Annotated in this window: 42 protein-coding genes, 1 tRNA gene and 4 pseudogenes; 21 read left to right on the top strand and 26 right to left on the bottom strand. The window is 58.3% G+C overall.

Annotated features, from left to right (window positions below; genetic code table 11):
- Positions 1-55: 55 nt before the first annotated feature.
- Positions 56-789: pseudogene (locus QK293_RS04635) on the bottom strand (transposase); the annotation flags it as partial.
- Positions 790-863: 74 nt separating this feature from the next.
- Positions 864-1,460 carry a DUF4157 domain-containing protein gene (locus QK293_RS04640; RefSeq protein ID WP_282375893.1) on the bottom strand — a complete coding sequence of 199 codons (597 nt, stop codon included), beginning with the start codon at positions 1,458-1,460 and terminating at the stop codon, positions 864-866.
- Positions 1,461-1,813: 353 nt separating this feature from the next.
- On the opposite strand from QK293_RS04640, the gene QK293_RS04645 reads away from it, so the two are divergent.
- Positions 1,814-2,848 carry a diguanylate cyclase gene (locus QK293_RS04645; RefSeq protein ID WP_282375894.1) on the top strand — a complete coding sequence of 345 codons (1,035 nt, stop codon included), beginning with the start codon at positions 1,814-1,816 and terminating at the stop codon, positions 2,846-2,848.
- 128 nt (positions 2,849-2,976) lie between these two features.
- Here the strand turns inward: QK293_RS04645 and QK293_RS04650 are convergent, their stop codons facing one another.
- From QK293_RS04650 to QK293_RS04660, 3 genes are read right to left on the bottom strand one after another with little or no spacing between them, the layout of a single operon-like run.
- Entirely contained in the window at positions 2,977-3,192 is a 216-nt protein-coding gene (locus QK293_RS04650) for an EAL domain-containing protein (protein WP_282375895.1), read from the bottom strand.
- A gap of 33 nt (positions 3,193-3,225) precedes the next feature.
- A complete protein-coding gene (locus QK293_RS04655) occupies positions 3,226-4,176 on the bottom strand; it encodes a PleD family two-component system response regulator (RefSeq protein WP_282375896.1) in 951 nt (316 codons plus the stop codon).
- A complete protein-coding gene (locus QK293_RS04660; protein ID WP_282375897.1) occupies positions 4,176-8,726 on the bottom strand; it encodes a PAS domain S-box protein in 4,551 nt (1,516 codons plus the stop codon). The genes QK293_RS04655 and QK293_RS04660 overlap by 1 nt, the downstream gene beginning before the upstream one ends.
- Before the next feature lie 589 nt (positions 8,727-9,315).
- Here QK293_RS04660 and QK293_RS04665 point away from each other — a divergent pair.
- Positions 9,316-17,985 (top strand): glucoamylase family protein, encoded by an 8,670-nt coding sequence (locus QK293_RS04665; protein WP_282375898.1) that lies wholly within the window; start codon positions 9,316-9,318, stop codon positions 17,983-17,985.
- Between the two features lie 212 nt (positions 17,986-18,197).
- Here the strand turns inward: QK293_RS04665 and QK293_RS04670 are convergent, their stop codons facing one another.
- Together QK293_RS04670 and QK293_RS04675 are read right to left on the bottom strand one after the other, a co-directional pair.
- On the bottom strand, positions 18,198-19,634 hold the full coding sequence (locus QK293_RS04670) for a J domain-containing protein (protein WP_282375900.1): 1,437 nt from the start codon (positions 19,632-19,634) through the stop codon (positions 18,198-18,200).
- 445 nt (positions 19,635-20,079) lie between these two features.
- Positions 20,080-21,060, bottom strand: a complete 981-nt coding sequence (locus QK293_RS04675) for an AraC family transcriptional regulator (protein ID WP_282375901.1) — start codon at positions 21,058-21,060, stop codon at positions 20,080-20,082.
- 518 nt (positions 21,061-21,578) lie between these two features.
- Between QK293_RS04675 and QK293_RS04680 the strand changes: the two genes are divergently transcribed.
- The gene (locus tag QK293_RS04680) at positions 21,579-22,013 is read left to right on the top strand and encodes a hypothetical protein (RefSeq protein ID WP_282375903.1); all 435 of its coding nucleotides are present in this window, start codon (positions 21,579-21,581) and stop codon (positions 22,011-22,013) included.
- Positions 22,014-22,269: 256 nt separating this feature from the next.
- On the opposite strand, the gene QK293_RS04685 is transcribed toward QK293_RS04680, so the two are convergent.
- Positions 22,270-22,635 (bottom strand): histone-like nucleoid-structuring protein, MvaT/MvaU family, encoded by a 366-nt coding sequence (locus QK293_RS04685; protein WP_282375904.1) that lies wholly within the window; start codon positions 22,633-22,635, stop codon positions 22,270-22,272.
- A 462-nt stretch (positions 22,636-23,097) separates the two neighbouring features.
- On the opposite strand from QK293_RS04685, the pseudogene QK293_RS04690 reads away from it, so the two are divergent.
- Both QK293_RS04690 and QK293_RS04695 read left to right on the top strand, forming a co-directional pair.
- Positions 23,098-23,398: pseudogene (locus tag QK293_RS04690) on the top strand (hypothetical protein).
- A gap of 129 nt (positions 23,399-23,527) precedes the next feature.
- A pseudogene (locus QK293_RS04695) lies at positions 23,528-23,596 on the top strand (hydrolase); the annotation flags it as partial.
- A gap of 257 nt (positions 23,597-23,853) precedes the next feature.
- On the opposite strand, the gene QK293_RS04700 reads toward QK293_RS04695, so the two are convergent.
- The 8 genes and pseudogenes from QK293_RS04700 to QK293_RS04735 form a co-directional block, all read right to left on the bottom strand.
- Positions 23,854-24,069 (bottom strand): hypothetical protein, encoded by a 216-nt coding sequence (locus QK293_RS04700; protein ID WP_282375905.1) that lies wholly within the window; start codon positions 24,067-24,069, stop codon positions 23,854-23,856.
- Between the two features lie 225 nt (positions 24,070-24,294).
- A pseudogene (locus tag QK293_RS04705) lies at positions 24,295-24,559 on the bottom strand (maltose alpha-D-glucosyltransferase); the annotation flags it as partial.
- 125 nt (positions 24,560-24,684) lie between these two features.
- Positions 24,685-24,760: transfer RNA gene (locus tag QK293_RS04710), tRNA-Gly, on the bottom strand.
- Positions 24,761-24,822: 62 nt separating this feature from the next.
- Positions 24,823-25,383, bottom strand: coding sequence for a CDP-diacylglycerol--glycerol-3-phosphate 3-phosphatidyltransferase (gene pgsA / locus QK293_RS04715; protein WP_282375906.1), 561 nt, complete (start codon positions 25,381-25,383; stop codon positions 24,823-24,825).
- 32 nt (positions 25,384-25,415) lie between these two features.
- Entirely contained in the window at positions 25,416-27,239 is a 1,824-nt protein-coding gene (uvrC, locus tag QK293_RS04720) for an excinuclease ABC subunit UvrC (RefSeq protein WP_282375907.1), read from the bottom strand.
- A 2-nt stretch (positions 27,240-27,241) separates the two neighbouring features.
- Positions 27,242-27,883 carry a UvrY/SirA/GacA family response regulator transcription factor gene (gene uvrY, locus QK293_RS04725; protein ID WP_008015884.1) on the bottom strand — a complete coding sequence of 214 codons (642 nt, stop codon included), beginning with the start codon at positions 27,881-27,883 and terminating at the stop codon, positions 27,242-27,244.
- A 126-nt stretch (positions 27,884-28,009) separates the two neighbouring features.
- Positions 28,010-28,453, bottom strand: a complete 444-nt coding sequence (locus tag QK293_RS04730; RefSeq protein WP_282375908.1) for a GNAT family N-acetyltransferase — start codon at positions 28,451-28,453, stop codon at positions 28,010-28,012.
- The gene (locus QK293_RS04735; protein WP_282375910.1) at positions 28,453-29,211 is read right to left on the bottom strand and encodes a carbon-nitrogen hydrolase family protein; all 759 of its coding nucleotides are present in this window, start codon (positions 29,209-29,211) and stop codon (positions 28,453-28,455) included. Before QK293_RS04735 ends, QK293_RS04730 begins: the two co-directional genes overlap by 1 nt.
- Before the next feature lie 160 nt (positions 29,212-29,371).
- On the opposite strand from QK293_RS04735, the gene QK293_RS04740 reads away from it, so the two are divergent.
- The 12 genes from QK293_RS04740 to QK293_RS04795 all read left to right on the top strand — a co-directional run bounded on the left by QK293_RS04740 (position 29,372) and on the right by QK293_RS04795 (position 44,171).
- Positions 29,372-29,500: a hypothetical protein gene (locus QK293_RS04740; protein WP_282375912.1), complete on the top strand. Its 129-nt coding sequence runs from the start codon at positions 29,372-29,374 to the stop codon at positions 29,498-29,500.
- Between the two features lie 336 nt (positions 29,501-29,836).
- Positions 29,837-30,901 (top strand): 3-deoxy-7-phosphoheptulonate synthase, encoded by a 1,065-nt coding sequence (locus QK293_RS04745; protein ID WP_282375913.1) that lies wholly within the window; start codon positions 29,837-29,839, stop codon positions 30,899-30,901.
- 311 nt (positions 30,902-31,212) lie between these two features.
- Entirely contained in the window at positions 31,213-32,094 is an 882-nt protein-coding gene (locus QK293_RS04750; protein ID WP_282375914.1) for a triacylglycerol lipase, read from the top strand.
- Positions 32,095-32,202: 108 nt separating this feature from the next.
- Positions 32,203-32,484: a peptidylprolyl isomerase gene (locus QK293_RS04755; protein WP_282375915.1), complete on the top strand. Its 282-nt coding sequence runs from the start codon at positions 32,203-32,205 to the stop codon at positions 32,482-32,484.
- Between the two features lie 136 nt (positions 32,485-32,620).
- A complete protein-coding gene (locus QK293_RS04760; RefSeq protein WP_282375916.1) occupies positions 32,621-34,489 on the top strand; it encodes an extracellular solute-binding protein in 1,869 nt (622 codons plus the stop codon).
- Positions 34,489-35,550 (top strand): microcin C ABC transporter permease YejB, encoded by a 1,062-nt coding sequence (locus QK293_RS04765; protein ID WP_282375917.1) that lies wholly within the window; start codon positions 34,489-34,491, stop codon positions 35,548-35,550. Before QK293_RS04760 ends, QK293_RS04765 begins: the two co-directional genes overlap by 1 nt.
- The gene (locus tag QK293_RS04770) at positions 35,550-36,572 is read left to right on the top strand and encodes an ABC transporter permease (protein WP_282375918.1); all 1,023 of its coding nucleotides are present in this window, start codon (positions 35,550-35,552) and stop codon (positions 36,570-36,572) included. The genes QK293_RS04765 and QK293_RS04770 overlap by 1 nt, the downstream gene beginning before the upstream one ends.
- Before the next feature lie 27 nt (positions 36,573-36,599).
- Positions 36,600-38,183, top strand: coding sequence for an ABC transporter ATP-binding protein (locus tag QK293_RS04775; RefSeq protein ID WP_282375920.1), 1,584 nt, complete (start codon positions 36,600-36,602; stop codon positions 38,181-38,183).
- Positions 38,180-39,595 carry a sigma 54-interacting transcriptional regulator gene (locus tag QK293_RS04780; protein WP_282375921.1) on the top strand — a complete coding sequence of 472 codons (1,416 nt, stop codon included), beginning with the start codon at positions 38,180-38,182 and terminating at the stop codon, positions 39,593-39,595. The genes QK293_RS04775 and QK293_RS04780 overlap by 4 nt, the downstream gene beginning before the upstream one ends.
- Before the next feature lie 295 nt (positions 39,596-39,890).
- The gene (locus QK293_RS04785; RefSeq protein ID WP_282375922.1) at positions 39,891-41,282 is read left to right on the top strand and encodes a GntP family permease; all 1,392 of its coding nucleotides are present in this window, start codon (positions 39,891-39,893) and stop codon (positions 41,280-41,282) included.
- A 7-nt stretch (positions 41,283-41,289) separates the two neighbouring features.
- A complete protein-coding gene (locus tag QK293_RS04790) occupies positions 41,290-42,075 on the top strand; it encodes a 3-hydroxybutyrate dehydrogenase (protein WP_282375923.1) in 786 nt (261 codons plus the stop codon).
- A gap of 140 nt (positions 42,076-42,215) precedes the next feature.
- Complete coding sequence (locus QK293_RS04795) at positions 42,216-44,171, top strand: acetoacetate--CoA ligase (protein WP_282375924.1); 1,956 nt, start codon at positions 42,216-42,218, stop codon at positions 44,169-44,171.
- 7 nt (positions 44,172-44,178) lie between these two features.
- On the opposite strand, the gene QK293_RS04800 is transcribed toward QK293_RS04795, so the two are convergent.
- Positions 44,179-45,288 carry a PilT/PilU family type 4a pilus ATPase gene (locus tag QK293_RS04800; RefSeq protein WP_282375925.1) on the bottom strand — a complete coding sequence of 370 codons (1,110 nt, stop codon included), beginning with the start codon at positions 45,286-45,288 and terminating at the stop codon, positions 44,179-44,181.
- A gap of 117 nt (positions 45,289-45,405) precedes the next feature.
- Here QK293_RS04800 and QK293_RS04805 point away from each other — a divergent pair, with 117 nt between their 5' ends.
- Positions 45,406-47,943 (top strand): PAS domain S-box protein, encoded by a 2,538-nt coding sequence (locus QK293_RS04805; RefSeq protein WP_282375926.1) that lies wholly within the window; start codon positions 45,406-45,408, stop codon positions 47,941-47,943.
- Between the two features lie 65 nt (positions 47,944-48,008).
- Positions 48,009-48,284: a peptidylprolyl isomerase gene (locus tag QK293_RS04810; RefSeq protein WP_007898282.1), complete on the top strand. Its 276-nt coding sequence runs from the start codon at positions 48,009-48,011 to the stop codon at positions 48,282-48,284.
- 12 nt (positions 48,285-48,296) lie between these two features.
- Here QK293_RS04810 and QK293_RS04815 read toward each other — a convergent pair whose 3' ends face one another.
- From QK293_RS04815 to QK293_RS04850, 8 genes are all read right to left on the bottom strand, one after another.
- On the bottom strand, positions 48,297-49,232 hold the full coding sequence (locus QK293_RS04815; RefSeq protein ID WP_282375927.1) for a sugar kinase: 936 nt from the start codon (positions 49,230-49,232) through the stop codon (positions 48,297-48,299).
- Between the two features lie 160 nt (positions 49,233-49,392).
- Complete coding sequence (locus tag QK293_RS04820) at positions 49,393-50,610, bottom strand: amino acid deaminase (RefSeq protein ID WP_282375928.1); 1,218 nt, start codon at positions 50,608-50,610, stop codon at positions 49,393-49,395.
- A 39-nt stretch (positions 50,611-50,649) separates the two neighbouring features.
- Positions 50,650-51,414, bottom strand: a complete 765-nt coding sequence (locus QK293_RS04825; protein ID WP_282375929.1) for an IclR family transcriptional regulator — start codon at positions 51,412-51,414, stop codon at positions 50,650-50,652.
- A gap of 161 nt (positions 51,415-51,575) precedes the next feature.
- Positions 51,576-51,965: a RidA family protein gene (locus QK293_RS04830; protein ID WP_282375930.1), complete on the bottom strand. Its 390-nt coding sequence runs from the start codon at positions 51,963-51,965 to the stop codon at positions 51,576-51,578.
- A gap of 30 nt (positions 51,966-51,995) precedes the next feature.
- Positions 51,996-52,787, bottom strand: coding sequence for an amino acid ABC transporter ATP-binding protein (locus tag QK293_RS04835; protein ID WP_282375931.1), 792 nt, complete (start codon positions 52,785-52,787; stop codon positions 51,996-51,998).
- Positions 52,784-53,446, bottom strand: a complete 663-nt coding sequence (locus QK293_RS04840) for an amino acid ABC transporter permease (protein WP_282375932.1) — start codon at positions 53,444-53,446, stop codon at positions 52,784-52,786. Before QK293_RS04840 ends, QK293_RS04835 begins: the two co-directional genes overlap by 4 nt.
- An 8-nt stretch (positions 53,447-53,454) precedes the next feature.
- Positions 53,455-54,117 carry an amino acid ABC transporter permease gene (locus QK293_RS04845; RefSeq protein WP_282375933.1) on the bottom strand — a complete coding sequence of 221 codons (663 nt, stop codon included), beginning with the start codon at positions 54,115-54,117 and terminating at the stop codon, positions 53,455-53,457.
- Positions 54,118-54,169: 52 nt separating this feature from the next.
- A complete protein-coding gene (locus QK293_RS04850) occupies positions 54,170-55,018 on the bottom strand; it encodes a transporter substrate-binding domain-containing protein (RefSeq protein WP_282375934.1) in 849 nt (282 codons plus the stop codon).
- 366 nt (positions 55,019-55,384) lie between these two features.
- Between QK293_RS04850 and QK293_RS04855 the strand changes: the two genes are divergently transcribed.
- Positions 55,385-55,846, top strand: coding sequence for a YccF domain-containing protein (locus QK293_RS04855; protein ID WP_282375936.1), 462 nt, complete (start codon positions 55,385-55,387; stop codon positions 55,844-55,846).
- A 185-nt stretch (positions 55,847-56,031) separates the two neighbouring features.
- Positions 56,032-56,463: a thioredoxin family protein gene (locus QK293_RS04860; protein ID WP_282375937.1), complete on the top strand. Its 432-nt coding sequence runs from the start codon at positions 56,032-56,034 to the stop codon at positions 56,461-56,463.
- Positions 56,464-56,631: 168 nt separating this feature from the next.
- On the opposite strand, the gene QK293_RS04865 is transcribed toward QK293_RS04860, so the two are convergent.
- On the bottom strand, positions 56,632-57,501 hold the full coding sequence (locus QK293_RS04865) for a LysR substrate-binding domain-containing protein (protein WP_282375938.1): 870 nt from the start codon (positions 57,499-57,501) through the stop codon (positions 56,632-56,634).
- Between the last annotated feature and the right edge of the window lie 170 nt (positions 57,502-57,671).

Here is a 57,671-nt window from a genome sequence, read left to right on the forward strand (position 1 = left end):
CCGGGCGATACCGCCTTCCGGGCACCCTCACTTATTTAGTAAGGAGAGCATCCTACACGTTGTAGCCGACGATTCCCGCGCCGCGCGTCATCATGGAACGGGCGTCTGGATCGGTCAGTGAGGCCTGTTTATCCGGCGACTCGTTGAGCTGAACTTCAATCGCTTGAAGCTCTTTCATTTGCGTCTTCAGCTTGGCGATTTTCTCTTCCCGCCGCACGGCGTTGGGCTTGGAGGCGGTGGGTTCTTGTCGATCGGCAGCATCGAGCACGGTCAGGCAACGGCTGATGCTCGATTCAATTTCTTCCATTCATCGTTTCAGTTTCGCGCTGGTGAAATTGCGGTCGAGGTTGTTGACCGCTTTGAACTTGCTGCCGTCGATGGCGACCAGATTTTCTCCAAACAGCCCCAACTGCTGACACAGCACGACGAACGGGCGACAGACGCCTCGGATGGCCTTGCTGTTGTCTTTTCGGAAGTTGGCGATGGTTTTGAAGTCCGGAATCAACCGCCCGATCAACCACATCAGCTCGACGTTGCGCTGGGCTTCTCGGTCCAGGCGCCGGCTCGACTGAATGCGGTTCAGATAGCCGTAGATATAGATCTTCAGCAGGATCGCGGGGTGGTAAGCAGGCCGGCCTGTGTCAGCTGGAATAGCGCCGGCAAAACCTAAGGAGACCAGGTCGAGTTCATCAACGAAGACATCGACTACGCGCACTGGATTGATATCGCTGACGTAGTCATCGAGGCTCTGCTTTGGCCTCGATGTTCACCTTGAATAAAGCGCTTCATGGGCGATCCCTGCGATGAAATCCTCAGAAATCATAGCAAGTGTTCGCGAAGGCGTTTTTACACACTCTGGGCCTTCAGTCAGTCCCTTCCCGCGCCAACCGTCTGACCTCAGCCTGTATGGCATAAGCCGGCGCCTCCACCGCATTGAAATCTTGCGTATAGCGCTGGGCAAATCCTTCTACCCCCCATTCCTGAAACTGCTGCACATGCTTTAGTTCGTGAGCCCAGAGCGCGGTGTTCTGTTCTGCGGTTTGAGCGTCCCGGAAGAGGATGATGTCAATCAGCGTCACGGCACCGACATCGGGGTTTTGCAACATGGCAGTGGCGGCACTGAATTGGCCGTTGTCGCTAACTTTGTAGTGCGCGGTATCGAGGATGCTGGGGTCGTACCAGCGCAGCAGTTGCTCCTGGATGTGCGGTGGAATGGGGTGGACGCTGGCGTTGGCTGCTTCAGCGCGGGCTTGGGTCAGCCACAGCGCCAGGGCAGGTGCCGCGATCTGGGAGATGCCATCAGGCAGGGGGCCGAGCATCAGTCCAAGGTCCGGCAGGCAGATGCAGCCATCCAGGCACACTTGTTTCTCGCCAGCTGGGCAGGCGCTGTTCTGGGCTGGCACTTCAAGAGTCAGGCAAAGAACAAACAGCGCCACCAGGCGCGTGGTGATGGGCGGCATTGGGCGCTCCAGGGACGGACGCAGCGCGAACAGTGGTTCACAATTGATCGACGACCCGCATAGCTTTAGCGTAGTCCCGAACTAAGCGGCCCCAGGATAATCGCAGGAAGCGACAGACTGCCTTTCCTGCGAATCCCCCACTTTAGTAGACATGCGTCCGCGGCAGCTCTTGGCTGGTAACAGCCCGTCGCGACAGGCAGCTATCGGCCAGAAGCGGACCGTTCCCACAAAACTTTTAGGTCCGCCTGAATACGCGAGCGCGCTGGCAGCCTCATTCAATTTGATGAAGCACTGTTCAGTATTCCGCCGATTAGTCGATAATTGAAACACTCCTTAGCTATCGGCACGCCCAGATGGATCAGATACTTTCTCTTCTCTCCGATACCATTCCCAAAGCCCAAACCCTAGAGCAGCTTACGCGCCCCTTGCTGACGCTGCTTAGCCAGGTAACCGGTATGGAGTCGACCTACCTTACGACCATTGATATCGACGAGGGTGTCCAGCGTGTTGAGTTCGCACGCAACATCGGTGACATGGTGATTCCTGAAGGGCTGGTCGTTCCTTGGACAGATACTCTGTGCAAGCGGGCGCTGGACGAGAATCGCATGTACTCGGATAACGTTGCCGAATGTTGGAGTGACTCGGAGGCCGCCGCGGCCTTGGGCATCAGAACTTACGTGAGCGCTCCAATCAGAGCCCAAGATGGGCAAGTACTGGGGACGGTATGTGCCGCCAGCTCGGATCAGGTGGCCCGCGCTCCTGAAGTGGAACCCTTACTGATGCTGCTGTCAGGGTTGCTGGGATATTCCCTTGAACGTGGGCTGCTGGTGGAGCGACTCCAGGCTGCCAACGCCGAGTTGACCAAGCTGGCCCTGACAGATCCGCTCACCGGCCTGTCCAACCGGCGTGCCATTCTAAACGACGCCGCGCGCCTGTTCGCCCTGGCCCAACGGGAGAACAAGTATGTATTAATGGGTGTCATCGATTTGGATGGGTTCAAGTCCATCAACGATACCCATGGTCACCTGGCAGGAGACCAGCTACTGCGCGGTGTGGCGGCCCAATTGCAGCATGGTCTTAGAACCAGCGACGTCATCGGGCGTACTGGAGGTGATGAATTCATCGTGATCGCCTTGGGTACTCCATCCGAACACTCGGACTTGGCAAAAGACATGCGACATGCCGCCGAACTACTTCAGGATCGCCTTTCCAAAGCGACTATAGGGCGCTATGAACTGGGCCACGGTCTTGGTGATATTCACTATACCGGCGCGAGTGTTGGGGTAGTGGCGGTGATACCGGGCAGCATGACTGCGGACGAGGCCACAAAGCTGGCAGACCGCGAGATGTATGAGGTGAAACAGCAGCGAAACCGTCAACGGTTGTAGGAACGCCGAAGGTCAGCTTTGGGTCGATTTCAGCCCATCGTGACAGGCAGCAATCGGCCAGAAGCGTTCAATGGGCAACGGGATCGCTTGTCATCGGATGTATACAGAGTCGCTGAGAGGCTGTTGAGCTACTGGCGCTCTCGCTCTTCATACCACTGCATGAACGCTTCGGCGCTTACCAGTCGGCAGACGTGAGAACTCTGGGCCATGTCGTAGCGGTAACCGCCCAGCGCATCGAGCACGTCGGCTGTTTCTACGCCTTCGGCGATGACCGCCAAGCCAAGATTGTGACCACGATCGACAACGCTCCGTACGATTAGCTCGTTGGCTTGATCGCTTTGCATGGCCAGGGAACCGAGCTATTTACAGAAGCAGGATTAAAGATACTCATCGCTAAAGGATGAACATACCCTGGCCCTGCCAGTTTTCTTCGCCAAGTAAAGTTGCTTGTCCGCAGCTTCTATCAACGCCTGGAATTCAAAGTCGTCAGTGGGCGTCAATGTGGCGACGCCTATAGAAAGAGTCACCACACGATCTACATCAGAAGCAGAATGCTCAATACCCAGCGCCCGGATATGCTCTTGCATTTTTTCTGCAAGTTGGACCGCTCCGCAAAGACCTGTATTGGGTAGGATGCAGGCAAACTCTTCGCCACCATACCGAGCGACCAAGTCGTAGGGGCGTCTAACCGTTTCAGATAACGCTTGGGCAACAGATCTCAAGCAGCCATCTCCAGCCTGGTGACCATATTGGTCGTTGTAGCGTTTGAAAAAGTCAACATCCACCATAATGAGCGACAGCGGCTTTTGCTCTCGAAAGCACTGGCGCCAATCCGCCAATATGTCCTCATCGAATTTGCGTCGATTAGCCACTCCCGTAAGGCCATCCATTAATGCCATGGAACGCAGCAGATCGTTCTGTAGTTTCAGGGTCAGGTGTGTTCGCACACGGGCTCTAACAATGATTGGATTGATGGGTTTGCTGATGAAGTCGACCGCGCCAAGTTCCAGACCCAGTACCTCATCCGACTCCTGCTGCTGTGCGGTAATGAAGATGATGGGGATGTCCTGGGTCGCAGGGTCAGCCTTGAGTCGACGGCATACTTCATGCCCGTCCACGCCCTCCATAACCACGTCCAGCAGAATCAGATCGGGTAGTTGGGTCTGGCATACCGCGATCGCCTGCTCACCGCTGGTCGCCATGAACACATCACAGTCCTCACGAAACAACTCATGGAGTACCCGGATATTAATCGGCTGGTCGTCGACAATGAGGAGTTTTGGACGGTTATGGGGGTGTGGTAACCAGGTTTCCATCGATTGTTCCATCAGGCAAATCTCAACAGTTCACGACCCATCGGCATCGCAGCGGAAAAGTTTAGCGACTGCACCATGACAACCAGTTCGTCGAACTGTGGGCGCAGGGATTGCGGCGTTCTTGACGCCAATGCGTCTGCCAGCGCTATAGCTTGAAGGTTGCCCGCTTCCAGCAACAGCAAAATCTCCTCAAGGGATTCTCGCCATTGCGTGAGCGCCATCAATTCGGAGTCAACACAGACCTTTGCGATCGGGCTCTGACCAAAGTCGACATTCATCTGCTCAAGGCTTTGTTGCAGTAACCTGCTCAATTCATCAAACCATGTTGCGTCAGCAAAAATGCGCGCTACAGACTCTGCATCGCCGTGTTTTAGTGTGTGCTCCAAGTCGCCGGCCAGCAGCGAGAGCGCCTTGGCACCCATGGTGCCGCTGCTACCTTTAATTGTATGGAGCACAAAAGCTGCCCCAGATACGTCTTGCCGCTGGATCTGATCGTGCAACCGGCCAAGCAGTTTTTCTAGCTCGGGGCCAAAGTTACGCAGCACGTTGCGGATTAAATCGAGGTCACCTCCAAAACGATCAATGATCGATGCACGAGACTCGATCACGCCTTCTCCTGTATTGGCTTGGCCCGAGCCTGGAGATGCCTGGCGATCCTCAAGGCCCACTTGAAAAAGCAATGTTGCGACGAGTTGTTCCAGATCTATGGGCTTGCCGACATGCTCATTCATCCCCGCAGCAAGACAGGCCTCACGGTCGGTATTGGAGGCATTTGCGGTCATCGCCACGATCGGCAGCGCTGCAAAACGTGGATTCGATCGAATGCGACGGGTCGCCTCCAAGCCATCAATATCCGGCATCTGGATATCCATCAACACGGCGTCGAAGGGCACCTTCTCAGCCATCACCCTGCTCACACCTTCCAGACCACCTTCAGCCAGCGTCACTTGAGCACCTTCTCCTGTCAGTAACTCATCGGCAACCTGCCGATTAAGCATGTTGTCTTCCACCACCAATAGCCGCAGCCCAGCCAGGCGCTGCGGCCTGTCAACAGTTGACTTGGATGGGAGTGACTGCGCAAGGCCATTACCGTTGAGTGCTCGCTGAACAGCGTCGGCTAACTGCTTGGGCGTGACAGGCTTGGTGAGAAACCCCACGAAGGGAGCGTCTCCCATCTCGCTTGCGTCGGCCAACACTTCACGGCCGTAAGCGGTAATCATAATGATCATTGGAGGCGGTACGCCGTTGCCCTGCTGATGGATCAATTGCGCAGCGCTCAGCCCATCCATATCGGACATCCGCCAGTCCATCAGTACCACGTCGTAGGCTTCGCCTCTCGCCTGGGCGGTTTTCACCCATTCCACTGCTTGCGTGCCACCACTCACGTGGTCGGCCTCCCACCCTAATGCATGAACGGTTCGCAACAGCAATTCACCCGCCATGGCGTTGTCGTCGACGACCAGTATCCGTATGGACACATCGACTCCAGGACTGTCAGAACTCAGCAGCGATTTCGGCGCTACATCCAGAGTGATATCGAACCAGAAGCGACTTCCCATCCCCTGCTGGCTCTCCACCTGAAGTTCACCGCCCATCAAGCTGACCAACCGCTTACAGATCACCAAGCCCAGACCGGTGCCGCCAAAGCGACGGGTGGTTGAAGCCTCGGCCTGAGTGAATCCTTCAAAAATGCGCTGAAGTTGCTCCGGGCTGATACCGATACCTGTATCAGAAATGGCGATGCGCAAGCTCACAGTGTTTTCCGTGCGCATCAGTTGCTCGACGCTGACCACGATCTGGCCTTCCATGGTGAACTTGAGGGCGTTACCCGCCAGGTTGATCAGCACCTGTTGCAGCCGCAGGCTATCGCCTATCAGGTCGTTGGGTAGATTGGAGTCCAGGTCGAACATGACCTCGACTTCTTTCTGGCCCTGGTTGCCGGCCAGCACAACGGAGAGGTCACGCATGAGCGATTCGAGTTCGAATGGGTGCACATCGAGTTGCAGCTTGCCGGCCTCAATCTTGGAGTAATCAAGGATGTCATTGAGCAACCCCAGCAGTGATTTCGCAGCAGACTGTGCTTTGGTCACATAGTCGAGTTGGCGACCATTCAGGTCAGTGTTCTGCACTAACTGCAACATGCCCAGCACGGCGTTCATCGGCGTGCGTATTTCGTGGCTCATGTTGGCCAGGAACGAAGATTTGGCCGCACTCGCGGTATCGGCCTGTTCCTTGGCATACAGCAGATTTGACTCCAGCTCGCGCTGGGAGGTGATGTCCCGATTGATACCCGTCACACGCAAAGCCGCACCGCTCGGACTGCGTTCGACCTGCGCGCCTGCCTGTATGAAGCGGATCTGGCCGTCCGGGCGAACGACACGGAAAATGGTGTCGTACACACCCCTCCCCTCGACTGCGGCACTCAGCTTTTCAGCCGCTGCCACCGCATCGTCGGGGTGAACTCGCGAATACCAGTGCTGATAACCCAGACCATTATTGCGCAACGTCAGTGGCTGACCGTAGAACTCGAACATGCGGTCATTCCACTGCAAGGCATTGTCGGCCAACGTCCAGGACCAGATGCCCAGTTCGGCTACCTCAGCAGCCATCACTAACTGGTCGTGCACCGCCATCAGTTCACTACGTTGTTTCTGCGTCGTCTCCAGGCTCGCAGCCAGCTCCCTTTCCGCCGCTTTGCGTTCGGTGATGTCCACAGCGATGCCTAGATAGCCGCTCAATTCCCCGTCATCATCACGCATGGAGGTGACCACCAGCGTGACAGGAAGCCGCGAGCCATCCTTACGTATGTAAGTCCACTCCCGGGTTTCTGCACCTTCAAGCTCAGGTTTATAGGTAAACACACGGAAACCATCGATTGCCTGAGCGTACTCCTCGCTCAGTTCAACGCTACGAGCAGCGATTTCCGCTGGCACATGTATCGATTCAGGTGTGCGCTGACCCAGCAACTCATCGGCGTGATAGCCCAACAAATGCTCGGCGCCTTTGTTGAACACACGGATAACGCCATCGAGATCCGTCGCAATGATTGAGACCTCAGTGGCCGAGCGCAGCACGGTGCCTAACAATAGATTGAGATGCCGCAACTCGGAAGTTCGCTGCGCAACCTGCTCCTCCAGGTTTGAATTGAGTTCAAGAATTCGGGCTTCTGCTACTTTTTTCGCCGAGATATCCCTTAACGTCTTGGAGACTCCAACCACGCGACCACCCTCGCCATTAATGGGTGAGATGCTGGCGGAGATATCGATCAGCCGGCCATCTTTACGGCGGCGCTGGGTATCAAAGCCAGTGATACTCTCCCCGGCCCTTATGCGCGCAAGGATATGGGCTTCTTCAGCTACAAACTCCTCAGGAACAACCAGACTGACCAGCGTCTGGCCAACAGCCTCCTCGGCGGTATAGCCAAAAAGGTGCTCGGCCCCCTTGTTCCAGTTGGTGACGATGCCATCGAGTGTTTTTCCAATAATGCCATCGGCCGAGCTTTCGACGATGGCGGCCAGCCTTGCCTGTTCGGCCAATATCTGCCGCCGGCGTTGACGGCTGACACTCACGACACCCGCCAGAGTAGCCAGTAGAAGCGTGAGCAAACCACCCATCAACAGGACGACTGTTGGTGAAACCTGATGCAGGTGCTGGATGAACAACGGATGCGCGCCGAGTTCGATTTGCCATCGCCTCCCGTATACCTCGCGCTCCACCTGATGGTTCATCAGCGTTTCACGGCTGGCCGAATCGTCGGTGCTTTCATAAAACAGCTTCTCTTGCCCAGGGACAGTGATATCCCTTAATCGCAGATGCACCGTCTCGTTTTCTATGCGCAGGTCTCTGAGTACCTCCTCTGTCCGCAACACGACATAGCTCCAGCCAAAAGCTGCGGCCTCTCGTTCAGCAGCGGTCGCCGGAGTCACACCGCCGCGAAAGATAGGCATCAACACCAGGAAAGACTGCTGCGGTTTCGCTGTACTCTGTATCAAAGTGATGGGCCCGGTTATCCGTGCCACACCGCTTTGTATCGAGGATAGGGCAGCCTCTCGCCGCGCAGTTTCCGACGCTATGTCCAAGCCAATTGCAGCCTGGTTACCCTCAGCCGGTTCGACATACTGGACAACGTAACGCTCGCCTGAATGAGGTGAGAATTGACGAATGGAGAAATCGGCTTTGCCATCGGCCCGAGCGTATTTGAGAAACTCGCGTTCATCGCGCTCCGATACTCGCCTGATAAAGCCCAAAGCACTTGCGCCGGGGAACTCGGCAGCGAGGTCGCGCGTTTGGTGATATTGACCAAAAACTTCGCGACTGATGCCATGCTCACCCGCTGTCAGCACCGCTCCACGAGCGCCACGCAATCCGTATTGGTAAAGATCGAGGCGAGTTATAACCAGCTCTGCCGCTTCTTCGGTAGCCGCGGCGATCGCCTCTTGGGCCTGCTGCTCGTTGATGCGTTCGAGGATCCAGCCACCCAGAATGCTTGCCCCTAACCCCACCACCAGAGTGATAGCTACGCCCCAACTCAATGCAAAAAACTTATGTTTTCTCACCCGCATTGTCCCATTGCAGAAGACCTTCAAGCCTTCAATATTAAAGTTTGAACCCTGTTGAGAGCGTCTGTAACTTAGTTCGTATGCATCACATTAACCATGAACCCCGTGGATAAAAATGTGCATATTTGAGTAAAGGGAACAGGACGGAAATATAGATAAACGTCTTGTCGCACATTCCTTCGGCCCTCGCAAATCCCTTGTATTTAAAAACAAAAAATCCTCGCCCGGCTTTTCTGCGGTGAGATGCCCTGTCGGTGTCCCCGAATGCGCTCAGGCCAGGCCCGCCCATCGTTGAAGTCTTTCGAGGTCCGCTTCAGGCTCTCCATTAGTCCTGCAGCCCTTAGCCCATCCTGAATAAGTCCGAAGGTTATCGGTGCTCATAAGTCAGGGTGGACATAAAATTCCGATCAGCCGCTGACGCAGCTATGCTCGCTAGGCATACAAACATAGATCAGCTCCTTTGGCAGACTCCAAGCCAGCCGTAGTGGTGCGCTGCAAGGTGCTCGTGACGCAGCCATCAGGTCAAGAACTGCGTCGGGAGTACTCCCACCCTCATCACTCCATTCGTCGAGGGCGTGTCATGCAAGGAAACATGGACAGTCATTGGACCCACGTCTTCTTCCGGTTCTGGCGTCTGCCTGCCATTTACTATCGCCAGTGGAGCGAATCACGTCGTAAATTCGAGTACGAATCACTGCTGCGCTCGGAGTTGTTCAGCGCCGAACAGATGGCCAGCCATGGAACGCTACTCGCCCAACAGCACCGTATTAGCAGCCGCACGACGAAAGACTCGCTGCTGGCGCGCTTGGCCGACAACGAGACGACGCTAGCCAGTAGCTGCAAGGCGCTCACTGCGGCACCGTTGTCCGCCCGGCGTGCAACACCGGCAGCGGAATGGTTATTGGACAACTATTACCTGGTCGAAGAACAAATCCGCACCGCCAAGTCTCACCTGCCCCGAGGCTACAGCCGTGAGTTGCCGCAATTGGCCGATGGCCCGTCGGCAGGATTGCCACGGGTCTACGACATCGCTCTGGAGACCATTTCACATGGCGACGGCAGGGTCGATGAGGAGAGTCTGAGCCGTTTTGTAGTGTTCTATCAGACGATAACACCACTCACACTCGGCGAATTGTGGGCGATTCCGATCATGCTACGCCTGGCTCTGATCGAGAATCTGCGGCGAGTAGCTTCGCGAGTCATGGCTAACTGGGATGACCGCAACCTGGCCAATGACTGGGCCGATCACTTGATCGAAACCGCCGAGCGCGATGCCAAAAGCGTGGTCCTGACGGTCGCTGACATGGCGCGCTCGGAGCCGCCGATGACCTCATCATTCGTCGCTGAACTGGCGCGACGGCTACAAGGGCAAAGTGCCGCGCTGATACTGCCATTGGCCTGGATCGAGCAGATGCTCAGCGAGTCAGGACTCAACATCGAGCGCCTGGTGCAGGTGGATGCCCAGCAGCAAGCCGCCGATCAGGTGTCCATCAGCAACAGTATCGCCAGCTTGCGTCTGCTGTCGGCCATCGACTGGCAGGAGTTCGTCGAACACCTGAGCCACGTCGAGCAAGTGTTGCGCACAGACCCGGCAGGGATCTACGCGCGTATGGATTTCGCGACCCGAGATCACTATCGGCATGTGGTCGAACGCTTGGCCAGGAATTGTGACCAGGCTGAAAATAGCGTCGCGCAAGCGGCCATCGCCCTGGCCGATACCCGGATAAGGCCTCCGCCCGAGGGTGATGTGGCTGGACATGTGGGTTACTACCTGGTGGGCCCCGGACTCAATCAGCTCGAGCATCGAATCGCCGCTCGAGTGCCCTTGGGCGAGCAATGGCCACGCCTGCTGCTTCGCGTACCGCTGACCTTCTACTTGGGTCTGGTGATGATCCTGTCAACGCTGTTCGCCTGGCCTTTCCTTGAGGCCGTTTATCGCGACGCAAGGCCTGGATACCTGCTGGTATTGCTCGCGATACCCACGCTGCTGATGTCCAGCCGCCTGGCCATCGGGCTGGTCAATTGGCTGATCACTCTCACCCTGCCCCCCAGCTTTGTTCCCCGGCTGGATTACAGCCAGGGTATCGCGCTGCAAGCGCGCACGTTGGTGGTCATTCCCACCCTGATAGCCCATTGCGTGGATGTCGAAGAGTTGGTCGAAGGCCTGGAAGTACGCTTCCTGGCCAATCGGGATGCCAATCTGCACTTCGCCCTGCTCACCGATTTCATGGACGCCCCCACCCAGGAGCTGGAGCAGGATGCGAGCCTGATGTTGCTGGCACGGCGGTTGATTGAAGGGTTAAATCAGAAATACCCCGACCCACACAATGACCGCTTTTTCCTGTTGCATCGACCAAGACGCTGGAACGAGGCCGAGCAGACCTGGATGGGCTATGAGCGCAAACGCGGCAAACTCGCCGAGCTCAATGCCCTGCTGCGAGGCCGGGGCCAGGAGTACTTTTCACTGATCGTGGGCAATATCCAGGCACTGACTGCCGTTCGTTACGTGATCGCCCTCGACACTGATACTCAATTACCGCGTGATGTTGCACAGCGATGCATCGGCGCGATGGAGCACCCGCTCAACCACCCCGTGTTCGACCCGCACAAGGGCCATATCAGCAGCGGTTATGCGATTTTGCAACCGCGAGTGGGCATCAGCCTGCCGAGCACTGCACGCTCTTCCTATGCCCGGCTGTTCGGAAACGATGCAGGCGTCGATCCTTACACCCGCGCTGTTTCGGACGTCTATCAGGATCTTTTCCAGCAAGGTTCATTCATTGGCAAAGGCATCTACGCCGTGGATGCTTTCGAGCACGCCCTGGAAGGATGTTTCCCGGAGAACCGCATCCTGAGCCACGACCTGATCGAGGGTTGTTATGCCCGCTCGGGGTTACTCAGCGACGTGCAACTGTTTGAAGAATACCCCGCCCGTTACAGCGCCGACGTCAAGCGCCGGCATCGCTGGATTCGCGGGGACTGGCAGTTGCTGCCTTGGGTCATGCCCTGGACGCCCAAGGCAGGTGGAGGGCTGGAGCGCAATCGTCTTTGCGCCGTGGCGCGCTGGAAAATTTTTGACAATCTTCGGCGCAGTCTGGAGCCGAGCGCTTTCCTGATAATGTTGCTGTGGGGCTGGCTTGGAGCAATGGAGCCTCGTTCGTGGACCTTCGCGGTGCTTATCCTGGTACTGATCCCACCGCTGTCGAGCGCCTTGCACGAGCTCATGCACAAAACCGTCGACGTTCCGATCGAGCAGCATTTGACCGCGGCCCTGGGCACCTCCAGCCAACACTTTATGCGGGCGGTCCTTCCTCTGGTCTGGTTGCCGTTCGAAGCGTTATACAGCCTGGATGCAATCGGCCGTACGCTGTGGCGCATGCTGATCAGCAAGCGTCGTCTGTTGCAGTGGAACCCTTCACGGGAAGTGGAACGCAGCGACAGCAACACGCTATCCGAGCTGTACCGCACAATGTGGATAGCCCCATTGCTGACGACGGTCCTTTTTGTACTGTTACTACCCACTCCGAACGTGCTCGCCTTGGCCGGACCATTTTTGCTGCTGTGGCTGACGAGCCCGGCTGTCGCTTGGTGGCTCAGCCGGCCTTCCCCCCGGGCGAAGTTCAATCCTTCAGCGCAGGAGCTGCGCTTCCTGCGCTCTCTGGCGCGAAAAACCTGGGCGTTCTTCGATCAATACGTCGGTCCGGCCGACAACTGGCTACCCCCTGACAACATCCAGGAGCAGCCCCACCTTGCCATTGCACACCGTACATCGCCGACCAATATGGGCATGGCGCTGCTGTCCCATCTGGCCGCGCACGATTTTGGCTATCTGAGTGGCGAGCGGCTACTGGAGCGCCTCGATCAGTCCTTGTCCAGTATGGCCGGCCTGGAGAGCTACCGCCGGCACTTCTACAACTGGTATGACACCTTGACGCTCAAGCCCTTGCCACCGCTCTACGTATCGACGGTAGATAGCGGGAATCTGGCAGGGCTGCTATTGACCTTGCGCCCAGGGCTGTTGGACCTGATTGATGCGCCACTGTTTGATCTGCGGGTGGTCAATGGGCTGATCGACACCCTGAATGTGCTGCAAGACACCCTACTCGCCGCGGGCCTGGACGACGCCGAGGTACGAACCCTGCAAGACGAAGCGCTCGGGGCGCAGGCCCGGATTGTTTCGAACCCTGACGACGCCCCCGAGACGCTCCTGACCTTGCTGGAGCGCATGAATGCACCCACTGCCCTCAGCGGCTTGGCGACGGTCGGTGAGGCCGCTTTCTGGCTCAAGGCATTGTGCGCGCAATGTCAGGATCTGCAGGCCGAGCTGCTGCGCTTTAGACTGCCGCCCGCCATCGACAGGACAGAGCCGTTGGCACTCAGCTGGCGCCAATTGGCGCAAATCGATGTCGCTCGCTGGTTGCCGGCTCAGCAGGCTCAAGTGACGTCCGTGCAGCGCCTGGCTGTGCAGCGCATTGCCTCGGTCACCCGCCTGGCCAATCTGGCCGACACCATGGCGAACATGGACTTCACTTTTCTCTATGATTCCCGGCGCAATCTTTTCGCTATTGGCTATAACGCCAGCGAGCACAAGCTGGATACGGGTTACTACGACTTGCTGGCCTCGGAGGCGCGACTGACCAACTATGTGGTTATCGCTCAAGGTCAGTTACCTCAAGAAGGCTGGTTTAGCCTTGGAAGACTGCTCACCAGCAGCGGCGGCATACCCGTGCTGTTGTCATGGACTGGCTCGATGTTCGAGTACCTGATGCCCATGCTGGTAATGCCCAACTACGAAGGTACCCTGCTCGACCAGACCTGCCGCGCGGCGGTCGCCTTGCAGATAGAGTACGGCAATCAGTTGGGCATTCCCTGGGGGGTTTCCGAGTCGGGTTACAACATTCAGGATGCTCACTTCAACTACCAGTATCGCGCATTCGGTGTACCAGGCCTGGGTCTCAAGCGAGGCCTTGGCGAAGACACCGTTGTCGCCCCCTATGCCAGCGCCCTGGCGCTGATGGTGGCCCCCGAGGCCTCGTGCCGGAACCTGCAGCGACTGGCCGCGCTGGGCCTGGCCGGGCGCTACGGCCTATATGAAGCCGTGGATTTCACCGCGGCGCGCTTGCAACGCGGGCAGCGTTGCGCAGTCGTCTATTCCTTTATGGCGCATCACCAGGGCATGAGCCTGCTCGCGCTGACTTTCTTGCTACTTGACCGTCCGATGCAGCGACGTTTCGAATCCGACCCGCAATTCCAGGCGACCACCCTGCTGTTGCAGGAGCGTGTGCCGAAGACCGCCGCACAGTACCTGCATGCCGCGAGCGCGCCGGCTGCGGACCGGGCATCACGAATACATGAAACCAAGCTGCGAGTCTTTTCCGATCCTGACCGCAAACGCCCTGCGGTGCAGTTGCTCTCCAACGGCCGCTACCATGTGATGGTCAGCAGTGCCGGCTCAGGTTACAGCCGCAGCAACGAGATTGCTGTCACCCGTTGGCATGAAGACTTCACCTGCGACAACTGGGGTATGTTTTGTTACCTGCGCGATGTTGCAAGCGGCACGTTCTGGTCCGCTGCGCACCAACCGACGTTGCGCCATTCGGAAAGCTACGAAGCCATCTTCACTGATGCCCGTGCCGAATTCCGTGTGCGTGAGCAAGACTTCGACACGCATACCGAAATCGTCGTATCACCGGAGGACGACATCGAGTTGCGCCGCTTGCACATCACCAACCGCGCGCAAGCGCGCCGCAGTATTGAACTCACCAGCTACGCCGAGGTAGTGCTGGCTTCGGCCATCAGCGATGCGATGCACCCAGCCTTTAGCAATCTGTTCGTGCAGACCGAGCTGTTGCACCCGCTGCAGGCAATCATCTGCACGCGTCGGCCACGCTCCAGCCAGGAAACAGTGCCCTGGATGTGTCATTTGCTGGCAGCGCATGGTGTACATGTCGATGCGCTCTCCTACGAGACCGACCGTGCGCGCTTTATCGGCCGTGGGCGCAGTGTCGTGGCCCCGGCGGCAATGGACGATGAGGTCGAACATTTATCAGGAACCGCCGGCCCGGTACTTGATCCGATTGTAGCGATACGTTGTCGCATCACCCTGGACCCCGGTCAGACGGCGACCATCGACCTGGTGACCGGCCTTGCCGACAGCCGTGACAACTGCCTGCACCTGATCGACAAGTACCGCGACCGTCATCTGGCCGATCGCGTCTTTGACTTGGCCTGGACCCATAGCCAGGTGCTGCTGCGCCAGCTCAACGCTTCATTGAGCGACGCCCGTCTGTTCGAGCAAATGGCCGCGTCGATCATCTACGCCAACGCTGCATTACGGGCCGAGAGCAGCGTACTGGTGGCCAACCGGCGTAACCAGTCCAGCCTCTGGGGTCAAGCGATATCGGGTGACTTGCCCATCGTGCTGCTGCAGATCAGCGATCTGGCTAACATCGAGTTTGTGCAGCAGGTGGTCAAAGCTCATGCCTATTGGCGTCAGAAGGGCCTGTCGGTCGATCTGGTGATCTGGAACGAGGATCAGGCCGGCTATCGCCAGCAACTGCAAGACCTGATTATGGGACTGGTTACCTCGGGCAGTGAAGCGAGCCTGGTCGACCGTCCTGGCGGGATTTTTGTGCGCCAGGCACAACAGTTGTCGGGCGAGGACCGGACACTGATGCTATCGGTGGCCCGCCTGGTACTCAATGACGGCCACGGCAGCCTGGCCGACCAGGTCCATCGGCGCCGCGCGGACCCTCTGCTCCCCAGGCTCGAACCGAGTCTTGTACGAGTGGAACAACCACCTGTGGTTTGTGCCGCACAAACCGACCCTGCCTTGATATTGAGCAATCCCTACGGTGGCTTCAGCCCGGACGGTAATGAATACGTAGTGACCCTGCGACCAGGCCAACCCACACCCGCGCCTTGGGCCAATGTGCTGGCCAATGCGCACTTCGGCACGGTGATTTCCGAAAGCGGCGCCGCTTACACCTGGAGCGAGAATGCTCACGAATATCGTCTCACCCCTTGGCATAACGACCCAATCTCTGACCCCAGCGGTGAGGCGTTGTACCTGCGCGACGAAGATACCGGCCACTTCTGGTCGCCGACCCCACAACCCTGCCCAGGTAGTGGCCTTTACCGTACTCGCCATGGTTTCGGCTACAGCGTATTCGAGTATGAAGAGGACGGCATCCATACCGAGTTGTGGGTCTATGTGGCGCTGGATGCACCGATCAAATTCTCGCGCCTGAAAATTCGCAATACCAGCGGCCGGCCACGACGTTTGTCGGCAACGTGCTATGTGGAGTGGGTACTGGGGGATTTGCGGAGCAAGTCGGCCATGCATGTGGTCACGGAGGTGGACCCATTCAGTGGCGCGCTATTCGCGCGCAACGCCTTTTCGATCGAGTTCTCCGGGCGCATCGCCTTTCTCGACACGGACTCGACGGGGCGCAGTTTTAGCGGTGATCGTGCCGAATTTATGGGTCGCAACGGAACCCTGCAAACGCCTGCAGCACTGTCTCGTGCCCGACTGTCCGGACGGTGTGGTGGTGGTTTCGACCCGTGCGCAGCGATGCAGGTCGCACTGGAACTGGCGGACGGCGAAAGCCAGGACGTGGTGTTCCGTCTCGGCGCCGGGCAGGACGCCAAATCAGCCACCCACCTGGTGCAAAAGTACCGCGGCGCCAAGGCCACGGCAGGTGAACTGGACGCTGTGCGCTTGCATTGGCGCACGACCTTGGGGGCCATACAAATTCAGACGCCCGATCCAGCCATCGATGTGCTCGTCAACGGCTGGCTGATGTATCAGGTCATCGCGTGCCGCTTCTGGGCGCGTAGCGGCTATTACCAATCCGGCGGAGCCATTGGCTTTCGTGATCAATTGCAGGACAGCATGGCAATGATCCATGCCGACCCGGCTGCCGCGCGCCGCCACCTGCTGCTCTGCGCCGCGCATCAGTACCCCGAAGGCGACGTACAACACTGGTGGCATCCACCGCAAAGTCGGGGTGTGCGAACGGGCTGTTCCGACGACTTTCTTTGGTTACCCCTGGCAACCAGCCGCTACGTGTCCATCACCGGTGATCGTAGTGTACTGAGCGAAGTGGTGGGTTATATCGAGGGACGCGCACTGAATGCTGGCGAAGACTCCTACTACGATCTGCCCGGCACTTCGCAACTCCAGGAAAGCCTCTACCAACATTGCGTGCGCGCCATTGAGCATGGCCTCAAGCGCGGATCCCATGGGCTGCCGTTGATGGGGGGCGGGGACTGGAATGACGGAATGAATCGAGTTGGCGAGCAAGGCCTTGGTGAGAGCGTCTGGCTTGGCTTCTTCGGCTACGAGGTGCTGCTGCAATTCGCCAGTACTGCGCAGCTGGAAGGCGATAGGGTCTTCGCCCAGCGTTGTACCGACCAGGCGGCAACCTTGCGTGTGAGCCTGGAAAATCACGGTTGGGATGGCGCTTGGTACCGCCGCGCTTACTTCGACGACGGCCAGGTATTGGGCTCTGCGAGTAACGAGGAATGTCGTATCGACTCCATAGCGCAAAGCTGGTCGGTGCTCAGCGGGGCTGCATCGCAGGTACGGCGCCGAACGGCCATGGATTCACTGGATCTGCACTTGGTCCGGCGCGATACCGGCGTGGTGTTATTACTGGACCCGCCGTTCGACAAGGGTGCACTGGATCCCGGCTACATCAAAGGCTACGTCCCTGGTGTACGCGAAAACGGTGGCCAATACACGCACGCTGCTGTCTGGGCAAGTATGGCCTTCGCCCGTCTCGGCGACAGCCACAAGGCGTGGGAGCTGCTGCGCATGATCAATCCCGTCAGCCGTCGCAGCGCTGCACAAATCGAAACGTACAAGGTTGAGCCTTACGTGATGGCCGCCGACGTCTACGGGGTTGCGCCCCACACAGGACGCGGCGGATGGACCTGGTACACCGGATCGGCGGGCTGGATGTATCGCCTGATCGTCGAATCACTGCTGGGGCTGAAACGCTGCGCCAACTCGCTGCGCATTGAACCGGTGCTGCCAGCCGATTGGCCGGGTTTCACCCTCCACTATTGGTTCGGCGCAACCCTCTACCACATCGAGGTGCGCCAAAACGAAGACGCAACACACACCCTCAGTCTGGATGGCAAGCTACTCAACGATGCGACGTTAGGATTGCTGGACGATGGGATAGAACACCGTATTTTGGTGACCTGCCCGAAATCTGCGGCAGTTAATGAGGGGCGCGTCACATCAACTTCTTAACGACCGTTGTAACAGGGGTTCTGAGCGTAGCGCACAGAGCCCCTGCTTTGGACTAGTCTGAGGGACAAAGTCATTCTCTGAACGGTGGCGTTATATGTTCGATGCATTTAGGTCACGACAGAACTATCGACTTGCCGCACTCCCTGTTATGGCAACGGAGTGATCTACCCCAAATCGAACAGGTCAAATGTATAGTGTCGGACACCCGATAATCAGAATTCATCTTCGGCAAGATTAAAGGTGGTCATAGTGCCGTTTTTGACTTTATACAGCGTCAGCGTGAGGTGACTGTATTGCGTACCTCGAGAAGTCTTTTTTTCTTCAAGCGTGAACTGTTCAGAGCGTGACAGACTGCCGGAAACTAGATCCCTATAGCGCACATCATAACCACCAGGTGTAACTGCTTTGACCGTAAAGCGTCCGTGTGCAGGAATGAACACGAAGCGGGCCGGCTTGTCGTGATTTCCGTCTAGGGATACTAGCTTTACAAAGACGTCCGAATTGTTCTGGCCGTTGTCGATGGTGACGGTCGAATGCCCCTTAGCGTTGGTTTGAGGGAACCCCTTCAAATAAGAGGCCAATCTCGGCCAAGGTTGCCCGTTTGGTGCTTTCGGTGGCCTGACCCAGGCTTGTTTGACGACCGGAGTGCCAGCGTTCGTCGAGTACGCCTGAGCCACAGGTTGGCGCGTTGAGCTTGTCCCCGCCGCATTCGGAGAAGGTATCCCGGCGGTTGAAGTCTGCTTGCCGTGGTCGACATTCGCCATAGCTTCAGCTACGTATAGCGTAGGGCCTCGCGGCGGAGCATAAGTGTTCGTCTGCGCGTTCAGTATCACTGAGGAGATGCCAGCGGCAATTACAGCGACTACCCCTAATTGCACAAAAAACCGACGCTGCGTGAGTTTCCACGCGTTCCTAAGGCGGACACTACTGCCGCTGGGCGCGTCTAAAAACGCTTCAATGTGTGCGCGTAACTTGGCCCCTTCGTCATCGACGTAACTACCGTCGGACTTTTTCTTGCGAGGAATTTTTTGCGCCAAGCTAAGCGCATCCAAGGCAACTGCGCGCGCCATATCGGGGCGGCCTGTGGCGGCGAAAAAACGGGCCTGATGGGCAGCCAATCGCGCGTTAGGCAACACCGGTCGCTTGCCTCCGAGCATATTGACCCATAGGGCCTGGATGGAATAGATCGGGCCCCACGGAAAACCCCACCACCCCAAGGCCCAGGTAATCGCGGTGGCCTGAAGTGCCTTTTTTTCGGCACAAGGGCTGCAAAAAACCCCTTGGGTCATTGAGCGTACTGTGAAAACCAGGAAGCTCTTGGCTTTTAAGAAAATCACGTAACGAGGCTGGGCAGAGACTTTGCCGCAACATGAGCAGACGATTGGCTTGGGCGCCTCGAAAGCTTCGGCGCAGACCTCCTCGGCTGCGTCGACCGACATCGTGTCATATTCGGCTCGAGACTCTGGTTCGGAGAGTACGGCGTAGGCTTCATTGAGGTGCTGAAATTGGCTGGTCGCGCCTGCTGACGCGCTCCGATCAGGATGTAGTTCCATTGCCCGACGACGATAGGCGGCTTTGATCAACGCGCCATCAGCGTCGTTATCTACCCTGAGAATGGCATAGTAGCCTTTCGGATCTCTACTCCCCATAGCTCTCGTCCCTATCTTATTCTCATGCTGCTTGCGTGCCTGATCTAACCATCTATTGCGTTCGGCTAAAATCTCAGCCTTTCGAGTGGTAACGTTTTTCAACGTTTACAAGGTTTCGGACTTCGCTTGCAACAACAGAACAGGCTAACTCTAGGGCAATACGCCACTATTCAGAATAGCAAATTCTATTCCCGTGCCATAAGCCCAATTCTGCGCAGTCTGCCAATGAGGAAGTGGCGCACACGCTTAGCGGTGGACATCCCTGTCTGACCTTCGCACCAACTACGCGATTGACCCAGCGAGCCCTTCGGGCTTGAGTAGGATCAAGGCAACCCGTGGTCATAACGTCACGACAGTGCCAGTCGTAAACCTCGGCTCAGATGGCGACTATCGTATGAAGTTCAACAGCCAGTTCTACCGAACCCACCGAGTCATCCGGCATGCCTTAGCCAACTAGACGAGGCTTGGCTTCCTTGACCTTTCGCAGGGATTCATCGACTCGATACTGACCGGGCGTCATGCCGAACCAGCGAATGCAAGCTTTGTGGAAACTGCTGTGGTCGTGGAACCCGAGCAGGTGAGTCACGTGCTTCATATTGAAATGGGAATGACGCAGGTAGAAGTCGGCCAACTGCCGACGCACGTCGTTCAGCACGTCCTTGAACTGGGCGCCATCCTTCTCGAGTGCTCGTTGCAACGTTCGCTTGCTGATGTTCAGCGCGGAGGCTATCGATTCCATATCACACTGCCCTTGCCCCTGACTCAGGCGCTCGGTGATCAGCCCACGAATTCTGCATACAATGGTGAAACCGTACAATAGGTCCAGCTGAGCTTCGGCAAAACTGTCATGGAGTACAGCCAACGCCTCGTTGGCCATGCTCAACGGACGCAGAAGCTCTTGGCCATCGAACAGGATGCTGTCATAGGCCGCACCGAAACGCAGCTCACAGCCAAACAACCGCTGATGCTCCGAGATGTCTTCAGGTTCGGGATAGGTGAACTCCACGCTTAACGGTTGCGGCAACTTGCCACCGGCCAGCCAACCACAGAATCCCAGCAGCGACGCGAGTCCGGCGTCGGTGTACTGCCGTGGCTTGACCGAGTCGCACTGGTGATCCAGCCCGGCCAGTCGATAATTCTGCTCTTCTTGACCCAAAAACAGACTAAGTCCAGAGCTAATCAACGGGCTGAAACGCACGAGGCGTTCCAGCGCCCGCTTCAGATTCAAGCTGGACATCATCGTGTACCCTACAATCTGGAAGTTACCCGGGTGTACATGCCCGTAGGCTTTCAGACCAATATTCGAATCGCCAGACGCCTGCGCCGCCAATTCCCACAGACGGTAAATAACACTTCGTTTGTAGAAGGCTTGCTGCTGACTCAGCAGCATCATATCCAGCCCGGTTTCCCGGGATAAATTGATCACATCCAAACCTTGAGCCGAGAGCGTATTCACCAACACACTGGTATAGCCTGTACCCACTCTATACATGACAACCTCAAAGACCTGTTGAACCAAGCATCCTTTAGTGAGCCATTGCGAATTCGCTCTGAAATTCATACTAACGGCCATTCATTACAGGGTCGTTATGCATGCTATTAAAGACAATCCACGGCGAGCGTAGCCCCCGAGATCTTGCTGGCGTCTTCAAAGAAACGGGTGTAGCTCATTGGTTCAAAGCGGGGCACGGGTTCGCATGAAGCGAACGACACTCCTGCTACCGATTGGTCGTCCATGGTCGCGAACCGAACTTCCGGACTGGGACAATGGCAGCCTGTCCTGACAGGCAGCAATCGGCCACAAGCAGTCAACCGTTTCACAACGTTGCATTCTCCTCAATGAGCTAGATATACATCCCGGTCCCGGTATGATTTTCCTCATAAGGCCATTGGCCTCTACGAATAAGCTACCATAGCTTAACCGTGTTTTTTCAGGAGAAGATTATGCATCGATTGGTGAAACCGTCGGATTATGTTCTTCAGACTGTGATGGACAAAATGGTTTACATTCTTCCTTGGGAACGACGACATTGTCCGGGAAATCCAACGGATGAACCCGAGCAAGGCGCTCTGCTCTATAACAAATACATCCTGAATTTCTTAAATGGTGTAACACCGCGAGCACCAAGCGAACGAATAATTGAAATTGCGCAATGGTGTCTGGCGTTAGCCGGAGAGCCTGCTAGGGCGTTGGCAGATGATTTGTCTGCGGCCTACCTGAGTCGATACAGCTTTGTGCTAGCTGACATTTCAAAATACGATGATGAATCGAAAGAATCCCGGGGGCACTTGGCGCTCTGTTCTGACGAAATTAAAAAACTGCCACCGAATCTCGTGATGGCTTTGCGGGCTCGAGCTGCAGGCCTTTTGTTACGCTGACGCCTGGGACAGTGGGATGATCCCTTTTCAACAGAGGATCCTCCGCCTTCTTGTGTCATTCATAGAAATGACGAGGTGAGAAATGAAAGCTGTCGTATTTCATGGCGTGGGCGACATTAGGTTGGATGAAGATTCTTTGACCATTCGCAAAAGCGGTCATACGTAAATCAGTGGGTGTTGCTCTGAGACCTAAAGCTCTGGAAATCCGATAACGGAAAGGGCTCTCGTAGGGCCCTTTGCTTGTACCCAAACCAAATCACTTGGTCAGCCAAGACTCGACAGTGTCGGAGCCGTATTTCGCTTTCCACTCTTTCAGAGTTTTGTGGTTGCCGCCTTTGGTTTCGACGACTTCGCCAGATTCCGGGTTTTTGTAGACCTTCACCTGACGTGGCTTGCGCGTGGCAGATTGCGACTGGGCAGCTGGAGCACGACGACCGGCCTGTGGATCAAGCAACTTAACGACGTCTTTCAAGCTGTAGCCGTACTTGGCAAGCAGGGCGCGGAGCTTGGTTTCGAATTCGATTTCCTGCTTGAGCCCGGCATCCCCCTTCAGTGCTTCGAGCGCTTGGAGCTGTTCGGCAAGGTGTTTTTCAAGTTGACGGAATTCGGCGAGCTTGGACATGGAAAACCTCTTTGTGATTAGTCTCCTAACGTTACACCAAAAACTCCGATTTGCCTGAAGTAAGCGTGTTTACTTTGCTCATTAAGTCGCATCAATTACAGGATTTGCACTTGCGCAAACGTCGATCAATCAACGTTTGACGACGAGAGAAGGTTCGTAAAATCACAACGGACATTAGGTGCGATGGCGCGGCCTCTGAAACTGGTGCGGAACGGAACTGAGCGCCAAGGTGTCATTTGTATTAGGCACCTAGGTGTCACACATCCCGTTGAGATAGAGAGGTCGTTTTTATGAACAATATCATCTACATCGTTGGGGCCGTTGTCATCGTCCTGGTTATCCTGTCGTTTGTCGGTCTTGTATAGACTGCCAGCTTAGAATCGTTTTGTGACCGGATGCGGTCTAGTACGAACCAAGCCACGGCACTTGAAATAACAAGGCATTTCCGACATGTAGGCAACAATCCCTAACGATAGCTACTTTGTCGTCAAAGGGCCGCTGTGGCGTTGCAGCAACCTCCCAACTGCAGATGCCCGGCAGCGTCTCGTCGACGAATTCATGGACGCGCGATGTGAGGTAAAGGCAGCGAAACCCCTGGCAACGCTACGCAGTTAAAGGCAGCCAGAGCATGCGTTCAAACGGCCAAGGTGCGCTTGGGGAGCGCGGGCCAGTTAGGTGGGACGACGGTTGCCAAGACTTCAACAGGTGCCGAGTGGTACCGCTCCTTGACCAACGAAATCTCCACAGGCATTGTCCCTCCTGAGTTGACAGTCAAACCGTTTTCACCCTATTTTTCCCCTTCTCGTAGATCATTAATCTGAGCCCATGTTGAACGACGCCTTTAACCCACTTCGATAAAGGATTTCACCATGAGCAACGCCCCTTACACCGCCTGAACAAAGACGACGCTATAGTCCTGATGATCGACCATCAGACCGGTCTGATCTCGCTGGTGCAGGACTTCGAACTGCCGACCATTCTCATCACCAGTTTCGAACAACGCAACCTGATGAACAGCGACTCGGTATTAGCAGCGCGCCCAGCTTAATTCGGCTTTGCAATTCCGAAAGCGCATGCAACAAAGCGCCCTCGAAGGACCCTTTTGTACTCAAACCAACATCACTGGACAGCCGAAACTCTACGTTGACGGAGCTGCCATGCGTACCGACGCCAAACATACGGTTAGTTCAACCAGCCCGCCAAGTCGCAGGCGGTCAGTCACGCGAACTTGATGGCACCGCCCTGAATGTCGTCGCGCGCCAATCGCAGGTCATCGGCGTCCTGATTGAGCAGGTGAACCAGGTTGAGCAAACGTTGCCGCAACACCTCGTCCGTAAGCTGCTCAGTTGCACGCATAACATCCAGCGCCGCGTGCTCATTGTTGGTCGCGACGGAGTCGAGCAGTTTGCGCATGCTTCTTGATGGCCGATTCATCTCTAGTACCTCGGATTCCAGTGAGGCGAATCATACGGCCAGATTATTTCGCCAATGTTTCAACTGCGAGGGCTGGCTCTGCGCCGCAGACACCGGCTGAGTTGTTGTTGGAAACCCTAAACCATTGGATCTAGCTAACGGTTTCAAAGCGATCAGCAGGGTAAATATGGTTTCCACATTGCGTTCAGGCCCGGACATCAGCGGGGTCACGTCCGCGCAGCGGCCCTAGATCATCGGCGAGCCACTGACCACACGCAGTGCCAATCCTTCATAGGCATCCAGCGTGATGGTGAATTCGCCCTCAGGCGTGAGATCGCCTTCGACCCGCTCATTGATAATGTCGACCACCGGCTCCCACGTAGACCATGATCAGCAGCCCCGAGTGCTGGACATCCGGAATCAGGATTTGGCGACTGGCCGCGATATCGTAGGAGCGGCGAACAGCAAGGATTTTCTTCAGCTGCGAAGCAAACGAATCCGGGTCTTTCAACAGCCTTGACGGCCCGTCAGGAGAGAAAGACTGCAGCAAAGGAATTTTATACCGTGGCGCTGGAACTCCACTTTTCTCTGGACGAAAAAAATGGACCTCTTTTCAGAGATCCATTTTTTAATGCTTGGAGCGGGAAACGAGACTCGAACTCGCGACCCCGACCTTGGCAAGGTCGTGCTCTACCAACTGAGCTATTCCCGCGTCTTGGTGTGGCGCATTCTATAGAATCCAGAAGCCTCGTCAACACCTTGATTCAAAAAAGTTTATTTCTTTTCCACATCGGTCTTCAGGTGCGGCCAGGCAGCCCGCAAGTATTGGACCATGGACCACAACGTCAGGCCCGCGGATATCAGCAACAAGACGTACCCCACCAACACCCAGAACGTGAAATCCGACGGATTCGCCAGCAGAATCACCAAGGCCAGCATTTGCGCGGCGGTTTTCCATTTACCCAGGTTCGACACGGCGACGTGAGCGCGGGCGCCGAGTTCGGCCATCCATTCGCGAAGTGCCGAGACGACTATCTCGCGACCGATGATCACAGCGGCCGGCAGCGTGAGCCACAGATTGCCATGTTCTTGTACCAGCAATACCAGCGCAACAGCGACCATCAGTTTGTCAGCAACGGGATCTAGAAAAGCCCCGAACGGCGTGCTTTGTTCCAGTCGGCGGGCCAGATACCCATCGAGCCAGTCTGTGGCGGCAGCAAATGCGAAGACCGAGGCGGACGCCAGGTAGCTCCATTGATAAGGCAGGTAGAACAGTAATATGAAGATCGGAATGAGCAGGACGCGTAGTACGGTAATCAGATTAGGGATATTCATCGGCACAACTGGCTACGAGGTGAGGGGGCATTCTACTCGCTGTGCAGATTTGCATAAATCAACTCTGCGAGCTTTTTACTGATCCCGGGGGATTTGGCGATTTCTTCGATGCTGGCACGAGACAGCTCCTGCAATCCACCAAAATGTTTTAACAAATCGCGGCGACGGGTCGGTCCGACACCGGCGACGCCCTCAAGTGTAGACGTTCGACGGGTTTTCCCACGACGTGCGCGGTGCCCGGTAATCGCGAAACGGTGAGCTTCGTCGCGTATCTGCTGGATCAAATGCAGTGCGGGAGAATCGCCGCGCAAGGTAAACTCGTGGGCAGCATCGTTCAGGTACAGGGTTTCGAAACCGGCCTTGCGCGTGGCGCCCTTGGCCACGCCCAGCAGAATCAGGTCAGGCACCGCCAGCTCATTGAGCACGTCGCGGGCCATGGACAACTGCCCCTTGCCACCGTCTACCAGCAGAATATCCGGTAGTTTGCCCTCCCCGTCCTTCAGTTTGCTGAAGCGTCGAGTCAGGGCCTGATGCATCGCAGCGTAGTCATCGCCTGGGGTGACGCCTTCAATGTTGTAGCGACGATAGTCGGACTTGATCGGACCTTCGGGGCCGAACACCACGCAGGATGCCACGGTCGCTTCGCCGCTGGAGTGACTGATGTCGTAACACTCCAGACGCTGTGGTGGCTCGTCCAGGTTCAGCACTTCTGCCAGCGCATCGAAACGTGCGGCAACGTGCTGACGATTGGCCAGGCGTGCACCCAGCGCCTGTTCGGCATTGGTGACCGCCAACTGCTGCCAGCGTGCTCGCGTGCCACGAACCCGATGACTGATGGTCAATTCGCGACCGCGCAACTCTTCGATGGCCGCGATCAGGGTCGGGAAGTCTTCGTGAACCACGTTGACGATCAGTTCGCTCGGCAAGTCGCGTTCTGGACTGGTGATGAAATACTGGCCGAGAAACGCCGCCATGACCTCGGAAACGTCTTCGTCAATACCCACCTGCGGGAAGAAGTTCTTGCTCCCCAGCACCCGCCCGCCGCGCACACTGATCAAATGAACGCAGGCACCACCCGGATTGACAAACGCCGCGATCACATCGACATCGCCGGTCCCGCCTTCCATGCTCTGCTGGTCCTGAACCCGGCGCAGTAATGAAATCTGATCCCGCAACTCAGCCGCACGCTCAAACTCGAGGTTGATCGCCGCCTCTTCCATTCCTGCGGACAACTCATCCGTCAGTGCATTACTGCGCCCCTCAAGGAACATCACCGAGTGCCGCACATCTTCGGCATACACCTCGGGCTCCACCAACCCGACACAGGGCGCCTTGCAGCGTTTGATCTGGTATTGCAGGCAAGGACGCGTGCGGTTCTTGTAATAGCTGTCTTCGCACTGGCGAACGAAAAACGTCTTCTGCAGCAGGCTCAGGCTTTCACGAATCGCACCGGCGCTGGGATAAGGACCGAAATATTTGCCCTTGGCCTTTTTCGCGCCGCGATGGATGCTCAAGCGTGGAAACTGGCCGTCCGAGAGAAAGACGTAAGGGTAGGATTTGTCGTCACGCAGCAGGATGTTGTAGGGCGGACGCCACTCCTTGATCAGCGTCTGCTCAAGCAACAAGGCTTCGGTTTCATTGGCCGTAATCGTCGTTTCGACCTGAGCGATACGTGCCACCAGCGCAGCCGTCTTGGGCGCAAGACCGGATTTGCGGAAGTAACTCGACAGACGACTCTTGAGGTTCTTGGCCTTACCGACGTATAGCAGGCGTGCCTCGCTGTCGAACATGCGATACACACCGGGACGCCCACTGACTGTCGACAGAAAGGCGCTGGGATCGAAGGCTTCAGTCATGTTCAGAGGCTAGCATCAACCATGCCGTGACGAACCGCCAACAGCGTCAACTCGACATCGCTGCTGATCGAAAGCTTTTCGAAAATGCGGTAACGGTAGGTATTCACTGTTTTTGGTGACAGGCAGAGCTTGTCGGAAATGATCTGGACTTTCTGACAGCCGACAATCATCAACGCGATCTGGATTTCCCGCTCCGACAAGGCGTCGAAAGGCGAATCATTGGTCGGCTGGAAGGATTTGATCGCCAGCTGCTGTGCAATCTGCGGACTGATGTAGCGTTGCCCGGCGAATACCAGGCGGATGGCCTGGACCATTTCCGGCAGCCCGGCACCCTTGGTCAGATAACCCGCGGCACCCGCCTGCAACAACCTTGTAGGAAACGGATCTTCTTCACACACGGTGACTGCGACGACTTTGATATCCGGATGGCTGCGCAATAGTTTGCGCGTGGCTTCAAGACCACCGATACCGGGCATCTTGACGTCCATCAGCACCACATCGGGTTTCAACTCACGCGCCTTGAGCAAGGATTCTTCCCCTGACTCAGCCTGGCCGACTACTTGCAGGCCATCGATGTCAGCCAGCATTCGTGTAATGCCTGTACGAACGAGATCATGGTCATCGACTACTAGCACCCTAATCAAGCAGACACCTCGCGATATGGTCTTATTGGGTTGCCGACACCTTAGCAAAAAGCGACTGGCAGACCTAGCGGCAAGCGTCATATAAAAAGTTTCAATACATCTTGAAAGGCTTGTCGTATGCGTGTTTCAGCCAGGCAAGGCATCGATATCGCGCTGCATTCTCAGGAAACACTCGTCCGTGCCGACTACCTTCAGGCCCTTTCTCTCATACAACCCTTGCGCGGGGTTGTTTTCAAAAACCGTCAAACGCAATGCCGGACGCCACTCCTTACACGCCATGGCAAATACCTGATCGATTGCCCAGGAACCGGCGCCCTGCCCTCGAAACGCTTCGATGACATGCAACTCGCGGATGTACAGGGCGTTGGCATCACGGCTCAGACTGACGTAGCCCAGCAAGGTCTCGTCGCGCACAATCAACCAGTTCTCTCGCCCTGCCCAGCCCACATCGAAACCTTCGTCCTGCCACAACAGATCGTGCTGGATGTAATAGCGCAGCATGTTTTGGCGGGTCAGTTCACGAGCGAAGTCGAGGTCCCGGAGCGTCGCCGGGCGTAATTCAAATGCCATCAAGCCTCCGCAACAGCCACTATTTGCCCCTTCCAACCGTCAGCATCGCGGCGAGCCACGACCAACAGGTTGCCTGTACCCGGTGCGGCCGCAATCAGCGAGCCGTCCGACGACCAGATCGCGCTGCGCCCTGCCGATTCCCAGCCCCCCGTTGCACCGCCATGGTTGGCCATCAGGACCGCCATCGAATGAGCGCTGGCGTAGCCCTTCAACAACGTGGTATCCGGGGCGTAGCCGTTTTCCGTGATTAGCACGCCCGCGGCATAGAGATCGGCGCCTTGCTGCGCCGCCGCGGCGGCATGACTGGCGTGAGAGAAATCCGCACACACCGCCAACGCGACAGTATCGGCACCCATGGCCAGGGTCGAACCGCCGGTGCCCGGTGCAAATGCCACTTCCTCGCCCGGATGCAGATGCTGCTTGCTGTAGATCCCGAGCGAACCATCGACGCCCAATACCAGCGCCCCAATCAATACTGGCGAATCCTGCGACAGCCGAATCGGCATCCCGACGACAGCCGTCACACCGACTTCCCGCGCGAAATCCCGCAGCGGCTGCAGAACCTCGGCGTGCGGCACAATGGCCAATTCAGCCGCCAGTCCACGCTCGTACCCGGTCAGCGATAACTCAGGGAACACCAGCAATTGCACGCCTTCCTCTGCGGCAACGTGCATGAAGCGCTGATGCCACACAATGTTTGCGGCAAGGTCACCGGCGATGGAGATCGATTGAGCAGCGGCGATGATCAGTGGCGTCATGATTCGTCCTTGTGACGTTGTACGTGAGCGAAGCACAAAGTGTGTCACAACCGGCGACGCACTCAAGCGATAGAAAACGCCGCCGGTGATCGATAGCATTTTCTGATTGAATCCGCGTACCGGCCTCGAGTAAGCTCGGTTTATACATCGGAGAAAGTCCATGCTCAACACCCTCTCACCGCTTCACACCGCCAGCGCCCTGCGCTCGGTTGCGGCTGCCCGGGTGAACGACATCGGTGCTCCGGTCAGCTTTTATTTTGGGTATTGGTTTAGCCACTGGCGCGCCTGATACCCACACGGCGCCCACTTTAAACGGGTCGCCACCAGAGAATTTTCAACCCCCGGTCGGCTTCCCGACCGGGGGTTTTGTTTTTTCAGCCCCGCACATTTTTAGCGACACGCCAGACAACCAGAGGATTCAAAAATGAACTACGCCACTTATTACCGTTACGACAGTTTTACCGCCTGGCGATTTACCAGCTTCCGCTCGGGACAGCCTGCCGCCTCCGATCGGTCACCTACAGGTGGCAAGCACACACACGCAGCCAATCCGGCCAATTGTCGAACACCCCAGTAGGGCCGAGTGCGCGGGAACGAACCCGCCGCCAGCCCAGGAAGCCCGAATATGAACTCGTCCGTCTCTGCTCTGCCGCTGTCCACCTTGAGCCCTGCCAATGAAGCACTGACCTTGCGTCTGCCCAGCTCATTGCAACTCAAACAGCAATTACCACTCAGCAACGCCCTGAGCCAGCAAGTCGCCGCCCACCGCCAAGCGGTTCGCGCGATCCTCAACGGTGAAGACTCCCGTCTGCTAGTCATCGTCGGCCCCTGCTCGATTCATGATCCAAAGTCCGCCCTCGAATACGCCGGCAACCTCGCCCGCCTCGCCGCCGACGTCAGCGATGAAGTGCTGCTGGTAATGCGCGCTTACATCGAAAAACCCCGCACCACCGTCGGCTGGAAAGGCCTGGTCTACGACCCCCATCTGGATGGCAGCGATGACATGGCGGGCGGTTTGACGCTGTCCCGCGAACTGATGCGTGAAATGCTTCGCCTGGGACTGCCGATTGCCACCGAACTGCTGCAACCGATGGCCGTCGGTTACTTCGACGACCTGCTGAGCTGGGTCGCCATTGGCGCTCGCACTACCGAGTCGCAGATCCACCGGGAAATGGCCAGCGGCCTGAGCATGCCGGTCGGCTTCAAGAACGGCACCGATGGCGGTGTCGGTGTTGCCAGCGACGCCATGCGCTCTGCCGCCCATCCGCACCGGCACTTCGGTGTCGATAGCCAGGGCTACCCCGCGATCATTCAGACCCCGGGCAATCCCGACACGCACCTGGTATTGCGCGGAGGCCATCGCGGGCCGAACTACGACCGCGCGAGTGTCGCCCAGGTGCACAGCGATTTGACCGAACTCAAGATCCCGGCACGGATCATGGTCGACTGCAGCCATGCCAACAGTGGCAAAGACCCGTTGCGTCAGCCGGCGGTGTTCAACGACGTGCTTGAACAACGCCTGCAAGGTGACCGATCGCTGATCGGCATGATGATCGAGAGCCATCTGTTCGAAGGCTGCCAACCGCTGAGCCCGTCAATGCGTTACGGCGTGTCAGTCACGGACGGCTGCCTTGGCTGGAGCGGGACGGAACAGCTGTTGCGCCAGGCAGCCGACCGGCTCAGAGCGTAGAACCGGGATCAACAACCGGCGTGAGCCACACCCTCGTCCAGTCCTCGATAGAGGACTGGAAGTCGGAATCGAGACACGATGAACAGGCAAAAGGTTTTCCCGAAGTAGGCCATCGCAGAAAAACGCTCTGTTACAGATAAAAAGATGTCCAAATATTCCGACCAAGAGCTCATCTACTTTCGAGCTTTCGTACATTTTCTATTCCGTTTTCATCAGGTTACAGCGGCTTTTTCATACAACGTCGAGCTGCTGGTGTGCTTTAGAGTGAGCCCATCAACACACCGCTGAACGACTGCGAAAAAGGAAAGAACATGCTACGGAATGCAACTACTCAATATCCGATCCTGTTGATCCACGGGCTCTTCGGCTTCGATCGCATCGGCAAGATCGAACTCTTTCATGACGTCAAGCAGGCCCTCAGAAGTGCAGGCGCAAGAGTGTTTGTCCCGCACGTGTCGGCTACCCATAGCAATGAAGTCCGCGGCGACCAACTCCTGGCGCAGATCGACCGCGTGCTGGAAGGCACCGGTGCGAGCAAAGTCAACTTGATCGGTCACAGTCAAGGCGCACTCGCCGCACGTTATGCGGCGGCGGTTGCACCGGAGGCAATCGCTTCGGTGACGTCCGTCAGTGGACCGAATCACGGCTCGGAGCTGGCTGACTTCCTGCGCAAGGCACTGACGCCCGGCCGCCTGCCAGAGCACGTCGCCGAGACGGTTGCCACCTTGTTCGCAGACTTTCTGTCATTGCTCAGTGGCAACCGCCAGCTACCGCAAAACGCTATCGCCGCGCTGAATGCCCTGACCACCGAAGGCGTCGGCGCATTTAACGACAAGTACCCCCAGGGATTGCCGAAAACCTGGGGTGGCAAGGGTCGCGAACGGGTCAATGGCGTACGTTATTACTCCTGGAGCGGCACCCTGCAGGGCGACATCCTCGACAAAGGGCTCGATGCCCTGAATCCACTGCATGGGTTTCTCCGCGCCTTTTCCCACTACTTCACCACCGAAGCCGAGCAGAACGACGGTCTGGTTGGCCGCTACAGCTCTCATTTGGGCAAAGTCATTCGTTCCGACTATCCGCTGGATCATCTGGACAGCCTCAGCCAGACCGCCGGCCCGTTGCGTAAGGGCATCGACCCGATTGCCCTGTATGTGCAGCATGCGGAGCGCCTGAGAAATGCCGGCCTATAAAGGCATGCCATACCGGCCTGCGCGGTCTGAACGGAACTTTGAGAAGAAATAGACCACTGAATCCGGTAGGCTCCGCATTTTACTGAACATTGAAAGGAGTATTTTTCCATGCCTAAAGCCACTGCCCGTCACATCCTGGTTGCCTCGGAAGCCAAGTGCAACGAACTCAAAGCCCAGATCGAGGGCGGCGTCGATTTCGCCGAAGTCGCCAAAGCCAACTCCATGTGCCCGTCCAGCCGCCAGGGCGGTGATCTGGGTACGTTCGGTCCAGGCCAGATGGTCAAGGAATTCGACACCGTGGTCTTCAGCGCACCGATCAACGTGGTGCAAGGCCCGGTCAAGACCCAGTTCGGTTACCACCTGCTGGAAGTGACCAGCCGCCAGGACTGATCAACCCTTACGTTTTCTGCACAACGGCCTGCCTTTTTGGTGGGCCGTTGTGTTTGGGATACGTGATACGGCTGGCGAGGGACGCGCCGCTAGCGTACAAATTGCGGATATTGACCACCCGGCTCTAAGGCTGACAATGCGACTGGCTTTCTCTACTTTGTTGTTCACTGCCGTGACCCTGTTGTTGGGCGTCACCGGTGTGAATGCAGCACCGCAACATGCGTTGACCGTGTACGGTGAACCGGCGAAGTATCCTGCCGGCTTTAGTCATTTTGCCTATACAAACCCGCAAGCCCCCAAGGGTGGCACGATGCGCCGCTCGGCAATCGAAATCGGTCATTTCGATCATATGTTGCCTTACATCGACAAAGGCATTGGCGTCACACAGATAGACGGCCTGCTTTACTCCCCCCTCGCCCAGCGCTCGCTGGACGAGCCTTACACCGTGTACGGTCTGGTGGCTACGATGATGGAGCGCTCGGACGACGGTTTGTTCCTGCGTTTCTACCTGAACCCCAAGGCCCGTTTCGCCGACGGCAAACCGATCACAGCCGAAGACGTGCGCTACACTTTCGACCTGCTGATGACCCAGGGCAGCCTACGTTATCGCACCCAATTCGCCGACGTCAAAGGCGTCGAAGTGGAGTCGCCGCTGACGGTTCGGTTCGACTTGAAAAGTAATCAGAACCGTACCCTGCCCCTCGATATCGCGACCTTGCCGGTGTTTCCCGAGCATTGGTGGAAGACTCGCGACTTCGCCAATGGTGGCGGTTACGAGCCGCCGTTGGGCAGCGGCCCCTACAAGGTGAGCAAGGTTGACTCCGGTCGCAGCATCACCTTCGAGCGTAATGCCGATTGGTGGGGCAAGGACCTGCCGGTCAGCCGCGGCCTCTACAACTTCGATCGTTTCAGCATCGAGTACTTCGGCGATACCGACGTCGCCCGCCAGGTCCTGCGGGGGGGTGCCTACGACTACAACCGCGAATTTTCCGCCACCGGTTACTCCATCGGCTACGACAGCCCGGCCCTGAGCGACGGGCGCTTGCAAAAGGCGCATCTGGCAACACAAGCCCCCCAACCGGCCCAGGGTTTTGTGTTCAACCTGCAAAACCCGATGTTCCAGGACCGTCGAGTGCGCCAGGCGCTGGTCATGCTCTGGGATTTCGAGTGGAGCAACCGGCAGATGATGCGCGACATGTACATCCGCCAGCAGAGTTTCTTTTCCAACACCGACCTCGCCGCCCGACAACTGCCGGACGCCGGCGAGCTGGCGATTCTCGAACCGTTGCGCGGGCAGATCCCCGACGAGGTGTTCACCAAAGTTTTCGAAGCACCAAAAACCGATGGCAGCGGCCTGATACGCGACAAACAGCTGCAGGCACTCGACTTGCTCGAACAGGCCGGCTGGAAACCCGATGGCGATCAACTGGTCAACGCCGAAGGCAAGCCGCTGAGTTTCACTTTCCTGGTCAGCCAGAACGGCATGGACCGATTGCTGCTGCCTTATAAGCGCACCCTGAAACAGATCGGCATCGACCTGAACATCCGTCGCATCGACTCGTCCCAATACGTAAATCGCCTGATGAGCCGCGATTACGACATGATCGTCACCGGCTACCCGGTCACGACTTCGCCAGGCAGTGAACTGTTCAATTACTTCGGCTCGTTCTCGGCCAACGACCCTGGCGCCAACAACTACATGGTCCTGAAGAATCCGGCCGTCGACACACTGGTCACCGGGCTGGTTCGCGCCACCACCCAACCCGAGATGCTGCGCTACGCCCACGCGCTGGACCGGGTGCTGCAATGGAACTACTACTGGATTCCCAACTATTACCCGCCGGGCACCTCCACTGTGTGGTGGAATCGTTTCGGCAGGCCCAACGAGCAAGCGAGCAATGACGAAGCCATCGAGAGCTGGTGGGAAATAAGCACCACGCCATTGACCAACCAACAGATGACGGCTGAGCAAATCAACCGTGGCAAACCCGGAGGGCCGCGCTGATGTGGGCTTATATACTGCGGCGTCTGCTGTTGATCATTCCGACGTTGGTGATCATTCTTCTGGTCAACTTCATCATCGTCCAGGCCGCACCGGGCGGCCCGGTGGAACAGGCCATCGCTCGGTTGCAAGGCATCGGCGGGGCGAGCGTCGGCGGCGGTTCCGGCGAAACCATGTCCGGCACCTCCCGATCCAGTCGCGGCCTCGACCCGCAGCTGATCAAGGACATCGAAAAGCAATACGGCTTCGATAAGTCGGCGCACGAACGCCTGTGGCTGATGCTCACCCGTTACGCGCGCCTGGACTTCGGCAAGAGTTTTTTTCGCGGCGCGACCGTCACCGACCTGATCCTGGAAAAAATGCCGGTGACCATTTCCCTCGGGCTCTGGGCGACGCTGATCACCTACCTGGTGTCGATTCCTTTGGGCATCCGCAAAGCCGTGCACCACGGCAGCCATTTCGATATCTGGAGCAGCACCGCGATCGTCATCGGCTACGCCATGCCAGCGTTCCTGTTCGCGATGTTCCTGATCGTGGTCTTTGCCGGTGGCACCTCGCTGAACTGGTTCCCGGTGCGCGGGCTGGTCTCGGACAACTTCGAGTCGCTGTCGACCGTGGGCAAAATCGCCGATTACTTCTGGCACCTAATATTGCCAGTCACCTCGCTGGTGATCGGCGGGTTCGCCACGCTGACCATTCTGACCAAGAACTCCTTCCTCAATGAAATCACGCGCCAGTACGTGGTCACCGCCCGCGCCAAGGGCCTGAGCGAACGCCGAGTGCTTTACGGTCATGTGTTTCGCAACGCCATGCTGTTGGTTGTTTCGGGGATTCCCCAGGCGTTTATCAGCGTATTTTTTGCCGGTTCCCTGCTGATCGAAGTGATTTTCTCCCTCGACGGATTGGGCCGCATGAGCTACGAGGCCGCGGTTTCACGGGACTATCCGGTGGTATTCGGTTCGCTGTTCATCTTCACGCTGTTCGGCCTCTTGATAAAACTCGTCGGCGACCTCTGCTACACCCTCGTCGATCCGCGTATCGACTTCGCCGCGAGGAACGCCTGATGTTCAAGCTCTCGCCGTTAGGTCGTCGTCGTTTCGAGCGGTTCAAGAAAAACCGTCGCGGCTGGTGGTCGCTGTGGTTGTTTGTCGGCCTGTTTCTGTTGACCCTCGGTGGCGAGCTGATCGCCAACGACAAGCCGCTGATCGTCAGCTATCAGGGATCCCTCTACTTCCCGGCCCTGAAGCGTCATACCGAGCAGGAGTTTGGCGGCCAGCTGCCGTTCCAGGCGGACTACCGCAGCGACTATGTGCAGAATCTGATTCACAAGGACGGTGGCTGGATGCTGTTCCCGCCGATCCCCTTCAGCGACGACACGCCGAACTATGACCTCAATCAACCGACGCCCAGTCCTCCGACGAAGGTTAACTGGCTGGGCACCGACGACCAGGCGCGGGACGTGTTGGCTCGAGTGATTTTCGGTGCGCGGGTGTCAATCCTGTTTGCCTTGATGCTGACGTTTGTCAGCGCACTGATCGGCATCGCCGCCGGCGCCCTGCAAGGCTACTACGGCGGCTGGGTCGACCTGATCGGTCAACGGTTGCTGGAGGTTTGGTCGGGGCTGCCGGTGCTGTATTTGCTGATCATCCTGTCGGGTTTCGTCGAGCCTAATTTCTGGTGGCTACTGGGGATCATGGCGCTGTTTTCCTGGCTGGCCCTGGTGGACGTGGTGCGCGCCGAGTTTCTACGCGGACGCAACCTGGAATACGTCAAAGCAGCACGGGCACTGGGCCTGACCGACCGCAAAATCATCGTCCGGCACATCCTGCCCAACGCGATGAACGCGGCCCTGAGCTATCTGCCGTTCATTCTGACCGGGGCGATCTCGACCCTCACCGCATTGGACTTCCTCGGTTTCGGCATGCCCGCCGGCAGTGCATCGCTGGGCGAGTTGATCGGCCAAGGCAAGCAGAACCTGCAAGCGCCGTGGCTGGGATTGACAGCGTTTTTCACCCTGGCGCTGATTCTTTCTTTACTGGTGTTTATCGGGGAGGCGTTACGTGATGCTTTCGATCCCCGATCTTGATCCGAGATCATGATGCGGACTGTTGATATGAGTAACAACCTGATCGAAATCCGTGACCTCAGCGTGGCCTTCAGCGGCCAGACCGTGGTGCGCAACCTGTGCCTGGACATCCGCCCCGGTGAATGCCTGGCGCTGGTGGGCGAGTCGGGCTGCGGCAAATCGGTGACCGCCCACTCGATCCTGCAACTGCTGCCCGAGAGCGGCACCGAAACCACTGGCAGCATCCGCTATCGTGGCAAGGAGCTGGTCGGCGCTTCGGCCAAGGTGCTGCGTGAATTGCGCGGTAACCGCATCGCGATGATCTTTCAGGAGCCGATGACCTCGCTCAATCCGCTGCACAGCATCGAAAAACAGATCGGCGAAACCCTGCTGCTGCACAAGGGCCTGACCGGCAAAGCGGCGCAAGCGCGGATTCTCGAGTTGCTGCATCTGGTGGGCATTCAGAAGCCCAAAGAGCGGCTCAAGGCCTACCCCCACCAACTGTCCGGCGGCCAGCGGCAACGGGTGATGATCGCCATGGCCCTGGCCTGCGAACCGGAATTGCTGATCGCCGACGAACCGACGACAGCGCTGGACGTGACGGTGCAGCGCAAGATCCTGCTGCTGCTCAAATCCCTGCAACAGCGACTCGGCATGTCGCTGCTGCTGATCAGCCACGACCTCAATCTGGTGCGCAGCATTGCCCAGCGAGTGTGCGTGATGAAGGCTGGGGAAATCGTCGAGCAGGCACCTTGCGAAACACTGTTTACCGAACCGAAACACCCTTACAGCTGCGTATTGCTGAACGCCGAACCGGAAGGTGAAGCTCTGCCCCGGGACGAGCGCGAGAACGTGCTGGAAGTGGACAATCTACGGGTGCAGTTCGCCCTCGGTGGCGGGCTGTTTCAGCGCAAGACTTATCTCAAGGCCGTGGACGGTATCAGCCTGAATATTCAGCGCGGCAAGACGCTGGGCATTGTGGGCGAATCCGGTTCCGGCAAGTCGACGCTGGGTCAGGCGATCCTGCGTTTGCTCGATTCCGAAGGCAGCATTCGCTTTCAAGGTGAGGCGCTGGACGGTCTGACGCAGAAGCAGCTTCGACCATGGCGCAAGAAAATGCAGGTGGTGTTTCAGGACCCCTTCGGCAGCCTCAGCCCACGAATGTCCGTGGCGCAGATCATCAGTGAAGGCCTTGAGGTGCATAGCCAGTTGACCGCTGACGAATGCAAAGCCGAAGTGATTCGGGCATTGGAAGAAGTTGGCCTCGACCCGCAAAGCCGCCATCGCTACCCGCACGAGTTCTCCGGTGGCCAACGCCAACGCATCGCCATCGCCCGCGCGCTGGTGCTGAAACCGGCGCTGATCCTGTTGGACGAACCGACTTCGGCGCTGGATCGCACGGTGCAAAAACAAGTGGTCGCCCTGCTCCGCCAACTTCAGGAAAAACATGGCCTGACTTACCTGTTCATCAGCCACGACCTGGCGGTGGTGCGCGCACTGGCTCACGACATGATCGTGATCAAGGACGGCAAAATCGTGGAAAGCGGCGCCAGCCACGACGTGTTCGATTCGCCGCAGCATCCGTACACCAAAGAGCTGTTGGCGGCGGCGCATCCTGGGGCCGTTCGATGAACACCACCGACAGCCTCAAGGACTACCAACGCGTTCGCCTGCTGGCGATCCGTTCGTTGTTCGAGATCATTGAGCAGTCGAGTGAAGGCACGGTGATTGTCGACCGCGATGCCAACATCGTCTGGATGAACGAGCGTTATGCCCGACGCTTCGGCCTGGAATCGGCGGAAGTGGCCATCGGCAAGGCCTGCGAAAGCGTGATCCCCGGCAGTCTGTTGCGCGAGGTGGTGCGCACGGGGCGGCCGATTTTGCTCGACATGCAGGACACCCCCAAAGAGCCGCTGGTGGTGATGCGCCTGCCGATTCACGACGACGCCGGTGTGGTGATCGGCGCCATCGGTTTTGCGCTGTTCGACGAATTGCGCAGCCTCTCGCCGATGCTCAAGCGCTACATGAGCATGCAGGAAGAACTGGCGTCTACCCGCTCGCTGTTGCGAGCGCGGCAGACCAAGTACAACTTCGCCCATTTTATCGGCACCAGCGCCGCCAGCCTGGAAGTCAAACGCCGCGCCCGACGCAGTGCCAGCGCTGATTCACCGGTGTTGTTGCTGGGTGAAACCGGCACTGGCAAAGAGCTGCTGGCCCAGGCGATCCACGGCGCTTCGCCGCGCGCGCACAAAGCCTTCGTCAGCATCAACAGCGCGGCGATTCCCGAATCGTTGCTGGAAGCGGAATTTTTCGGCACCGCGCCCGGCGCGTTTACCGGCGCCGATCGCAAGGGCCGCGCCGGCAAGTTACAGATCGCCCAGGGCGGCACACTGTTCCTCGATGAAATCGGCGACATGCCGTTGCCACTTCAAAGCAAATTGCTGCGGGTCCTGCAGGAAAAGGAATTCGAACCGGTGGGCTCCAACGAGGTGATCCAGAGCGATGTGCGGGTGATCGCCGCGACCTCCACGGATTTGCAAGCCGCGATTAAACGCGGCGAATTCCGCGCCGACCTGTATTACCGCCTCAACGTACTGCCGATCCAGGTCCCGCCGCTTCGTGATCGACTGGATGACCTGCCGGCCCTCAGTGAAGCGATCCTTGAGGAACTGCGCAGTCAGCACGAATTGAACCGTGAATCGCTGGAGCTGTTGGGTCAGCACGCCTGGCCGGGGAACATACGCGAACTGCGCAATGTGCTGGAGCGCGCGGCATTGCTCAGTGATGACTTGATGCTGAATGCCACAGATATCCGCGCGGCGATTGGTACGTTCACACCGGTAGAGCGTGTCGCACCAGTAACGATTGAGCCGGTTGCGCAGGAGACTTTCAGTGCGGCTCGGGAGCGGTTTGATCGACAGTTGATTGAGGCCACCCTCGCGCAATGCGGCGGGAAGGTTGTTGAAGCGGCGGCGCGATTGGGACTGGGGCGGTCGACGTTGTACAAGAAGATGGTGGCGTTGGGGATTGCCGAGTCTCTATAAAGAGACATCGATCTCTATTGGTAGATCGGGCCTCTTCGCGGGCAAGCCTCGCTCCTACAGGTCAGGGAGTTCGCGATTTATCGGCTGGCCACAAACCCGTAGGAGCGAGGCTTGCCCGCGAAGGCGTCCGCACGGCCACTAAAAATCTCAAAACAGAGACAAACATACGCACCCCCACATTAAATACAAATAATTTATTTATATTTCAATGTCTTACACGGATGGCACGAAACTCGCTATAGCCCTCTCCCACAAAAGATTCACCCTACAAAAATAACAATCCAGGAGACACACCATGAGTGTGATCATTGCCTTGGCAGCCCTCACGCTGCTAATGCTCGCGGCCTACCGTGGCTACAGCGTTATCCTCTTTGCCCCGATTGCCGCCCTCGGCGCCGTTCTGCTCACCGACCCTTCCGCCGTCGCCCCTGCCTTCACCGGGGTGTTCATGGAGAAAATGGTCGGCTTCATCAAACTGTATTTCCCGGTGTTCCTGCTCGGTGCGGTGTTCGGCAAGCTGATCGAACTGTCAGGCTTCTCGCGCTCCATCGTCGCAGCGGCGATTCGCCTGCTCGGCACCCGTCAGGCGATGCTGGTGATCGTGTTGGTCTGCGCCCTGCTGACTTACGGCGGCGTGTCGCTGTTCGTGGTGGTGTTCGCGGTCTACCCGTTTGCTGCTGAAATGTTTCGCCAGAGCAATATCCCCAAGCGACTGATTCCGGCGACCATCGCCCTCGGTGCATTCTCGTTCACCATGGACGCCCTGCCCGGCACCCCGCAAATCCAGAACATCATCCCCAGCACCTTCTTCAACACCACCGCCTGGGCCGCGCCCTGGCTGGGTGTGATCGGCGCGATCTTCGTGTTCTGCGCCGGCATGCTGTTTCTCCAGCGCCAGCGCAACAAGGCGCAGCACGCCGGGGAAGGGTATGGCACCGATCTGCGCAACGAGCCGCAAACCGCTGCCAACATCAAACTGCCAAATCCGTGGATCGCTGTGTCGCCGCTGCTGGCCGTCGGCATTATGAACCTGCTGTTTACCCAGTGGATTCCGCAGTGGTACGGCAAGACCCACAGCCTCGCGCTGCCGGGCATGGCCGCGCCGGTGACCACCGACATCGCCAAGCTCACTGCGATCTGGGCGGTTCAGGCGGCCTTGCTGGTGGGCATCATCATGGTGTTGGTGTTCGGCTTCCAGGCGATTCGCGGCAAGTTGGCCGAAGGCAGTCGAAGTGCGGTCAGCGGTTCGTTGCTGGCGGCGATGAACACCGCGTCGGAATACGGCTTTGGTGCGGTGATCGCCTCCTTGCCGGGCTTCCTGGTATTGGCCGACTGGCTCAAGAGCATTCCCAATCCGCTGGTCAACGAAGCGATTACCGTGACCCTGCTGGCTGGCATCACCGGTTCTGCATCGGGCGGTATGAGCATTGCGCTGGCGGCCATGGCCAATGACTTCATCGCAGCCGCCCATGCCGCCAACATCCCGCTGGAAGTGCTGCACCGGGTGGCCGCGATGGCCAGTGGCGGCATGGACACCCTGCCGCACAACGGCGCGGTGATTACCTTGCTGGCGGTCACGGGCCTGACCCACCGCGAAGCCTACAAAGACATTTTCTGTATTACGCTGATCAAGACCCTGGCGGTTTTTGTGGTGATCGGTACTTTCTACGCCACTGGCATTGTGTGAGGTATTCATGACGACTCTTTCGGGCAAGACTGCACTGGTCACCGGTTCCACCAGCGGCATCGGCCTGGGCATTGCCCTCAGCCTGGCCAAGGCTGGCGCCAATCTGATCCTCAACGGTTTCGGTGATGCGTCCAAAGTGATTGCCGAGGTCGAGCTGCTCAATAACAAAAGCGGTGGCAAGGTTGGCCATCACCCGGCCGATGTCAGCGACCCGGCGCAAATCGCCGACATGATTGCCTACGCCGAGCGTGAGTTCGGCGGCGTGGACATCCTGGTCAACAATGCCGGCATCCAGCACGTGGCGTCGGTGGAGGATTTCCCGGTGGAGCGCTGGGATTCGATCATTGCGATCAACCTGTCGTCGGTCTTCCACAGCACCCGTTTGAGCCTGCCAGGCATGCGCGCCAAGGGCTGGGGACGGATCATCAACATCGCTTCGGTGCATGGCCAGGTCGGGTCGGTCGGCAAGGCGGCATACGTGGCGGCCAAGCATGGGGTCATCGGCTTGACCAAGGTGGTGGGTCTGGAAACGGCCACCACCAACGTCACCTGCAACGCCATCTGCCCGGGTTGGGTGCTGACGCCGCTGGTGCAGAAGCAGATTGATGATCGCATCGCCAAAGGGGTCGACCCGCAGCAGGCGCAGCATGATTTGCTGGCCGAGAAGCAGCCGTCCCTGGCGTTCGTCACGCCGCCGCAACTGGGCGAGCTGGTGCTGTTCTTGTGCAGCGAAGCCGGTAGCCAGGTACGCGGTGCGGCGTGGAATATTGATGGTGGGTGGTTGGCGCAGTAACCCACAGATGATCGTTCCCACGCTCTGCGTGGGAATGCAGCCCGGGACGCTCCGCGTCCCAAAGCGGACGCAGAGCGTCCATTGAGGCATTCCCACGCAGAGCGTGGGAACGATCTGATACCAACAAGAAGAGGCAAGCCATGTCCGACATTCTCTGGCAACCCAGCGCCAAGCGCATCGGCAAGACCCGCATGGAGGCCTTCCGGCGCTTCATCAATCAGCGGCACAACCTGCACGTCGACGACTACCCTGCCCTGCACCAATGGTCCATCGATCAGCGCGAAGCGTTCTGGCAGGCCATCGTCGATTTTTTCGACATCCGTTTCCACGATCAACCGGACGCTGTGCTGGTGGAAGGCGCGCAAATGCCCAGCGCCCAATGGTTTCCCGGCGCCACCCTGAACTTCGCCGAGCACCTGCTGCGCCGTCGCGACGATGCCGTGGCAGTGGTGGCCATCGGTGAAAACGGCCAACGCGAACAGCTGACCTGGGCCGAACTGGCAGAGCATGTCGCCGGTTTTCAAAATAGCTTGATCGCCGCTGGCGTCGTCGTTGGCGACCGAGTGGCCGCGTGCATGCCAAACACCTGGCAAACCCTGGTGGCCATGCTCGCCACCACCAGCCTGGGGGCGATCTGGTCCTGCTCTTCGCCGGACTTCGGCACTCAAGGGGTGATCGATCGCTTCGGTCAGATCGAACCGACCGTGCTGATCACCTGCGCCGGTTACCGCTATGCCGGCAAAGAGATCGAGCAGGCCGCCAAGGTCAACGAGATCCTCGAACGCCTGCCGTCCTTGCAGCAACTGATCGTCGTGCCTTACGCCCGGCCACAGGCGCGCATCGAGGACTTCTACACCCGGGCCAACGTGACGCTCTGGGATGATTTCTACGACGCTGGCGGCGAACCGGATTTCGTTCCCGTGCCCTTCGCGCATCCGCTATACATCCTCTATTCCAGCGGCACCACGGGCGTGCCCAAATGCATCATTCACAGCACCGGCGGCGTATTGCTGCAACACGTCAAGGAACATGGCCTGCATTGCGATCTCGGTCCCGGCGACCGTTTGTTCTACTACACCACGTGCGGCTGGATGATGTGGAACTGGCTGGTCTCGGCACTGGCCGTGGACAGCGCGGTGGTGCTGTATGACGGCTCGCCGTTTCATCCCGCCACCGAGCGCCTGATCGATCTGATCGACGACGAACGCATCAGCGTCTTCGGCACCAGCCCCAAGTACCTCGCGACCCTGGAAAGCAGCGGCGTCAAAGCTCGCGAAAGCCATGACCTGAGCAGCCTCAAAACCCTGCTCTGCACCGGTTCCGCGTTGTCGCCCCAGAGTTACGACTATGTCTACCGCGACCTCAAGGCTGACTTGTGCCTGGCCTCGATGTCCGGCGGCACCGACATCGTTTCGTGTTTTGTGAACAGCAATCCGCTGCAACCCGTGCGCCGTGGCGAGATACAAGGCAAAAGCCTGGGCATGGCGGTGGAAGTCTGGAACGACGACGGCCAGCCTGTGATCGGCGAAAAAGGCGAGCTGGTGTGCACCCGGCACTTTCCGGCAATACCCATCGGGTTCTGGAATGACCCTCAGCAGGAAAAGCTTCGTGCCTCGTATTTCAGTCAGTTCCCCGGTGTCTGGGCCCAAGGCGATTACGCTGAACAATTGCCCCATGGCGCGATGATGATCCACGGACGCTCCGACGCCGTACTCAACCCCGGCGGCGTGCGCATCGGCACGGCGGAAATCTACCGTCAGGTGGAGAAGGTCCCGCAGGTACTGGACAGCGTGGCCATCGGTCAGCAATGGCTGGATGACGTTCGGGTCGTGCTGTTCGTACGTTTGCGTGACGGTGTCGAACTCGACGAGGGACTGGAACAGCAGATCCGCCAGGTCATCCGCGCCAACACCACGCCACGGCATGTGCCGGCGAAGATTGTCGCGGTGACGGACATTCCGCGGACGATCAGTGGCAAGGTTGTCGAGTTGGCCGTGCGAAATGTGGTGCACGGGCAGAAGGTAAAGAATATCGATGCCCTGGCCAATCCCGAAGCGCTTGAACAGTTCCGCAACCGACCGCAATTGCAAAGCTGAGCGGGCCTCAGTCCATCAACCCCCATTCACCCGGTGGTGCATGGGGACCCGGTGATGCTTCGGCGTGCAGCTTTAGCCGCAAGCGCAAGTTGTTCACCGAATCCGCATGTTTGAGCGCTTCTTCCTCTTCAATCGCCCCCTCGACGACCAACGCGTATAACGCACCATCAAACGTCTGCATCCCCAGTTCCACAGACTTCTCCATGATCCCCTTCAGCTCTGAAAACTCATTGCGCCGGATCAGGTCGCCGATGGTCGGCGTCCCGAGCATCACTTCTACCGCCGCCCGTCGCTTGCCGTCGCGGGTGCGCACCAAGCGCTGGGAAACGAAGGCCTTGAGGTTGTTGCCCAAATCATTAAGCAGCTGCGGCCGGCGCTCTTCGGGGAAGAAATTGATGATCCGGTCCAGCGCCTGATTGGCGTTGTGCGCATGCAGGGTGGAAATGACCAGATGGCCGGTATCGGCAAATGCCAGCGCGTGCTCCATCGTCTCGCGGTCACGGATTTCGCCGATCAGCACCACATCCGGTGCCTGGCGCAGGGTATTTTTCAATGCAGCATGAAAACTGCGAGTATCGACGCCGACTTCGCGCTGGTTGATGATCGACTGCTTGTGCCGATGGATGTACTCGACCGGGTCTTCGATGGTGATGATGTGGCCACTGCTGTGGCGATTGCGGTAGTCGATCAATGCCGCCAGCGAAGTGGACTTACCCGAGTCGGTGGCGCCAACGAACAGCATCAGGCCTTGTTTGAGCATCACCGTCTCGAGCAGTACCGACGGCAGGTTGAGGTCTTCGAAACGCGGAATGTCGAGTTTGATGTTGCGCGCCACGATCGACACATCGTTGCGTTGTTTGAAGATATTGACCCGAAAGCGCCCGACACCTGGCAAAGAGATCGCCAGGTTCATCTCCAGCTCCCGATCGAACATCAGACGTTGTTCGGCGTCCATGATGGACTCGGCAATGGCCGCAATTTCTCCCGGTTTGAACGGCTGATCGGCCAATGGTTTAAGCACACCGTCGAACCGTGCGCTGGGTGGCGCGCCGGTGGACAGGTACAGATCGGAGCCATCCTGATTGGCCAGGAGCCTCAACAGCGAATCGATTTCCATGGCAAAAAGCACCCGCGAAGCATTCAATGAACAGAAATGACCCAAAATGGGTCATTCAGCGTCTACTGCCTTAGGATAGTTGACGCCGCCACACCGACTTAAGTGCAGGACATCTTGATGAACGCATCACCGACCGGCAGCGATGCCCAGGCCTTGATTGCCCGACTGGACTGGAGACGCAGCCCGCTGGGCGCGGCCAGTACCTGGCCGCAGAGCTTGCGAACCGCCGTGGACATTGTGATTCATTCGCCGATGCCCATGCTGTTGTTGTGGGGTCCGCAGCTCACGCAGATCTACAACGACGGCTTTGCCCTGCTGGCCGGCAGCAAGCATCCACACGCTTTCGGACAGCCGACGCACCTGATCTGGCCAGAGTTAAAGGAATTTACCGACCCCATTTACAGCGCCGTCCTACAAGGACAGGTACGGACCTACAGCGAACAGCGCTTCACCTTGCAGCGCGACGGCCATGATTCCGACTTCTGGCTGGACCTGACCTACAGCCCCATCCGCGATGAAAGCGCCCAGGTCGCCGGGATTCTGGTCACCGCCATCGAAACCAACGAACGCCGACGCATCGCCCTCGAACTCGAACAGCGCTCGGCCGCCAGCCTCAAGGCCCAGCACGAGACCGAGGAGCGTCTGCAACTGGCGCTCGCCGCCACCGACGCCGTCGGCACCTGGGACTGGGACATCGGCGAAGATCGCTTCATTGCCGACACCCACTTCGCCCAATTGCACGGCATCGACCCGCTGCTCGCCAGCCAGTTGCCCATCAGCGCCTACCTCCAAGGGGTGCACCCGGAAGACCGCGCCATGGTCACTCGCAGCATCAAGCACTCCATCACCCACGGCACCGAGTACGCCGAGGAGTATCGCCTGCTGCAACCCGACGGTCAGCTGCGCTGGGTGTTTGCTCGGGGTCGTTGCTACAAGGACCACCATGGCCGGCCGATTCGTTTCCTCGGCGCTGCCCTGGACCTGACTGAACGTAAACACACTGAGCAAGCCTTGCGGCAAAGTCAGACCGAGCTGCAACTGATCATCAACGCCATGCCGATCCTGATCAGCTACGTGGACAGCGAGGAGCGCTTTCGCCTGAACAATTCGGCCTACCTCGACTGGTACGGACTGACGCCTCAGGAGCTCTTTGGCAAAACCATCCGTGAAGTACTGGGTGAAGAGGCCTATGCCTTGCGCGCCGAACACATCGCCCTGGCACTGTCCGGCAGGTCTTGTTGTTTCAGCATCAGCACCCCGCACCGTGACGGCAGCATCCGCCATGCCCTGATGAACTACTTGCCGCGCCACGGTGCGGATGGTGCGGTCAATGGTTTCTACATCTTTGTGATTGACGAAACCGAGCGCAAACAAACCGAAGAAGCCCTGCGCAATCTCAACGAAACCCTTGAGGAACGAGTCGTCGCCCGCACCCAACAACTGGCCGAAGCCAACCAGCGGCTGCAGAACGAGATGTTCGAACGCGAGCGCGCCGAAGAGGCGTTGCGACATGCACAGAAGATGGAAGCGCTCGGCCAGCTCACCGGCGGCATCGCCCATGACTTTAACAATATGCTCACCGGGATCATCGGCAGCCTCGATTTGATGCAGCGCTACATCGCCGACGGGCGCGCCGCCGAGGTTGGCCGGTTCACCGAGGCGGCAGTGTCCTCGGCCAACCGTGCCGCCGCCCTGACCCATCGCCTGCTGGCGTTTTCCCGGCGACAGTCACTGGATCGAAAGCCGCTCAACGCCAATGATCTGATCCATTCCCTGGAAGACCTGCTCAGCCGGACCAAGGGCGACCACATCGAGCTCCAACTGCAACTGGCCGATGACGTCTGGCCGGTCAGCACGGACGTCAGCCAGCTGGAAAACGCCCTGCTCAATCTGGTGATCAACGCCCGGGACGCCATGCCCGATGGCGGTGAGTTGCGGATCGAAACGGCCAACGTTTACCTCGACAGCAGTGACATCAACACCCTGGAACCGGTCAAGGCCGGGGATTATCTGATGATCGCCGTCAGCGACAACGGTACCGGCATGACACCGTCGGTGCTGGCCAAGGCCTTCGACCCGTTCTTCACCACCAAACCCATCGGCCAGGGCACCGGTCTCGGGCTGTCGATGATCTATGGTTTTGCCCAGCAGTCGGGCGGGCATGTCAGCCTTTTCAGCTTGCCGGGCCAAGGCACCAGCGTGCGTCTGTACCTGCCGCGACTACACGTTTGCGAGCCGGTCAATACCCTGATGCCGGTCACGAGTGAGGCGCCGGCCGCCATTGCCGGTGAAACCGTGGTGTTGGTGGAGGACGATCCGGCGGTGCGCATGCTGGTGCTCGACCTGCTCAACGAGCTGGGTTACCACGCCCATGAAGCCGAAGACGCGAAGACCGCCCTGCCTCTGCTGGAATCCGATCTGCGGGTCGATTTGCTGGTCACCGACGTCGGGCTGCCGGGAATGAACGGACGGCAATTGGCGGAAATCGCGCGCCAGCACCGCCCCGAACTCAAAGTGCTGTTCATGACCGGTTATGCGGAAAAAGCCGCCGAGCGCCAGGGCTTCCTGGAGGAAGGCATGGACATGGTGGCCAAGCCCTTTTCAATTGACCTGTTGGCCAACAAGATTCGCGCGATGATCGGTCAACCGGACTGAGTTAAGGCATAATCGCGCGCCCCCCGCTGGCACCAACATAGCCACCACCGTTGCAAGGTACTGCCATGAAAGCTCAAGCCCGCCATATTCTGGTGAAAACCTCGGAAGAAGCCGAACAGCTCAAACAACGCATCGCCAAGGGCGAAGCCTTCGATGTGCTGGCCAAGAAGTATTCAACCTGCCCGTCCGGCAAACGCGGCGGCGACCTCGGTGAAGTACGGCCCGGGCAGATGGTCGGGGTCATCGATGCCGTGATCTTCAAAAAACCACTGCGCGTGGTGCACGGGCCGATCAAGAGCAAGTTTGGTTATCACCTGGTGCAGGTGTTTTACCGGGATTGATGCATCGTGTTTTCAGTTTCGGGGGATCAGTGCCCCCGGCACCTGAATCACCCGACTCGCCAAACGATGCCCCGCTTCAGCAGCCTCAACCGGACTGCCGCCCTTGAGTCGACTGGCCAGATACGCCGCATTGAACGAATCCCCCGCCGCCGTGGTGTCCACCACTCGCTCAACGACCTGAGCCGGCACTTCGAACGACTCCCCGTCACAGCGAATCAGACACGCCTCGGCGCCACGCTTGAGTACCACTTCAGGCGTGCCGATCTGCTCGTAAGCAGCAAACACCGCCTCGCAATCGGAAAAATGAAACAGCGCCTGCTCGTCATCGACGGTCAGCAACGCCAGGTCGACAGAGGGCAGAACGCTGCGATAGGCCACTCGTGCCTCTTCAACCGACGCCCACAAACGTGGCCGGTAGTTGTTGTCGAACACGATCCGCGCATCCCGCTGCCGGGCTTCGATCAGGGTTTCCAGCAATTTCTCTCGCCCCTGCACACCGAGTACCGCCAGGGTGATGCCGCTGAAATACAGCACATCGTAATCCGGCAGTGCCGCCAGGATTGGCGCGGCGGCTGGGGTAGTAAAGCAATCACGGACGGCCGCTTCATTGCGCCAATAGAGAAAACGTCGCTCACCGGCGGCGTCAGTCTGGATGCAATACAAGCCGGGCAAGCGACCGGGCAAGCGCTGGACCCTGCTCAGCCCGATGTTTTCGTCGGCCCAGCTCTGGCACATGGCATCGCTGAAAGTATCGTCGCCCAGGGCGGTGACGTAATCCACCGTGCCGCCCTCGCCCAAGGCCCGGGACAGGTAGACCGCCGTGTTCAAGGTATCGCCACCGAAACTCTGTTGCAGGCTGCCGTCGGCGCGTTGCTGCAACTCGATCATGCACTCGCCGATCAGGGCGATGCGCGGGGTGTTGGGGCCGAGGGTGCTGATGGTGTTCATTAATTGAATTCTCATGTTGACCCGCTCACGACTGCTGCGCAGCCGGACGTAGCCTTCGGCAACCGCTACAAGTGCGTGGCGAACGCGCTTTATGTAGCAGCTGGCGAAGCCTGCGTTCGAGCGCGAAGCGGTCGCAAAACGGCCGGACGCGAATCAAACCCTAGAAACAGGTTTCCATGGTTTCGATGACGTTCAGTTGCTCATCCACCAGGCACCCGGTGCGCCACTTGTCGAACGTGAGGCACGGGTGCGAAGTACCAAAGGAAATAATGTCCCCCACCCGCAACTCAACCCCCGGCGCCACGGTCATGAACGCATGCTGGTCCATCACCGCCGTCACCTTGCAGGCGCTGACGTCATCGCCCGTCGCCGGCACTACACCGGCTTTGTAGCGCAACAACGGCACCGGCAGACCGGCGTCGTAGGCCACGTCGCGTTTACCCAGGGCGATCACCGCAAACCCCGGCTCCGGCAACGACTGCACATGCGCCCAGACTTCCAGCGCCGGGCGCAGGCCCTCGTGCAGATCACTGCGGCGGTCCAGCACGCAGCATTGCGCTTCTTTGTAGATGCCGTGATCGTGCGCCACATAGCTGCCGGGACGCAGCACACTGAGGAACCGCCCACCGGCGTTCTGCGCTTCGAATGATTCAGCGATCAGGTCGTACCAGGCCGAACCCGACGCAGTGATGATCGGCTTGGGAATGGCGAACGCCCCGCTGTCCTGCAGCTGCACAGCCAGGCGCACCAAAGAAGCAGCGAACGCACGGATGCCGCTCTCCGCGTGATCACCGTGAATCACCCCTTCGTAACCTTCGATCCCGGTCAGCGCCAGGGCCGGTTGCGCAGCGATGGCCTTGGCCAGCGCAACCACTTCCTCTTCCGTGCGGCAACCGCAACGACCGCCGACCACGCCGTACTCGACCATCACGTTCAAGCGCACACCGCGCGAGGCGAAATACGCACCCAGGTCAGTGACGTTGTCCGGGTGATCGACCATGCAATGGAAGTCGAAAGCCGGATCGGCCAACAGATCAGCAATCAGCGCCATATTCGGCGTGCCAACCAATTGGTTGGCCATCAGCACCCGACGCACGCCATGGGCATAAGCCGCTCGGGTTTGCGTGGCGCTGGCCAGGGTGATGCCCCAGGCACCGGCGTCCAGTTGGCGCTGAAACAGCGCCGGGGTCATGCTGGTTTTGCCGTGGGGCGCGAGCTCGGCACCGCTGTTGCTGACGAACGCCTGCATCCAGCGAATGTTGTGTTCCAGTGCTTCGCGGTGCAGCACCAGCGCCGGCAGGCTGACGTCGCGCACCAGGTTGGCGCCAGCGTGGGCGAAGCCCTTTTCCACGGTGGCAGTGTTTTTGGCAGAAGACATGGTCGAACTCCTCACATTCGCGGCCGCAGGCAGCCGCTGTTACTCGTTGATGCGACGGGCCAGGTTGTTGGCGCTGTCGATCAGCACCCGGCGATAGTCGTTGTAGTTGCTCTTGGCATCGGCCCGCGGGGCAACGATGCACAGGGTCGCAATGACCACGCCGTTCGGGTCTTTGACCGGGGCGGCGAAGCAATGGGTAAACGTGTCGGCGACGCTATCGAAAGAGAAGAACCCATCGATACCGGCCTGACGAATTTCCTGGAGAAACTGTGCAAGCGGCAGGCGCTCGCCGCTGGGCAGGATGAAGTCGTCGTGATCGATCAGGTCGACGATTTCCTGGTCGCTCAGGTGCGCCAGCAAGAGGCGCCCGGAAGCGGTCCAGGGAATCGGCGCGTTCTCGCCGATGTCCGAGGAAATGCGGAAATGCCGCTCGCCCTCTTTCATCAATGCCACGGTGTATTTGCGTCCGTTGAGCAGGCACATCTGCGCGGTTTCGCGGGTCTGGCTGACGATCTCCTGCAAGGCGTGACCGGCCTCGCGGGTCAGGTCGAAATGGCGCAAATGCGCCTGCCCGAGGAAGTACAGCTGACGGCCGAGGTAGACGTGACCGTCCTTGCCCACGGGCTCGAGAATCCGCCGGTCCAGCAGGGAGGCAACCAACTCGTAGACCGTAGATTTCGGGCTGCCAATGCCGCTGGCGATTTCGTTCGGGCGCAGAGGCTTGCCGACTTCCTTGAGGAAATCGAGGATATCGAACGCCCGGTCCAGACCGCGAGCCCGGCGCTTGATGGTGTCTTCGGTCATGTCTTCAGGTTCCCATTCAAAGTGCCGGGAGTTTACCGCCAATGATCGTTCCCACGCTCTGCGTGGGAATGCAGCCATGGACGCTCTGCGTCCAAAAAGCGAACGCGGAGCGTCCGGTGAGGCATTCCCACGCGGAGCGTGGGAACGATCAGCGGTGTTGGTCAGGCCTTTTTCTTGTACGCGACACAGTCAATCTCAACCTTGCAATCGACCATCATATTCGCCTGCACACACGCCCGCGCCGGTGCATGTTCGCTTTTGAAGTACTCGGAAAACACCTTGTTGAAACTCCAGAAATCCCGCGGATCTTCCAACCACACGCCGGCGCGCACCACGTCTTCGAGACCATAGCCGGCTTCTTCGAGAATCGCGACCAGGTTCTTCATGGTCTGGTGAGTCTGCTCGACGATGCCGCCCACTATGATTTCGCCATCCAGCGCAGGCACCTGGCCGGACACATGCAGCCAGCCATCGGCTTCAACGGCGCGGGCGAAAGGACGGGGTTGGCCGCCACCGGCGGTGCTGCCGGTGCCGTAACGAGTAATGTTCATGAGGGTTTCTCCTGATTGAATAGTGATAGGTCAAAAGCGCGTGTTCTTGAGAAATTCCGCCAGTCGTGGCGATTGCGGGCGTTCGAACAGTTCCTTGGGCGGCCCCTGCTCTTCGATCCGCCCCTGATTCATGAACACGATCTTGTCCGAGACTTCGAAGGCGAAGCGCATTTCGTGGGTGACCAGCAGCATGGTCATGCCGTCCTCGGCCAGGCCCTTGATCACGCTCAACACTTCGCCGACCAGTTCCGGATCGAGGGCCGAGGTCACTTCGTCGAACAGCATCAGGCTCGGGTTCATCGCAATCGCCCTGGCAATCGCCACGCGCTGCTGCTGACCACCGGACAACTGACCGGGGAAGTGATCGCGCCGTTCCAGCAAGCCGACCCGTTCCAGCCATTTTTCCGCGAGGGCAACCGCTTCATCCTTGTGCAGCTTTTTGACCTTGAGCAGACCGAGGGTGACGTTCTGCAACGCCGTGAGGTGCGGAAACAGGTTGAACTGCTGGAACGCCATGCCGGTCATGGCCCGATGCCGGGCGATGACTTTTTCCGGGTGACGCACGCGCTTGCCGTTGACCTCGTCATAACCGATGGACTCGCCATCGAGCATGATCTGCCCGCCCTGAAACTCTTCAAGCATGTTCACGCAACGCAGCAGCGTGGTCTTGCCCGAACCGCTGGAACCGATCAGCGTCACGACGTTGCCGCGCTGCATCGTCAGGTCAACACCCTTGAGCACTTCGAGCGGCCCGTATTGCTTGTGCAGCCCGCGGATGTCCAGCAGCGCCTGATTCTGTATCGAAACTTGAGGTTGAGTCATGGCAAGGCCACCCGCTTTTCAATGTGCCGGCCGAGTAATTCGATGGCGTAGTTGATGACGAAAAACAGCAATCCGGCGAACAGGTAAAACTCGAGGGTCATGAAGGTCCGAGCGATGATCTGCTGGGTGCTGAGCAGCAACTCAGCCACACCAATCACCGACAACAGCGTCGAAGCCTTGACGATCTCGGTGGACGAGTTGACCCAGGTCGGCAAGATCTGCCGCAGCGCCTGAGGCAACAGCACGTAGCCGAGCGATTGATAAAACGTCAGGCCGATGGCCTTGCTCGCTTCCATCTGACCGCTGGGCAGCGCTTGCAACGCGCCGCGAACAATCTCGGCGACATGGGAGCCGCAAAACAGCGTCAGCCCCAACGCGCCGGCCTGAAACGCACTGATCTGCCAGCCCAGCGCAGGCGCCATATAGAAGCAGGCGAGCACCAATACAAACACGGGCGTGCCGCGAATGATGTCGACGTAAAAACGAAACGGCGCGCGCATCCAGAACTTGCCGTACGTCAGCACCAGACCAGCGACGATGCCGACTATCGTGCCCAACAGAATGGCCAGGGCCGAAACCTGCACACTGGTCAGAAAGCCTTGCCACAGGACTTCCCGCGCCACCCATAACTCATGCAACCAACTAGGGGATTCGTACATGTCGTCTCCTATCGGCGAAGCGCCAGACGCTGCTCGAGGTAACGCAGCATCATGGCAATGAGGTAACAGGCCGCCACATAGAGCGCGGTGGTCACCATCCAGGTTTCAATCACCCGGTAGCTCTCGACATTGATCTTGCGCGCGTAATAAGTCAGCTCCGGCACGGCAATCGCAGCCGCCAGCGAGGTGTCCTTGAACAGCGAGATAAAATTGTTCGACAACGCCGGCAGCACATTGCGCAGCATCACCGGCACGGTGACGTAGGCCTTGACCTGCCACTCGCCCAGACCGATTGCCAACCCGGCTTCACGTTGTCCCTTGGGAATGCTCAACAACCCGCCGCGGAAGACTTCGGTCAGATAGGCCCCGGCATACAGCGACAGCGTGATGATGAACGACGGGATCTTGTCCAGTCGGATCCCCAGGCTCGGCAAGGCGAAGTAGATCAACAGAATCAACACCAGAATCGGCGTGTTACGGATGACCGTCACATACACCGACGCCAGCACCCGCAACGCGCGGTGCTTCGACAACAAAGCAAACGCCATCAGCAGGCCGATCACGCAGCCGATGGCGATCGACACCAGCGCCAGCTCAAGGCCCAGACCAAGCCCCGCCAGCAAGGTGTCGAAATCGCGCCACACGGCGGCAAAGTTCAACTGATAGTTCATGGTCAGCAGTACCTTGACCGGGGCGTTTTATGACCGCCCCGCTCTCACGGGATCATTTGAATTCGACGGGAAAACCGATGGCCGGGGTTGGGAGATCGACACCGAACCACTGCTTGAACGACGCCGCATAGGTCGGGAACTCAACGCCGCTCATGGCTTCATGCAGGGCGGTGTTGACGAAGTTCAACCAGTCTTGATCGCCGCGTTTGACGGCGCACGCGTAGGTTTGCGGGCTCCAGGCGTAAGCCGGGCTGCGATAGCGACCCTGGTTTTGCACCATCAGGTATTTCACCGACGATTGATCGGTGGCAGCGGCATCGGCGCGGCCGGAGTTCACCGCCTGATACATCAGGTCCACGCTGTCGTATTGATCGACCTTGGCTTTTGGCAACGCTTGATGCACCAACTCTTCGGCGTACACGTTCTGCAGCACCGCCACGGTGACGCTGTCGTTGGCGGCTTTGAGGTCATCGATTTCCTTGTACTTGCTGTTGGCCGGCAACAGCAGGGCGACACCTTCGCGGTAGTACGGCAGCGTGAACGCCACCTGCTGCGCACGGCTGGCGGTGACGGTAATGAACTGACAGCTCATGTCGACCTTGTCGGTCAGCAAGTTGGGAATCCGCGCATCGGACGACTGCACCACGAACTCGACCTTGCTCGGGTCGTTGAACAACCCTTGGGCCACCATCCGCGCGATATCGATATCGAAACCCTGCAACTTGCCGTCCGCCCCCTGGAAGTGCCACGGCGCATTGGTACTGCCCGTGCCCACAATCAGTTTCCCGCGGGCCAGCACGCTATCGAGCTTGCTGTCCGCCGCCTGGGCCACGCCCATGGCAGCAGCCGAAGCCGCAAGAACAAAAACACACGCTTTAAACAAGGTAGGTCGGTGATGCATGGCAAGCACTCCAGGGTGTTGTTTATTCCGCTATACCGGACGTTGGTATGTAACAACGGAATAGACAGCAGAAAGTGTGCCACAGGTCGACGGTAAAATCACAAAGCAACTGAAATTCGAACTGAATCAACGGGATGCAAATGCACGAAAAAAACGTCTCCCAACACAGCACAGCGCGAGCGCTACCGAAGGCCACGGTCGATGGGTAATTGGGCACCAATCGAGGGCGAGTGAGCACCATGGGTGACACGAAAACCGACAGCCCGTGGCGGCACTCGCTTTTCACTGTTGTTACACGGCACCCTGAACCGCTAGCATATGGCCACCAGCCCACCACTCCGGTGGGCCAAAATAGGGACGTTTTACATGAGTGCGATCGGCAATTTTCTCTGGTTCATTCTTGGTGGTGTGGTCATGGGCCTCAGCTGGTGGCTGTTGGGCGTCCTGGCGTTTGTGACTGTCGTCGGTATCCCGTGGGGCCGCGCGTGCTTTGTCATCGGCACCTTTTCGTTTTTCCCGTTCGGCAAGGAAGCGGTCAATCGCAAGGACCTGTCGAACAAAGAAGACCTGGGTACCAGCGGCCTGGGTGTGGTCGGCAATGTGCTCTGGTTCCTGTTCGCTGGCGTCTGGCTGGCCATCGGTCATGTGATCTCGGCGCTACTGTGCTTTGTCACCATCATCGGCATTCCATTCGGCATCCAGCATTTGAAACTGGCCGGCATCGCCCTGGCGCCAATCGGCAAAACCATCGTCAGCAAGGACTTGGCCGCCGCTTCGCGCAAACTCAATGCCGAAGAAATGGCCATGAAACTGCGTCAGCCAACCTGATCACCTAGGGAAAGGCCGGCAAGTGATCGTTCCCACGCTCTGGGAGCGATCAAACAAAGTGAATCAAAAAGATGCGCAAAACACAGGCAACAGCGCTCTACCTGTAATTTCTGACAGTAGACTGATCGCGGCTGACTCCTTTACCGTCAACAGGCACTCGATGCACTGTGAAAAAGGAGATTTCAATGAGCTCGAAAATCGCTCGCGAAGCGCTGGCCCCGGTCTATCACAAGGCCCTGAACACCTGGCGCCCAGTGATTTTGTACTTCAGCAGTCAACATTGTCCCGCCTGTGAAATGGCCGGACCGATCTTTCGCCAGATCGCTGAACCGTATCGGCATCAGGCCCAAATCTACATGTTGAACACCAGCGAATCGCCTCGGCATCCGGACGTCACCGGTACACCCACCGTGCTGTTTTACAAGAATGGAAAGCTGCTGAAGAAGCTCAAGGGAATTGGCACTGAACAAACCCTGCAGGAAGACTTCGCCAGTCACATTGGCCAGGTGAAGCCCATGTACGCAGCACGGAAACAAGGCCATGACCTGGCGTGGCTGCGTCGAACGCTACGGACCCTGTGCACTGTACCTCGGGCACGCACGTTGATCGGGGTTTGAGAAATCTACTGGTTGACAGACCGCTATCGTCGGAACGCCGCCCGGAGCAAGGTCGCTCCCACATAGACCGTGTCTGTCCGCCCACCCCTTCAAGTCTAAACATACAAGCGAGCTTGATCGCGATGGATTCTTGAGATCAGCGAAAAACTAGAAGATCTATTTTTCCGTTCACTCACGATTTTTGACCTGCTCGATATACCGGACTACCGCCGCGGACTTCTCGAATCGCCGATGGACTAACGACAACCAGGAGCTCGCCTCACACCCTTTGATCGGCCGGTACAAGACACCGGGCAGACTGACATGCCCGACCACCGATTCCGGCACGACCGCCACGCCCTGCCCCAACGACACCAGCGCTATGACCGCCACCAGCCCGCCCGGTTGCGCCCCCAGTTTCGGCGCAAATCCACCCTCGGCGGCGACTTGCAAAGTGCCGCTGATTTGCTCCGGCAGGATGAACGTCTCGTTCAGCAAATGTTCCGGGACAATCTCCGGCAGACGGCACAGCCAGGACTCGGCAGGCACCGCCAGCACAAAACCTTCTGCATCCAGGCGAATGGCGTCCAGGCCGTCAGGCAGGGTCATGGGTGAGCGGACATAGCCAATGTCGAAACGCCCCTCGACCACCATCACCGGCAATGACGCCATGGGACTTTCCCGTACGTTCAGGCTGACGTCAGGACACTCGCGACTGAAGGATTGCACCTGTTTCTGCAGCAAACCCGAATACACCGCCGAAGCCACGTAACCCAGTTCGATATGGCCAATATCCCCGCGTCCGGCACGCTGTGCGTTGTACTGAGCGTATTCGAATTGCCGCACCGTCGCCTCGGCCTCGATCACCAGCGCGGCGCCGGCCTCGGTCAGGCTGACTTCACGTGTTTGGCGCACGAACAATCGCGTGCCGAGTTCGTTCTCCATGTCCTGAATCTGTCGAGTCAAGGTCGGCGGTGCGATACCGAGTTGTTCGGCGGCGCGGGTGAAGTTGCCTTGCCGGGCAACGGCCAGAAAATAGCGGAAATGGCGAATATCCATCGGTGCGTTAGCTCAAAGGTCATGAAGTGACAAGGCGTGCCTAACAAAGAAAGCACCAACCGGCGATAAGCTGCACTGTCTTTTACAGTAGAGAAACGCTGCCATGTCCGTCGAACACAAGGTGAGCCCGCGACTGACGTTACTCACAGCCTCAGGGAATGCGCTGTTCC

It is taken from the genome of Pseudomonas sp. AL03, assembly GCF_029960815.1.
Taxonomy (GTDB): domain Bacteria; phylum Pseudomonadota; class Gammaproteobacteria; order Pseudomonadales; family Pseudomonadaceae; genus Aquipseudomonas.

Bases quoted from the DNA above. Each gene is read 5' to 3' on its own strand.
- QK293_RS04640 (WP_282375893.1), bottom strand. From the start codon at position 1,460: ATGCCGCCCATCACCACGCGCCTGGTGGCGCTGTTTGTTCTTTGCCTG.
- QK293_RS04645 (WP_282375894.1), top strand. From the start codon at position 1,814: ATGGATCAGATACTTTCTCTTCTCTCCGATACCATTCCCAAAGCCCAA.
- QK293_RS04650 (WP_282375895.1), bottom strand. From the start codon at position 3,192: ATGCAAAGCGATCAAGCCAACGAGCTAATCGTACGGAGCGTTGTCGAT.
- QK293_RS04655 (WP_282375896.1), bottom strand. From the start codon at position 4,176: ATGGAACAATCGATGGAAACCTGGTTACCACACCCCCATAACCGTCCA.
- QK293_RS04660 (WP_282375897.1), bottom strand. From the start codon at position 8,726: ATGCGGGTGAGAAAACATAAGTTTTTTGCATTGAGTTGGGGCGTAGCT.
- QK293_RS04665 (WP_282375898.1), top strand. From the start codon at position 9,316: ATGGACAGTCATTGGACCCACGTCTTCTTCCGGTTCTGGCGTCTGCCT.
- QK293_RS04670 (WP_282375900.1), bottom strand. From the start codon at position 19,634: ATGGGGAGTAGAGATCCGAAAGGCTACTATGCCATTCTCAGGGTAGAT.
- QK293_RS04680 (WP_282375903.1), top strand. From the start codon at position 21,579: ATGCATCGATTGGTGAAACCGTCGGATTATGTTCTTCAGACTGTGATG.
- QK293_RS04685 (WP_282375904.1), bottom strand. From the start codon at position 22,635: ATGTCCAAGCTCGCCGAATTCCGTCAACTTGAAAAACACCTTGCCGAA.
- QK293_RS04700 (WP_282375905.1), bottom strand. From the start codon at position 24,069: ATGAATCGGCCATCAAGAAGCATGCGCAAACTGCTCGACTCCGTCGCG.
- pgsA (WP_282375906.1), bottom strand. From the start codon at position 25,383: ATGAATATCCCTAATCTGATTACCGTACTACGCGTCCTGCTCATTCCG.
- uvrC (WP_282375907.1), bottom strand. From the start codon at position 27,239: ATGACTGAAGCCTTCGATCCCAGCGCCTTTCTGTCGACAGTCAGTGGG.
- QK293_RS04730 (WP_282375908.1), bottom strand. From the start codon at position 28,453: ATGGCATTTGAATTACGCCCGGCGACGCTCCGGGACCTCGACTTCGCT.
- QK293_RS04735 (WP_282375910.1), bottom strand. From the start codon at position 29,211: ATGACGCCACTGATCATCGCCGCTGCTCAATCGATCTCCATCGCCGGT.
- QK293_RS04740 (WP_282375912.1), top strand. From the start codon at position 29,372: ATGCTCAACACCCTCTCACCGCTTCACACCGCCAGCGCCCTGCGCTCG.
- QK293_RS04745 (WP_282375913.1), top strand. From the start codon at position 29,837: ATGAACTCGTCCGTCTCTGCTCTGCCGCTGTCCACCTTGAGCCCTGCC.
- QK293_RS04750 (WP_282375914.1), top strand. From the start codon at position 31,213: ATGCTACGGAATGCAACTACTCAATATCCGATCCTGTTGATCCACGGG.
- QK293_RS04755 (WP_282375915.1), top strand. From the start codon at position 32,203: ATGCCTAAAGCCACTGCCCGTCACATCCTGGTTGCCTCGGAAGCCAAG.
- QK293_RS04760 (WP_282375916.1), top strand. From the start codon at position 32,621: ATGCGACTGGCTTTCTCTACTTTGTTGTTCACTGCCGTGACCCTGTTG.
- QK293_RS04765 (WP_282375917.1), top strand. From the start codon at position 34,489: ATGTGGGCTTATATACTGCGGCGTCTGCTGTTGATCATTCCGACGTTG.
- QK293_RS04770 (WP_282375918.1), top strand. From the start codon at position 35,550: ATGTTCAAGCTCTCGCCGTTAGGTCGTCGTCGTTTCGAGCGGTTCAAG.
- QK293_RS04775 (WP_282375920.1), top strand. From the start codon at position 36,600: ATGAGTAACAACCTGATCGAAATCCGTGACCTCAGCGTGGCCTTCAGC.
- QK293_RS04780 (WP_282375921.1), top strand. From the start codon at position 38,180: ATGAACACCACCGACAGCCTCAAGGACTACCAACGCGTTCGCCTGCTG.
- QK293_RS04785 (WP_282375922.1), top strand. From the start codon at position 39,891: ATGAGTGTGATCATTGCCTTGGCAGCCCTCACGCTGCTAATGCTCGCG.
- QK293_RS04790 (WP_282375923.1), top strand. From the start codon at position 41,290: ATGACGACTCTTTCGGGCAAGACTGCACTGGTCACCGGTTCCACCAGC.
- QK293_RS04795 (WP_282375924.1), top strand. From the start codon at position 42,216: ATGTCCGACATTCTCTGGCAACCCAGCGCCAAGCGCATCGGCAAGACC.
- QK293_RS04800 (WP_282375925.1), bottom strand. From the start codon at position 45,288: ATGGAAATCGATTCGCTGTTGAGGCTCCTGGCCAATCAGGATGGCTCC.
- QK293_RS04805 (WP_282375926.1), top strand. From the start codon at position 45,406: ATGAACGCATCACCGACCGGCAGCGATGCCCAGGCCTTGATTGCCCGA.
- QK293_RS04810 (WP_007898282.1), top strand. From the start codon at position 48,009: ATGAAAGCTCAAGCCCGCCATATTCTGGTGAAAACCTCGGAAGAAGCC.
- QK293_RS04815 (WP_282375927.1), bottom strand. From the start codon at position 49,232: ATGAACACCATCAGCACCCTCGGCCCCAACACCCCGCGCATCGCCCTG.
- QK293_RS04820 (WP_282375928.1), bottom strand. From the start codon at position 50,610: ATGTCTTCTGCCAAAAACACTGCCACCGTGGAAAAGGGCTTCGCCCAC.
- QK293_RS04825 (WP_282375929.1), bottom strand. From the start codon at position 51,414: ATGACCGAAGACACCATCAAGCGCCGGGCTCGCGGTCTGGACCGGGCG.
- QK293_RS04830 (WP_282375930.1), bottom strand. From the start codon at position 51,965: ATGAACATTACTCGTTACGGCACCGGCAGCACCGCCGGTGGCGGCCAA.
- QK293_RS04835 (WP_282375931.1), bottom strand. From the start codon at position 52,787: ATGACTCAACCTCAAGTTTCGATACAGAATCAGGCGCTGCTGGACATC.
- QK293_RS04840 (WP_282375932.1), bottom strand. From the start codon at position 53,446: ATGTACGAATCCCCTAGTTGGTTGCATGAGTTATGGGTGGCGCGGGAA.
- QK293_RS04845 (WP_282375933.1), bottom strand. From the start codon at position 54,117: ATGAACTATCAGTTGAACTTTGCCGCCGTGTGGCGCGATTTCGACACC.
- QK293_RS04850 (WP_282375934.1), bottom strand. From the start codon at position 55,018: ATGCATCACCGACCTACCTTGTTTAAAGCGTGTGTTTTTGTTCTTGCG.
- QK293_RS04855 (WP_282375936.1), top strand. From the start codon at position 55,385: ATGAGTGCGATCGGCAATTTTCTCTGGTTCATTCTTGGTGGTGTGGTC.
- QK293_RS04860 (WP_282375937.1), top strand. From the start codon at position 56,032: ATGAGCTCGAAAATCGCTCGCGAAGCGCTGGCCCCGGTCTATCACAAG.
- QK293_RS04865 (WP_282375938.1), bottom strand. From the start codon at position 57,501: ATGGATATTCGCCATTTCCGCTATTTTCTGGCCGTTGCCCGGCAAGGC.